This window comes from Streptomyces sp. 351MFTsu5.1, from assembly GCF_000383655.1.
Classification (GTDB): Bacteria; Actinomycetota; Actinomycetes; order Streptomycetales; family Streptomycetaceae; genus Streptomyces; species Streptomyces griseorubiginosus.
This window is the reverse complement of record NZ_KB911780.1, coordinates 172,799-230,469: the sequence shown is the minus strand read 5'-3', so window position 1 is coordinate 230,469 and position 57,671 is coordinate 172,799. Positions and strand designations below refer to the sequence as shown.

The window sequence follows — 57,671 nt, the reverse complement described above, 5'->3', positions numbered from 1 at the left end:
CCGGACGTCCAGGCGGCGGGGTTCGGCGCCGTCGAGGTCGTCGAGGATCCACAGCTCGCCTGCCGAGCTGTAGACGACCCGGGTGCCGTCTCCGGAGGCATGGCGGGCGTAGTAGCCGTCGAGGGGGGTGTGGCGGCGCAGGTCGGAGCCGTCGGCGAGCGAGGAGTAGAGCGCTCCGACGCCCTCGTGGTCGGAGAGGAAGGCGATCCGGTCCCCCGCCCACACCGGGTACTCGATGTTGCCGTCGAGGTCGTCGTGCAGCCGTACGAACTCGCCGTCGCCCTCACGGTCGATCCACAGCTTGCCCGCGGTACCGCCCCGGTAGCGCTTCCACCACGCGGCCTCGCGGCCCATGGGAGCGGACAGGAGCACGGTCGCCGGGCCGTGGGCGACATGGCCGACGGGCCCGTACGGCAGGGTGGTGCCGGGGCCGCCGTCGAGCGGGACGGTCCGCGCCCAGCTGCGGCGCAGGCTCGCCTGGCCGTGGGTGGTGATGGCGAGGACCTCGCCGTCGGGGGTCCAGCCGCGCACCTGGGTGCGGGAACTGCCCCAGTACGTCAGCCTCCTGGTGGGTCCGCCGTCGACCGGGGCGATGTGCACCTCGGGGGCGCCGTCGCGGGTCGAGGTCCAGGCGACGGTGGTGCCGTCGGGCGAGATCCGGGGGTGGGTGACCGGGACGTTGTCGGCGCTGACCCGCCAGGCGCGGCCGCCGTCGAGCGGCGCGAGCCACACGTCGTCCTCGGCGGTGAAGGCCACCAAGTCGCCCTGCAGATGCGGAAACCGGAGATATGCAGACGTCGCAGGCTGTGTCACCCGATCACCCTATGCACGCGCGGTCGCCGTGCACAGAGGTTTCGATCACTTGCCGTCGGGCCAGCACTGCGGGTCCCTTTGGCACCAGATGGTCTTGGTGACGGTCACGGTGACGGTGGGGCCGGGCCGGTTCGGGTTGTTGACCGGCGGGGTGGGGGTGGCGTTGCAGTTCCCGAGTCCGTCCACGCGGAACCACTGCTTGCCACCGACGGTGGCGGTCAGGTTCCCCCGAACGCACGCCCCGCTGACGGTCCGGGTCACCTTGCCCTTGACGGTGATGTCCTTGCCGTCCCGCGTCCTGCCCTCGCAGTTCACGGTGGCGACGGTGTTCACACTGGCGCTGGGCGTCCCGTCCCCGTTGTCGTAGGAGGCGTTGCAGGTCAGCCAACTCACGTCGGCCTTCTGCCGGTCCAGCTCCTTGGTGACCAGCTGGTCGGTGGTGTAGGACACGGTCGCGGAACTGACCGCACCGGCCGGATCGCAGGAGACGAGGCCCCCCACGCCCGTCACGACGAGCACGGCGACACCCGTCACCCGCATGCCACGCGGCCGACGCCAGATCTGTCTCAACGCCCCCATGGACAGCAGACTGCCACCGCGTACCGTCCGGCGGAAGGGCGCATACGGCCACCCGCGCGCCGCTCGCTCCCCGGACTGTGCGCCTGCGCTCAGCCGCGCAGCAGCAGCCACTCCTGGAGCTCCACCAGGTTGCCCTCCGGGTCCTTGAGGTGGGCCACGCGCATGCGGTCCGTCATGGGGGCGGGGCCGTGCAGGAGGGTCGCGCCGCGGGCGGTGATCCGCGCGCAGTAGGTGTCCAGGTCGTCCACGCGGAGCACCACCAGGGAGCGGTGGCCGGTGGCCGTGCCGCCGAGTTCGGCGAGGACCTCGGCCATCATCGAGCGGTCCTGGAGCGCGATGCCGGCCGAGCCGGTGGCGGGGCTGAACTTCTCGTACGGCCCGTCCGTCGCGCCCGACTGGGGCTTGAGGTCGAGGACTTCGGCGTAGAAGCGGTAGCAGGCGGCGAAGTCGGTGACGAGCAGGCGTACTTGGGCGAGTTCCACAGCCGTCCTCCGGGAGGTCAGGACCAGCGGCCGGTGCGGCCGAGGAGCAGGGCGGCCGCCGCGGTGCCGGCGGTCGAGGTGCGCAGCACGGTCGGTCCGAGGACGTAGGCCCGCGCACCCGCCTCCTCGAAGAGCGCCAACTCGTCCTTGGCGACGCCGCCTTCGGGGCCGACGACCAGCACGATCTCGCCCTCCTCGGGGAGTTCGGCGGTGGCCAGCGGCGCGCTGCCGCGCTCGAAGTCGGAGTGCAGCACCGCGGCGAAGTCGGCTTTGGCGAGAAGTGCGGCAACCTGTTTGGTGCTCGCCGCGTCCGCGACCTCCGGGAAGCGGACCCGGCGGGACTGCTTGCCGGCCTCCCGGGCGGTGGCCCGCCACTTGGCGAGCGCCTTCAGGCCCCGGTCGCCCCGCCACTGGGTGATGCATCGGGCCGCCTGCCAGGGCACGACGGCGTCGACGCCGACCTCCGTCATGGTCTCGACGGCGAGTTCGCCGCGGTCGCCCTTGGGGAGGGCCTGGACGACGGTGATGCGGGGCTGTGCGGGCGGCTCCTCGGACACCGAGTCGAGCTGCACGATCAGCCGGTCCTTGCCCTCGGTGCCGAGCACCACGCAGTCGGCCCAGCGTCCCGTCCCGTCGGTGAGGATGACGTCCTCGCCGGGCTGGAGCCGCTTCACGGAGACCGCGTGGCGGCCTTCGGGGCCGTCGAGGACGTAGTGTCCGCCGCCGCCCGCGTCGAAGTGGTCGACGACGAATACTGGCGCGGTCATCGCAGTCCTCCCTTGGCCGACAACGCTGTCCAAGCGTCCGCGAGTTCGGCCGCGAGGAGCTCCACCAGCTGTCCCGCGGGCAGGTCGCGGGCCATGCGGTGGCCCTGTCCCGCCCACAGTGCCATGCCCTGCGCGTCCTTGGCCTTCGCGGCGGCCTTCCGCAGCGGTGCGGTGAGGTGGTGGATCTCGGGGTAGGCGGCGGGCGCGTAGGGGCCGTGCTCGCGCAGGAAGCGGTTGACCAGGCCGCGGGCGGGGCGACCGGAGAAGGCACGGGTCAGCTCGGTGCGGACGAAGAGCGGGTTGGTCAGCGCCTGCTTGTGCACGTCGGGGGCCCCGGACTCGTGGGTGGCGAGGAACGCCGTGCCGAGCTGGGCCGCGCTCGCGCCCGCGGCGAGGACGGCGGCGATCTGGCTGCCCCGCATGATGCCGCCGGCGGCGACGATCGGGAGGGTCACGGTCTCCCGGATCTGGGCCACGAGGGAGAGCAGGCCTAGGCCGGAGCCGTCCTGCTCGGGGATGTCCCGGTGGGTGCCCTGGTGGCCGCCGGCCTCCACGCCCTGGGCTATCACGGCGTCGGCGCCCGCGTACTGGACGGCGAGGGCCTCTTCGGGGGTGGTCGCGGTGACGAGGGTGAAGATGCCGGCCCGGCGCAGGGACTCCAGGGTCTCGGCGCTCGGAATGCCGAAGTGGAAGGAGGCCACGGGGACCGGGTTGTCGAGGAGGACGGCGAGCTTGGCGTCGTAGCCGTCGTCCCGTCCGCTGTCGGGGTCGCCGAGCTCGGTGTCGTACCAGCCGGCCTCGCCGGCCAGCTGGTGGGCGTAGACCTCGACGGCGGCGGGGTCCGCGTACTCCGGCTGCGGCATGAAGAGGTTGACGCCGAAGGGCCGCCCCGTCAGGCCGCGCAGCTGCTTGATCTCCTGGTACATCCCGTCGGCCGTCTTGTACCCGGCGGCCAGGAATCCGAGCCCGCCCGCCTCGGACACGGCGGCGGCGAGCTGCGGCACGGAGACGCCGCCCGCCATGGGGGCCTGCACGATCGGATGAGGGAAGAGATCGGTCAGTGCGGAGGACATGACGGCATGTTGTCACGTCCTCCGAACAAGTCCGAATCCGACCTTCGCACCACTCACGTACGCCCGTTGAAGGCGTCCTTCAGCCGGGAGAACAACCCCTGCTGACCCGGCTGGAACTGCCCCGTGGGCCGTTCCTCGCCGCGCAGCTTGGCCAGCTCGCGGAGCAGGCGTTCCTGCTCCGGGTCCAGCTTCGTCGGGGTCTGGACCTCGACGTGGACGATGAGGTCACCCCGGCCGCCGCCGCGCAGGTGCGTGACGCCCCGGCTGTGCAGCGGGATCGACTGGCCGGACTGGGTGCCGGGCCGGATGTCGACCTCCTCCATGCCGTCCAGCGTCTCCAGCGGCACCTTCGTGCCGAGCGACGCCGCCGTCATCGGGAGCGTGACCGTGCAGTGCAGGTCGTCGCCGCGCCGCTGGAACTGCGAGTGCGGCAGCTCGTGGATCTCGACGTAGAGGTCACCGGCGGGACCGCCACCGGGACCGACCTCGCCCTCGCCCGCGAGCTGGATCCGCGTGCCGTTGTCCACACCCGCCGGGATCTTCACGGTGAGGGTGCGGCGCGAGCGGACCCGGCCGTCGCCCGCGCACTCCGGGCACGGGGTCGGGACGACGGTGCCGAAGCCCTGGCACTGCGGGCAGGGACGGGACGTCATGACCTGGCCCAGGAAGGACCGCGTCACCTGCGACACCTCACCGCGACCGCGGCACATGTCACACGTCTGCGCGGAGGTGCCCGGCGCGGCGCCCTCACCACTGCACGTGGTGCAGACGATCGCCGTGTCGACCTGGATGTCCTTCGTGGTGCCGAAGGCCGCCTCGTCGAGCTCGATCTCCAGCCGGATCATCGCGTCCTGGCCGCGCCGGGTGCGCGAACGCGGACCCCGCTGCGAGGCCGTACCGAAGAACGCGTCCATGATGTCCGAGAAGTTCCCGAACCCACCGGCCCCGAAGCCGCCCGCGCCACCGCCGCCGGCCTGCGAGAGCGGGTCGCCGCCGAGGTCGTAGACCTGCTTCTTCTGCGGGTCCGACAACACCTCGTAAGCGGCGTTGATCTCCTTGAACCGCTCCTGGGTCTTCGGATCCGGGTTGACGTCCGGGTGCAGCTCTCGTGCGAGCCGGCGGAACGCCTTCTTGATCTCATCCTGCGACGCGTCGCGGCGCACGCCGAGAACGGCGTAGTAGTCCGTGGCCACTTACGACTCCGCCAGGATCTGTCCGACGTACCGTGCCACTGCGCGTACCGCTCCCATCGTTCCCGGGTAATCCATGCGGGTCGGTCCGACCACGCCGAGCTTGGCGACTGCCTCGCCGCCCGAACCGTAGCCGACCGACACCACGGAAGTGGAGTTGAGTCCCTCGTAGGCGTTCTCATGACCGATACGCACGGTCATGCCCGAATCCCCGGCCTCGCCAAGGAGTTTGAGGAGGACGACCTGCTCCTCCAGTGCCTCCAGGACGGGCCGGATGGTGAGGGGAAAGTCATGTCCGAAGCGGGTGAGATTGGCTGTGCCGCCGATCATCAGCCGCTCCTCGTTCTCCTCGACGAGTGTCTCCAGGAGAGTGGAGAGCACTGTCGCGACCGTACCCCGATCCTCGACGTCGAAGCCCTCGGGCAGGTCCTCGACCAGTCGGGGCACATCGGCGAACCGTCGCCCCGCGACCCTGCTGTTGAGCCGGGCCCGCAGATCGGCGAGCGAGGCCTCCCCGAAGGGCGCCGGGCAGTCGACCAGCCGCTGCTCGACCCGGCCGGTGTCCGTGATCAGCACAAGCATCAGACGCGCGGGCGCGAGCGAGAGCAGTTCGACGTGCCGGACGGTGGACCGGGTGAGGGAGGGGTACTGCACGACGGCGACCTGCCGGGTCAGCTGCGCGAGCAGCCGCACGGTCCGGGCCACCACGTCGTCGAGGTCGACCGCGCCGTCGAGGAAGTTCTGGATGGCGCGCCGCTCCGGGGCGGTCATCGGCTTGACGCCCGCCAGCTTGTCGACGAACAGCCGGTAGCCCTTGTCGGTCGGGATGCGCCCGGCACTGGTGTGCGGCTGGGCGATGAACCCCTCGTCCTCCAGGGCCGCCATGTCGTTGCGGACGGTCGCCGGGGAGACTCCGAGGTTGTGCCGCTCGGTCAGGGCCTTCGACCCGACCGGCTCCTCGGTGCCGACGTAGTCCTGGACGATGGCGCGCAACACCTGGAGCCTGCGTTCACTCAGCATCGCGCGCACCTCCAGAATGCGTTCCCTCGGTATCTCGCCTGGCACTCTGTCCGTCCGAGTGCCAGCGCTCCCCGAGCCAGTGTACGGCGGTGGGGTGCTCCCAGGGCAAGGTCGGTCCCGTGGGGCAGGTTCCTGCCGTTAGCGTCGCGGTATGACGGTGACTTGGGAAGAGCTCGGGTGGGAGCGGGTCGCGACCGGGGTCGGCCGGTGCCGGCTGCCCCGCTGGGACTGTACGGCGGGCCTGGTGATCGGCGCGGGCACGGCCCTCCTGATCGACGCGGGCGCCGACCTCGCCGAGGGCGCACGGCTGCGCGCCGAGGCCGAGGAGCTGGCCGGCCACCGTGTGACCCATCTCGCGCTGACCCACCCCCACTTCGACCATGTCTTCGGGGCGGCGGCGTTCGCGGGAGCGGAGGTGTTCGGCGCGGTGGGTGTGGAGACGGCCCTGACGGGACGCCTCGGCCGTGCGGAACTGCGGGCGGACGCGGTGCGCAACGGCCTGGAGCCGTCGGCGGCCGACGCGGCGGTGGACGCCCTGGTCTCCCCCCGGCATCACGTCTCCGGCGAGTGGACGCTCGACCTGGGCGACGGCCGCCAGGTCCTGCTGGCGAACGTCGGCCCCGGGCACACGGCCCACGACCTCGCCGTCCTCGTCCCCGGCTCCCCGGAGGTGGTCTTCTGCGGCGACCTGGTCGAGGAGTCCGGCGACCCCCAGGCGGGCCCGGACGCCGTACCCCAGCAGTGGCCCGCGGCTCTGGACCGCCTCCTCGCTCTGGGCGGTGAGGACGCGCTGTACGTGCCCGGTCACGGAGCGGTGGTGGACGCGGAGTTCGTACGGGCGCAGCGGGACGCGCTGGCGGCCCGTTCCGGCGTGTCGTAGTGATCCCCGGGCCGGTTCTCCTATCGTCATCCGAATGCGCCAGTACTCCGCCGACCTGACCCCTCCGTGGAAGAAGCCGAAGCCGGTACCGGAGGTTCCGGCCGAGCCCGGTCTGGTGGTCGAGGAGCCCGGCACCGGTTTCTGCGGCGCGGTGATCCGCTGCGAGGCGGGCACGGTGACCCTGGAGGACCGCTTCGGCAAGCACCGGGTCTTCCCGCTGGAGCCCCGCGGTTTCCTCCTGGAGGGCCGGGTGGTGACCCTGGTCAGACCCTCGGCGGCGGCTCCCGTACGACCCTCCCGTACCGCGTCCGGCTCGGTGGCCGTGCCCGGCGCACGCGCACGCGTGGCCCGCGCCGGCCGTATCTACGTCGAGGGCCGCCATGACGCGGAACTGGTGGAGAAGGTCTGGGGCGACGACCTGCGCATCGAGGGCGTGGTCGTGGAGTACCTGGAGGGCGTGGACGACCTGCCCGCGATCGTGGCCGAGTTCGCACCGGGCCCGGACGCGCGGCTGGGCGTCCTGGTGGACCACCTGGTGCCGGGCAGCAAGGAGTCCCGTATCGCCGCATCGGTCACCAGCGAGCACGCCCTGGTCGTCGGCCACCCGTACATCGACATCTGGGAGGCGGTGAAGCCGTCGTCCCTGGGCATCGAGGCGTGGCCGAGAGTCCCCCACGGCCAGGACTGGAAGACGGGCGTGTGCAAGGCCCTGGGCTGGCCGTCGGACAACACGGGCGCGGTGTGGCAGGCGATCCTGAAGCGGGTCGGGTCCTACAAGGACCTGGAGCCGGAGTTGCTCGGGCGAGTGGAGGAACTGATCGATTTCGTCACGGCTCAGTGACGCCCACCTAGGGGCGCGGGGAACTGCGCGACAAGCCCCCACCGGCCCGCGGCCGCCACTCAACCGGACGCGGCACCCCCATCGGGCGCTCAGTCCACCAGATCCCGCACCACCGCATCCGCCAGCAACCGCCCCCGCAGCGTCAGCACAGCCCGCCCCTGCTCGTACGGCCCGGTCTCCAACAGCCCCTCCCCCAGCGCCCGGCGAGCCGCAGCCAGCCCTTCCTCGCGCAGAAGACCGAGCGGCGCACCCTCCCGCAGCCGCAGCTCCAGCAGGATCCGCTCCACCCGCCGGTCCTCGTCCGAGAGCAGCTCACGCCCGGCCCCCGGCGACTTCCCCGCAGCCAGCGCCGCCGCGTACGCGCCCGGGTGCTTGACGTTCCACCACCGCACCCCGCCCACGTGCGAGTGCGCTCCGGGGCCCGCGCCCCACCAGTCGGCGCCCCGCCAGTACAGCTCGTTGTGGAGGCAGCGGGCCGCCTCCGAGGTGGCCCAGTTGGAGACCTCGTACCAGTCGAACCCGGCCTCCGCCAGCACCGAGTCCGCGATGAGGTAGCGGTCGGCGTGCACGTCGTCGTCGGTCATCGGCACCTCGCCGCGGCGGATGCGCCGGGCCAGCTGGGTGCCCTCCTCGACGATCAGCGCGTACGCCGACACATGGTCAGGACCGGCTCCGAGCGCCGCCTCCAGGGACGCCCGCCAGTCGTCGTCGGACTCGCCGGGGGTGCCGTAGATCAGGTCGAGGTTGACGTGGTCGAACCCCGCCGCCCGGGCCTCCGCCACGCACGCCTCGGGCCGCCCCGGGGTGTGCGTGCGGTCCAGCACCTTCAGTACGTGCTGCCGGGCGCTCTGCATCCCGAAGGAGACCCGGTTGAAGCCACCCTCGCGCAGCGCCGACAGGTACGCCGGGTCGACGGACTCCGGGTTCGCCTCGGTGGTGACCTCGGCGTCCTCGGCAAGACCGAACTCGTCGCGGATCGCCGCGAGCATCCGTACGAGGTCCCCGGCGGCCAGCAGCGTCGGCGTACCGCCCCCGACGAACACCGTGCGCACCGGGCGCGGGTCGTCGCCGAGCACCTTGCGGGCCAGCCGGATCTCGTCGATCAGCGTCTCGGCGTAGTTGTCCCGGGAGGCCAGCACGCCGCCCGTGCCGCGCAGCTCGGTCGCCGTGTAGGTGTTGAAGTCGCAGTAGCCGCAGCGGGTCGCGCAGTACGGGACGTGCAGGTAGAAGCCGAGGGGGCGGTCGGCGGAACCGGTGAGCGCGGACGCGGGGAGCGAGCCGTCGTCGGGGACGGGTTCGCCGTCGGGGAGTGCGGAGGGCATGTCCTCCATTGTCCAGCACCGGGGCGGAGAGCTACTCCGCCTGGAGGACCAGCAGCGCCAGGTCGTCCTCCGGCGGCCGGGCCCCGAACTCGTGGACCAGCCGTCTGATCCGCTCGGCGATCAGCTCGGCGTCCAGCCCGGCGCAGCCCGCGAGCGCCTCGGCGAGCCCGTCCTCGTCGTCGAACTGCCGGCTGCCGCTGCGCCGCTCGGTCACCCCGTCGGTGACGCAGAGCAGGCTGTCGCCGGGCCGCAGCTCGAAGGTCTCACTGGTGTACGTCTCGTCCTCGACGACCCCGATCAGGGTCTGCGGGCGGGCGACCGTACGGACCTCGCCGCGTGACCCGAGCAGCAGCGGGAGCGGGTGTCCGGCGGAGGCGAGGGTGCAGCGCACTCCGCCGTCGAAGGGCACCAGCTCGCCGTAGAGGAGGGACAGGAAGCGGGTCTGCGGGCCGTCGCCTGCGTGCGGGGGGCGTCCGCCGGCGGAGGCCAGCGCCCGCGCCGCCGCGTCCGCGGCCTCCGTCGCGTCGTCGAGGAGCAGCTGGTTGAGACGGTCCAGGACGTCGGCGACGCGGTAGCCCTCGCGGGCCAGCAGCCGGAGCCAGGGGCGGGCCAGGCCGATCACCACGGCGGCCTCGGGGCCCTTGCCCTGCACGTCACCGACGGCGAAGCACCAGCGGCCGTCGCCGGCCGGGAAGAGGTCGTAGAAGTCGCCGCTGGGCCCGCCCTTGTCGCACGGCTCGTACACCAGGGCGCTGCGCACGCCGGGTATCTCGGCGACGGCGCCCGGCAGCAGCCCGCGCTGGAGCACGGCACTGATAGTGGCCTGGCGGGCGTACTGCCGGGCGGCCCCGATGGCGAGCGCGACCCGACGGCTGAGGTCCTCGACGAGCCCGGTGATCTCGTCGGGCAGGGACCCCACCCCGGCCCGCCCGATGACGAGCGTCCCGAGGGGGCGGCCCCCGGCGGTCAGGCGGTAGGCGAGGGCGGAGCCGGGTGGGGTGTCGGGGGTGGGTGGGGTGTCGGGGGTGGGTGGGGTGTCGGGGGTGGGTTGGTAGCCGGAGGTGGGGGCGGAGGCGGGGGCAGGCGTGAGGTCACCGGCGGAACTGGGGCCGGAGCGGCTGTGGCGCGAGCGGTGGCCGGTGGCGGGGGTGGAGCGGTGCTCGGCGCCGGTGGCGGGGGTGGAGACGGAACCGTGCCCGGAGCCGGAAGCGAAGCCGCGCTCGATGCCGGAGGCTGCGCCGGACTCGGAGCCAAGCCCGGACCCGGAGGCGGAACCGTGCCCGGAGCCGGAAGCGAAGCCGCGGTCGAAGCCCAAGGCTGCTCCGGACTCGGAACCGGTCCCGGAGCCGTTGGCGGAACCGGGCCCGGATCCGTGGGCGGAGCCGCGCCCGGAGACGGGCTCGCGGCTGGGCCGGGTGTCGGGCGCGCCGAGGGCCTCTGTCGGCCAGGGGAACGGGACGGGCCCCGTGCCGTCCGGGCCGTCCGGCAGCTGTGGTGGCTCCTTCTCCAGCGCCCGCCGCAGCTCCTCGATACGCGTCTCGCTGGCGTGCCAGACCCGGGCCAGACGGGGCCCGGGAGCACCGTTGTCGCCCCGGCCCCCGCCACCACCCCCCTCGGCCTCACCCGAACGCGGGGAGCCCCAGCGGCCGGCCACCTCGTCCTCCAGCCACACCGCACACCAGTCGGCCAGCCGCGGCACGATCAGCTGACCGGCCAGCGCGGCGACGAGGTTCTCGTCCAGCTGCCCGGCGAGCAGGTCGGACGCCTCGGCGAGGAAGGAGAGGGCTCCGCGGTTGAGCCAGTCGCGATCCTGTTCCACGCGGGCGCGGGCCTGCGGGGCCGGCGTCAGAAGCCCTGGCAGGCCCGGGGGCGCAGCGAAGCCCGGCAGCCCCCGCTCATCCCCGCCACCGTCACCGCCCCCGTCCGCCTCCCCGTACTCCCCCGCATACGCCTGGATCCCCTCCAGCGCCTCCTTCCCCCCGGCCGGCAGCCGTGCCCACACGGTCTTGGCGCCCGTGCGATACGTGATGCCCCAGGACTCCGCGAGCGCGGCGACCAGGCGGAGTCCCCGCCCGTACTCCGGTATGCCGTAGGGCGTCTCGGTGTCGCCGTCGCGCGGGGCACGCGAAGGGTGGTGGTCGAGGACCTCGATGACGAGGGCCCCGGTGTGCGCCTCCAGACGGCCGTCCAGTTCGACCTCGGTACCGGCGTGCACGACGGCGTTGGTGACCAGCTCGCTGACCACCACCACCGCGTCGTCCGACTGCCGGTCCGTGAGGAACTCGGTTCCGGGCAGCGCCAGTTCGGCCCATTCGCTCAGCGTGGCCCGTAACAGCGCCCGGGCCGCGCCCGGAGTGAGCGGGGTACCGGGGAAGGTGGCACGGACCCGCACCGGAGCGGGCGTGTGCGTGCCGGCCCCATGGGCAACGGATTCCCGTTGCGCAGGAATGGCCCCCATGTCCGTCTCCCCGGGCAGTTCGGACGATTACGCCTCTGATTGCGGACAGAGTGACAGACTGACCCAGCCCATAAGCGCCGAGTTACCGAAGTGGGCCGCCATGAGTGAGAACAGTGGTACGCCTGTGTTCGAAGAAGGACAGAAAGAAGCCTGGATTCGAGCATCGGACCTACGCCCTCTGCTCGCCGCGATGACCGCCGCCCGGGACGGCGACTTCCGCCGGATGCCGGAGTCCGGCGACGGGATCGTGGCCGAACTGACGGCCGTCTTCAATCAACTCGTCGACCGCAACCTCCACTTCACCGGCGAGGTCAACCGCGTGAAGCGTGAGCTGGTGCGGCACGGCCGGCTCGACGAGCGGCTCTCCCCCAGCCCCGGGCAGGGCACCTGGACCTCCCGGGTCAACGACGTGAACCAGCTGCTCGACGCCCTGGTGGCCCCGGCCGCCAACGCGACCCGGGTCCTGGACGCGGTGGCCGGCGGCGATCTGACCCAGCGGGTCGATCTGCACGACGGCAACCGCCAACTGCGCGGTGATCTACGGCGGCTGGGCCGGGCCGTGAACAAGATGGTCGACCAGCTCTCCCTGTTCACCGGCGAGGTGACCCGGGTGGCCCGTGAGGTGGGCACCGAGGGCCGGCTCGGCGGGCGGGCCAAGGTGACCGGTCTGTCCGGCAGTTGGCGGGACGTGACCGAGGCGGTCAACACCATGGCGTCCCGGCTGACCGCCCAGGTCCGGGACATCGCCCTGGTGACCACGGCGGTGGCCCGCGGCGACCTGACCCGCACGGTCACCGTCGAGGCGACCGGCGAGCTGCTCGAACTGAAGCTGACCGTGAACACGATGGTGGACCAGCTCTCCGCCTTCGCCGACGAGGTCACCCGTGTGGCCCGTGAGGTCGGCACCGAGGGGCAGTTGGGCGGGCGTGCCCAGGTGCGGGGCGTCTCCGGGGTCTGGAAGGACCTCACCGACAACGTCAACTTCATGGCGTCGAACCTGACCTCACAGGTCCGGAACATCGCGCAGGTGACCACCGCGGTGGCCAACGGCGACCTGAGTCAGAAGATCACCGTGGATGCCCAGGGCGAGATCCTCGAACTGAAGTCGACGATCAACACGATGGTCGACCAGCTCTCCGCCTTCGCGGACGAGGTCACCCGCGTCGCCCGCGAGGTCGGCACCGAGGGCAACCTCGGCGGCCGGGCCCAGGTGCGAGGAGTGTCCGGCGTCTGGAAAGACCTCACCGACAACGTCAACTTCATGGCGGACAACCTCACTTCGCAGGTCCGCAACATCGCCCTGGTGTCGACGGCCGTCGCCCAGGGCGACCTCGGCAAGAAGATCACCGTGGAGGCCAAGGGCGAGATCCTGGAGCTGAAGTCGACGATCAACACCATGGTCGACCAGCTCTCCGCCTTCGCGGACGAGGTCACCCGCGTCGCCCGCGAAGTCGGCACCGAGGGCAACCTCGGCGGCCAGGCGCAGGTGCGAGGAGTGTCCGGCGTCTGGAAGGACCTCACCGACAACGTCAACTTCATGGCCCTGAACCTGACGTCACAGGTGCGGAACATCGCCCAGGTCACCACCGCCGTGGCCAACGGCGACCTGTCGAAGAAGATCACCGTCGACGCGCGCGGCGAGATCCTCGAACTGAAGGACACCGTCAACACGATGGTGGAGCAGCTGCGCGCCTTCGCCGACGAGGTGACCCGCGTGGCCCGCGAGGTCGGCACCGACGGCCGGCTCGGCGGCCGCGCCCAGGTGCTGGGCGTGAGCGGTGTGTGGCGGGATCTGACCGACAACGTCAACTACATGGCGGACAACCTCACTTCGCAGGTCCGCAACATCGCCCAGGTGACGACCGCCGTGGCCAACGGCGACCTGTCCAAGAAGATCGACGTGGACGCGCGCGGCGAGATCCTGGAGCTGAAGACCGCCATCAACACCATGGTCGACACGCTCTCCTCCTTCTCCTCCGAGGTCACGCGTGTGGCCCGCGAGGTCGGCTCCGAGGGCCAACTAGGCGGCCAGGCACGGGTCGAGGGCGTGTACGGCACCTGGAAGCGCCTGACGACCAACGTGAACGAGCTCGCCTCCAACCTGACCACCCAGGTCCGCGCGATCGCCGAGGTGGCCTCCGCGGTGGCCCAGGGCGACATGTCCCGCTCGATCACCGTGGAGACGCAAGGGGAGGTCGCCGAGCTCAAGGACAACATCAACCTGATGGTGGCCAACCTCCGCGAGACGACCCGCGCGAAGGACTGGCTGGAGTCCAACCTCGCGCGTCTGGCCGCGCTGATGCAGGGCCACCGGGACCTGATGGAGGTCGCCGACCTGATCCTGCGCGAGCTGACCCCGCTGGTGAACGCCCAGTACGGAGCGTTCTTCCTCGCGGACCCGGACGAGGACGGAACCTCGCTGCACACCACCGTTCCCGCAAAGGGACTGGCCTTCATCGCGGGCTACGGCTCGGCGCAGGGCGCGACCGTCGACACCGGGGGCATGCCGGTGCACGGTCTGGTCCGGCAGGCGGCCCGTGAGAAGAAGCGGATCCTGGTGGAGGAGGCCCCGCCGGACTACATCAAGATCAACAGCGGGCTGGGCGAGGCCGCCCCGAGCAGTGTCGTCATCATCCCGATCCTCTTCGAGGACAAGCTCCTGGGCGTCATCGAGCTCGCCTCCTTCTCCCGCTTCTCCGACGTCCACCTGGCGTTCTTCGACCAGTTCGTGAACACCATCGGCGTGGCCATCAACACCATCATCGCCAACTCCCGCACCGAGTCCCTGCTCGGCGAGTCCCAGCGCCTCGCGATGCAGCTCCAGGAGCGCTCCGACGAACTCCAGATGCAGCAGGCGGAGTTGCAGCGGTCGAACGCGGAACTGGAGGACAAGGCGGCCCTGTTGGCCACCTCCTCGCAGTACAAGTCGGAGTTCCTGGCGAACATGTCCCACGAACTCCGCACCCCGCTGAACTCCCTGCTGATCCTGGCGAGGCTGCTCTCCGACAACCCGGACGGCCATCTCTCCGACCAGGAAGTGCAGTTCGCGACGACGATCCACCGGTCGGGAAGCGATCTCCTCCAACTGATCAACGACATCCTCGACCTGTCGAAGATCGAGGCCGGCCGGATGGACGTACGCCCGAAGAAGCTGCCGCTCATCAAGCTGCTCGACTACGTCCACGCCACCTTCCGCCCGCTCACCCTGGACCGGGGGCTCGCCTTCGAGGTGGCGGTCGGCGAGGCCGTACCGCGCGAGATGTACTCCGACGAGCAGCGCCTCCAGCAGATCCTGCGCAACCTGCTCTCCAACGCGATCAAGTTCACCGCCAGCGGGCGGGTCGAACTGCGGGTCAACCGCATCAAGGACCCCGAGCACCGGTACGTCCGCGACAGCGACGACGTCATCGCGTTCGCGGTGTCCGACACCGGCATCGGCATCGCGCGGGAGAAACTCCCGGTGATCTTCGAGGCGTTCCAGCAGGCCGACGGCACCACCAACCGCAAGTACGGCGGCACCGGGCTCGGCCTCTCCATCAGCCGCGAGATCGCGGGCCTGCTGGGCGGCCGTATCGTCGCCGAGAGCGAACCCGGCAAGGGCTCCACGTTCACGCTCTACGTCCCGGTCGTCAGCCCCGGCAACACGGCCACCGGCCCGACCGCCGAGGACCGCCCGCTGCCGGACCCGGACGACCTGTCCAGCGAGCCCTACCCGACCGCCCACGACGCCGAGGACTCCTGGCCCGCGCCCACCAGGCTGGAGGCGTGGCAGTCCGGACGGGCGGGCCAGGTCCTGTCCGGGCGAAGGGTGTTGATCGTGGACGACGACATCCGCAACGTCTTCGCGCTCACCCATGTGCTGGGCCGGGTCGGCATGCCGGTGCTGTACGCGGAGAACGGCCGCGAGGGCATCGAGACCCTGGAGCGCAACCCGGACGTCGAACTCGTCCTGATGGACATCATGATGCCGGAGATGGACGGCTACGAGACCATCGCCGCGATCCGCCGCACCGCCCGCTGGGCCGGGCTGCCCATCGTCGCGCTCACCGCGAAGGCGATGCCCGGGGACCGCGAGAAGTCCATCGCGCGCGGCGCCAACGACTACGTACCCAAGCCGGTGGACGTCGACCAGCTCCTGACCGTCGTCTGCGCCCTCCTGGACCCCGAGGGCGCGGAGACGGAGGAGCGGACCGACGTCGAGGAAGCCGTGGTCCCGCCCACCGACGACTGAATGAGGCAGTCACATGAGCACTGAGGCAACGACCGACGACGGTGCCGGCATCCTCCTGGTCGACGACATGGAGGACAACCTGACAGCGCTGGAGGCGGTCCTCGGGTCCCTCAACGAGCCACTGGTGCGCGCCCGTTCGGGCGAGGAGGCGATGAAGGCCCTGCTCCGCCGCCGGTTCGCCCTGGTCCTCCTGGACGTACGGATGCCGGGCATGGACGGCTTCGAGACCGCCGCCAACATCAAACGCCTGGACCAGACGAAGGACGTCCCGATCATCTTCCTCACGGGAGCGGACGACGACTCGGGCTACGCCTTCCGCGGCTACGCGACCGGCGCCGCCGACTACTTGACCAAGCCGTTCGACCCCTGGGTCCTGCGAGCGAAGGTCAGCGTCTTCCTGGACCTGCACAGAAAGAACCAGCAGTTGGAGCGCCTGCTGTCACGGCAGCGGGCTGACTACCAAGAGGTGGGCAGGCGACTGACGGCCCTGGAGGAAGAGTTGACGGAGTCTCAGCGTGTCCAGGTGAAGGAACTCCGCCACCTTCTGGAGCGGCGGTGAGGTGTTCTTCAGGGGCGCGGGGAACTGCGCGACCAGCCACAACGCACCGCCGGCCGCACACGCTCCCCCGCCACCCCTTACGCCTCCCGAGACCCCGCGTACATCTCGTCGATGAGGTGCTTGTACTCCCGCTCCACAACAGGCCGCTTCAACTTCAGGCTAGGCGTGATCTCCCCGTGCTCCACATCCAGATCCCGCGGCAGCAACCGGAACTTCTTGATCGTCTGCCACCGCTGAAGCCCCTCGTTGAGCTGCTTCACATACCCCTCGACCATGGACACGGTGACCGGCGCGGCGACGACCTCCGCGTACGGCTTCCCCTCGAGCCCGTTCTCCTTGGCCCACTCCAGGATCGACACCTCGTCCAGCGCGATGAGCGCGGTGCAGAAGTTCCGGTCCGCCCCGTGCACGAGGATGTTGGACACGTACGGGCACACCGCCTTGAACTGCCCCTCGACCTCGGCGGGCGCGATGTACTTGCCGCCGGACGTCTTGATGAGGTCCTTCTTGCGGTCGGTGATCCGCAGGTACCCGTCGGGCGACAGCTCACCGATGTCCCCGGTGTGGAACCACCCGTCGGCCTCGAGGACCTCGGCCGTCTTCTCGGGCAGCCCGTGGTAGCCCTCCATGATCCCGGGGCCGCGCAGCAGGATCTCCCCGTCGTCGGCGATGCGGACCTCCGTGCCGGGCAGCGGCTTGCCGACCGTGCCGGTGCGGTAGGCCTCGCCCGGGTTGACGAAGGAGGCCGCCGAGGACTCCGTGAGGCCGTAGCCCTCGAGGATGTGGATGCCGGCGCCGGAGAAGAAGTAGCCGATCTCCGGGGCGAGCGCGGCGGACCCGGAGACACAGGCCCGCAGGTTCCCGCCGAACGCCTCCCGGATCTTCGCGAAGACCAGCGCGTCGGCGACCTTGTGCTTGGCGCTCAGCCCGAAGGACGCGGAGGCGACCCCGGTGCGCCGGAAGTTGTCCTGGCTCTCCTTGGCGTAGGCGCGCCCCACCTCGGCGGCCCACTGGAAGATCTTGTACTTGGCGCCACCGCCCGCACGGGCCTTCGCGGCGACCCCGTTGTAGACCTTCTCGAAGATGCGCGGCACGGCGGCCATGTAGGTCGGCTTGACGACCGGCAGGTTCTCGATGATCTTGTCGACGCGGCCGTCGACGGCGGTGACGTGACCGACCTCGATCTGCCCGGAGGTGAGGACCTTGCCGAAGACGTGGGCGAGCGGCAGCCACAGGTACTGCACGTCCTCGGGGCCGACCAGTCCGGTCGCGGCGATGGCCTTCGCCATGTAGGCCCAGTTGTCGTGCGGCAGCCGTACGCCCTTGGGACGGCCGGTGGTGCCGGAGGTGTAGATCAGCGTCGCGAGCTGGTCCTTGGTGATGGCGCCGACCCGCTCCTTGATCAGGTCGGGGTCCTTCTCCAGGCGGGCGGCGCCGCGCGCCTCCAGCTCGGCCAGGGTGAGCACGAAGTCGCTGGTCTCGACACCGGCGGAGTCGATCACCACGACGTTCGTCAGCGCGGGCAGCTCACCGCGCTTCTCGACCGCCTTGGCGAGCTGCGCCGCGTCCTCCGCGATCAGCACCCGGCTCTCGGAGTCGGAGAGGATGAACGCCGACTCGTCGGCGTTGGTCTGCGGGTAGATCGTGGTCGTGGCGGCACCGGCGCACATGATGCCGAGGTCCGCGAGGATCCAGTCGAGCCGGGTCGAGGAAGCGAGGGCGACCCGCTGCTCGGGCTGCACCCCCAGCTCGATCAGTCCGGCCGCGATGGCGTGCACACGCTCCGCGGCCTGCGCCCAGGTGAGCGACTTCCACTCGTCCGGGCCGTCGCCCGAGGCCGCCGGCACCGGGAAGCGGTACGCCTCGGCGTCCGGTGTGCTCGCCACGCGCTCCAGGAAGAGGCTCGCCACACTCGGCGGACGGTTCTCGATCAGTGTCTGTGTGTCGCTCACGACATCCTCCGGGGCCCGCGACAGTGCGGCTGGCTCTCAGGTTTGCGGCTGTTGTTTAACTCGCGAGTAACTATCGAGCAGAGATCAGAGTAAAGCGCGGCCGACCCGTTCGTAAGGGGCCACGGCCTGTCACTTCCTACAGAGCGCGACGTTACGCACGCGTAGGGGCCCGCCGCACTTTCGCACGACGGACCCCTTTTCCATCCGATTCGACGGGTAACCGGGAGTAACCCGCGGTTACTTCTTGCCCTTGCCCGACCCCGCGCTGTCATCACTGGAGAGGACGGCGATGAAGGCCTCCTGCGGAACCTCCACGGAACCCACCATCTTCATCCGCTTCTTGCCTTCCTTCTGCTTCTCCAGCAGCTTCCGCTTACGGGAGATGTCACCGCCGTAGCACTTGGCGAGGACGTCCTTGCGGATGGCGCGGATGGTCTCGCGGGCGATGACCCGGGAGCCGATGGCGGCCTGGATGGGCACCTCGAAGGCCTGCCGCGGGATGAGCTCGCGCAGCTTGGCGACCAGGCGCACACCGTAGGCGTAGGCCGCGTCCTTGTGCGTGATCGCGGAGAACGCGTCCACCTTGTCGCCGTGCAGCAGGATGTCCACCTTGACCAGGGAGGACGTCTGCTCACCGGTGGGCTCGTAGTCCAGCGAGGCATAGCCGCGCGTCTTGGACTTCAGCTGGTCGAAGAAGTCGAACACGATCTCCGCGAGGGGGAGCGTGTAGCGGATCTCGACGCGGTCCTCGGAGAGGTAGTCCATGCCGAGCAGGGTGCCGCGCCGGGTCTGGCACAGCTCCATGATCGAGCCGATGAACTCGGTCGGGGCGAGGATCGTGGCGCGTACGACGGGCTCGTACACCTCGTTGATCTTGCCCTCGGGGAACTCGCTCGGGTTGGTGACGGTGTGCTCGGTGCCGTCCTCCATCACGACCCGGTAGACCACGTTGGGCGCGGTCGCGATCAGGTCGAGCCCGAACTCGCGCTCCAGGCGCTCACGGATCACGTCGAGGTGGAGCAGACCGAGGAAGCCGACGCGGAAGCCGAAGCCGAGGGCCGCGGAGGTCTCCGGCTCGTAGACGAGCGCCGCGTCGTTGAGCTGGAGCTTGTCCAGGGCCTCGCGCAGCTCGGGGTAGTCGGAGCCATCCAGCGGATACAGACCGGAGAAGACCATGGGCTTGGGGTCCTTGTACCCGCCCAGGGCTTCCGTGGCCCCCTTCTGCTGGCTGGTGACGGTGTCACCGACCTTGGACTGGCGGACGTCCTTCACACCGGTGATGAGGTAGCCCACCTCACCGACGCCGAGACCGTCGGCGCCCAGCATCTCGGGCGAGTTGGTGCCGATCTCCAGCAGCTCGTGGGTGGCGCCGGTCGACATCATCTTGATGCGCTCGCGCTTGTTGAGCTGGCCGTCGATGACACGGACGTACGTCACGACACCGCGGTAGGAGTCGTAGACCGAGTCGAAGATCATCGCGCGGGCGGGGGCGTCCTTGACACCGACCGGGGCCGGGACCTCCTTGACGACCCGGTCGAGGAGCGCGTCGACACCGAGCCCGGTCTTGGCGGAGACCTTGAGCACGTCGGACGGGTCGCAGCCGACGAGGTTCGCGAGCTCCTCGGCGAACTTCTCGGGCTGCGCGGCCGGCAGGTCGATCTTGTTGAGCACGGGGATGATCGTGAGGTCGTTCTCCATCGCCAGGTACAGGTTGGCGAGAGTCTGGGCCTCGATCCCCTGGGCGGCGTCCACGAGGAGGACGGTGCCCTCGCACGCGGCGAGCGACCGCGAGACCTCGTAGGTGAAGTCGACGTGCCCCGGGGTGTCGATCATGTTGAGGATGTGCGTGTTGCTCTTGTCGTGGGTCGGGGCCCACGGCAGACGCACCGCCTGCGACTTGATCGTGATGCCGCGTTCGCGCTCGATGTCCATGCGGTCGAGGTACTGAGCGCGCATCTGGCGCTGCTCGACCACACCGGTCAGCTGGAGCATCCGGTCGGCGAGCGTGGACTTGCCGTGGTCGATGTGCGCGATGATGCAGAAGTTGCGGATCAGAGCCGGGTCGGTACGGCTCGGCTCGGGCACGTGGCTGGGGATCGCGGGCACGCAGGGTCCTGATTCTTGAGGCGTCCGCAGTGTCTGCGGTCTCGGGTCGGATCGATACGTAGCCTCCATGGTCCCACGGGCGGGGACCGGCGACCGGTTTGGGCCACGTGCAGGGCCGCTGGTAGTCTGGGCAGCTGTGTCTCATGCCCTCTCAGCGCGAGGCACAATCCAAGAAATCACCTGGTGCGGGATCTGGATCTCCTCTGCCCTTCGTGGCTCGGAAACTCCCTGGCCCCGTGCCTGAACCTGTAGAGGCTCATTCGTGGCGAACATCAAGTCCCAGATCAAGCGGAACAAGACCAACGAGAAGGCCCGGCTGCGCAACAAGGCCGTCAAGTCCTCTCTGAAGACCGCGATCCGCAAGGCCCGCGAGGCCGCTGCCGCGGGTGACGTCGAGAAGGCCACCGAGTACCAGCGCGCTGCTGCGCGTGCGCTCGACAAGGCCGTCTCCAAGGGCGTCATCCACAAGAACCAGGCCGCCAACAAGAAGTCGGCGCTTGCTTCGAAGGTCGCGGCCCTCTAAGGCCTCCCTCTTCTGATCTGACGCCGGAAGGACCCGAGCGGGCCCTCTCTCATCCGCTCCCGACCGGCACCCAGGAGCCACGCGCGGCCTGCGTTCGCCACGCGGGCGTGGTCTCCGAAAGCCTGAACCGAGGCCCCGACGCCCTCGCCCTTCCCCAGGACGACGGCATCGGGGCCTTCGGTGTCAGTCGGCCCAGAACTCGTTGTTCTTGTCGATGTCCTCGACGCACTCGTCGAGGTCGGTGACCTTGTCCCCGACGATCCGGAACACGATGCATCCCGTGTCGTCCAGGCGCCGGCCCTTGCGCTCCGCGGTGACCCGGCACATCCCGACCGCGTGTCCGCGCCCGTCGACGGCGATCCCCAGCATCTCGAGCCGCATCGACCCGCCGGTCGCCGCTCCGAGCCGCTGGTACATGTCGATGATCGCGTCCTGGCCCTTGAAGTCCCCCGAGAGCGGGTGACTACCGGGCACATGGTGCGTGGCGTCGCTCGCGATCAACTCCCGCAGGGTGTCCATGTCCCCGCGACTGAACGCCTCGAACCCCTTGCGTACGAGCGCCGCGTGCGGATGCTCAGCCATGACGACCGCCACCTTTCCGTTGTCCGGCGATGTTCGGCTGACTAGTCCGATTCTCCTCGGAGTAGGACACGGGGGCCAGGCAGGCGCGGTCGTGACCACCTACCCAGGGGCGGGACTGTATCGATATGCGGCTCCGCCGCGTGGGCGCGACCAGCCACAACCAACCCGCACCCGCCGAACAACCTCACCGGCACCCCGAACCGCGATCCTCAGCCCCGCCCCCGCGACCGCGCCGCCCGGGCGATCGCCACCACCGCCTTCTCCAGGGCGTACTCGGGATCGTCCCCTCCGCCCTTCACCCCCGCGTCCGCCTCGGCCACGGCCCGCAACGCGAACGCCACCCCGTCCGGCGTCCACCCCCGCATCTGCTGCCGCACCCGGTCGATCTTCCACGGCGGCATCCCCAGCTCCCGGGCGAGATCGGCGGGCCGCCCGCCCCGCGCGGAGGACAGCTTCCCGATCGCCCGCACCCCCTGCGCCAACGCGCTGGTGATCATGACCGGTGCGACCCCGGTCGCGAGCGACCACCTGAGCGCCTCCAACGCCTCCGCGGCCCGCCCCTCCACGGCCCGGTCGGCGACGGTGAAGCTGGAGGCCTCGGCCCGCCCCGTGTAGTACCGCCCCACGACGGCCTCGTCGATCGTCCCCTCGACATCGGCGACGAGCTGCGACACCGCGGACGCGAGCTCCCGCAGATCGCTCCCGATGGCGTCGACCAGCGCCTGGCACGCCTCGGGCGTGGCGGACCGCCCGGTCGCCCGGAACTCCTGGCGCACGAAGGCCAGCCGGTCCGCCGGCTTGGTCATCTTGGGACAGGCGACCTCCCGCGCCCCCGCCTTGCGCGCGGCGTCGAGCAGCCCCTTGCCCTTCGCCCCGCCGGCGTGCAGCAGCACCAGGGTGATCTCCTCGGCGGGCGCGCCGAGATACGCCTTCACGTCCTTGACCGTGTCGGCCGACAGGTCCTGCGCGTTGCGCACGACCACGACCTTGCGCTCTGCGAACAGCGACGGACTGGTCAGCTCGGCGAGGGTCCCCGGCTGCAACTGCTCCGAAGCCAGGTCCCGTACGTCGGTGTCGGCGTCAGCGGCCCGAGCCGCGGCGACCACCTCCTGCACAGCCCGGTCCAGCAGCAGCTCCTCCTGCCCCACGGCAAGGGTCACAGGAGCGAGCAGGTCGTCATCAGCACTCTTCTTGGCCATCGCGTACAGCATGGCACGCGCCACTGACAGCACGGCAGCGGCAGAGGGACCGCCGGTGCGCCAGCGGAACCCGCTCCTGCCCGACCCCGGCACCGCACGGCACGGCACGGCACGGCACGGCGGCGTACCGCACCGGCCACGGGCCTACGGCTCCTCCCGCCACCCCTCCCACTCCCCCGCGAACGCGTCCAGCTCCCCCGGATCCAGTCGCCCCGCCTCGTCGCGGAGCACGACCAGCCACTGCGCGTCCTCCGCGTCGTCCTCCCCCGCCAGCGCGTCCCGGACGACCTGCGGCTCCTCGGCCACCGCGAACCGCTCCCGCAGCGCCTCGACGACCTCCTCCGCGGCATCCCGGTCAGGCAGCACCAGCACATGTCTCACATCGCTCACGGAACCATTTTCCAGGTCACCGCCGCCGCCCCAGCCCACCCCCCCACCTGCCGCTATCCGACCCGGCCGGGGTGCCGTACCAGCGGCACCCGGTCCAGCGCGATGCCGAACCTCTCCCGGTACACCTCCAGCACCTCCTCGTCCGTCCCCAACTCCCGCTCCTCGCGCGCCCCGTCCGCCCCCGTCACCTTGAGGACCCGCCCGCTGAGCGTGATCCGGCCGCCGTCCTGCGTCACCCGCGAACACACCAGGGACTGTGTGAAGTGCGAGGCCGGCGAGGTGCTGTGCCACCACGCCCCGGCCACGAAGTCCCCGAGCACCCGTGGCCGCATCTCCAGCCGGTACTGGCTCCTGCCGCCCACCACGACATCCAGATCCGCGGCCTCACCCCCGCCCTTGGCCACCGCCCCGTCCCCGCCCCGCACTCCCGCCGCGTCGGGCCCCGCCTCCACGATCCGGAGGGTGCCGCCGGGGTCCTCCTGCTCGTCCCGCGCTCCGAACGCCAGCGGATAGTGACTGTGCGCCCCGAACCCGACGTCGGCCAGCCACTCTCCCCCGTCCACGCTCCGCACCCGCAGCGCCAGATGGTCGTACGGGATCCCGAGCCGCCCCTCGTCGCCGTAGACCCGCCCCGCGAGCAGCGTCACATCGAAACCGAGCGCGGCCAGCAAGCCCGCGAACGCCCCGTTCAGTTCGTAGCAGAAACCCCCTCTGCCGGCGCCCACCACCTTCTCCACCAGCCGCTCCTCCTCCAGCACGATCTCCTCGCCGAGGTGGACCGACAGGTTCTCGAAGGGCACGGTCTGGAGATGCCGCAGATGCAGCTCGCGCAGGACCTCCACCGTGGGCCATGCCGGGTGCTGGACTCCCAGGCGGCGGAGATAGGCGTCAACCTGTGTGGGATGCATGCCCTCAGTCTCGCGCCACCCACAGCTCCCCACCGCGAGCACCACGGCCTCCTCCCCGCTCGATGTTTCCGCCCGCGCTGCCTCCGGCACCCTCAGCCCCACTCCCCGCGCCCCCTTCACCATGGCCGCCGCGGTCGCCGCGGTCGCCGCGGTCGCCGCGGTCGCCACCGGACCCGACGACGGCCAACGCCCCGTCCCGGTCCGTCCGCAGCACCACCGCGCCCCCGGCCCGCAGCGCGGCGACCGTACGGGGCGCCGGATGACCGTAGGAGTTGTCGGCCCCGACCGAGATCAGCGCCAGCCGCGGGGCGGCCCGGCGTATCAGTTCCGGGTCCTGGTAGGCCGAACCATGGTGAGCGACCTTGAGCACGTCCACCCCCGCCAGCCGCGCCCCCGCCGGTGACCTCAACAGCTCCTGCTGCGCCGGGGGTTCGAGGTCCCCGAGCAGGAGGAAGCGCAGCCCTGCCGAACGGACGAGCATCGTGACGCTGGCGTCGTTGGGCCCGTCCGCCGCCACTGCCGCCGGGCCCGCGGGCGGCCACAGGACCTCCCAGGTCAGCGGCCCCGTACGCCGCCCTTCCCCGGCCGCCGCCCGCGTCACCGGGATCCGCCGGGCCGCCGCCTGCCGTCGTACGAACTCGGCCTGGTCCAGCGGTTCCTCGAACCCCGTCGTCTCGATCGCTCCCACCGACCGCCCCCGCAGCACCCCGGGCAGACCCGCCACGTGGTCGGCGTGGAAGTGGGTCAGGACCACGAGGGGCACCCTGGTGACGCCGAGGGTGCGGAGGCAGTCGTCCACCAGCGCCGGATCGGGCCCGGCGTCCACGACCACACCCGTGCCCTCACCCGCCGCCAGCACCACCGCGTCCCCCTGGCCCACATCGCACATCGCCATCCACCACCCCGGCGGCGGCCATCCCGTGACCACCCTGGTCAGCGGCGGCGGCTGCACCACCGCCAGTGCGAACAGCAGCGCGCACACCGCGCACCACCAGGGGTGTCCGAGCAGCCGTCGCCCGACGAGCAGCACGACTACGGTGGCGACGGCGAGGAGCCCGGCCCCCGCCCAGCTGCCCGGCCAGTCCACACCCCCGCCGGGCAGCGACGCCCCGGTGCGGGCGACCTCCGCGATCCATCCGGTGGGCCAACTCGCACACCAGGCAAGGCCTTTGGCCACCGGCAGCGCCAGGGGTGCCGTCGCCAGCGCCGCGAAGCCGAGGACCGTCGCCGGCGCGACCGCGAACTCCACGAGCAGATTGCACGGCACCGCGACCAGGCTCACCCGCGCCGACAGAACGGCGACCACCGGAGCGCACAAGGCCTGGGCGGCGGCCGCCGCCGCCAACGCCTCCGCCAGCCGGGGCGGCACCCGGCGCCGCCGCAGCGCCAGGCTCCAGCGCGGCGCCAGCGTCAGCAGGGCCCCGGTGGCCAGGACGGAGAGCAGGAACCCGTAACTGCGGGCCAGCCACGGGTCGTACAGCACCAGCAGCAGGACGGCCGTGGCCAGCGCCGGGATCAGTGATCTGCGGCGACCGGTCGCGAGGGCGAGCAACGCGACCGCCCCGCAGGCCGCGGCCCGCAGCACACTGGGGTCAGGCCGGCACACGACGACGAACGCCAGCGTGAGCCCACCGCCGACCAGCGCGGTCGTCCGCAGCGACATCCCGAGCCGCGGTGCCAGTCCCCGTCGTTCGACGAGCTGGGCGAGCCCGGGCGGACCGATGAGCAGGACGAGCAGGATCGTGAGGTTGCTGCCGGAGACGGCGAGCGTGTGCGCGAGGTCGGTCTCCTTGAACGCCTCGTCCAGCTCCGGTGTGATCCGCGAGGTGTCCCCCACGACCAGTCCCGGCAACAGGGCCCGGGCATCCGCCGGCAGTCCGTCGGTGGCCTCCCGCAGCCCGGCCCGCAGCCGCCCCGCGAACCGCTGCGCCCCCGACGCCTGCCCCACGACCTCGGGTCCCGCCCGGTCCCGCACCCGCAGCACGGCCGCGACCCGGTCGCCCCCGACCAACGGCGGCACCACCCGGGCGACCACCCGCACGCGCGTGGTCGGCAGCAGTCCGAGCCAGGGTGACCGCGACAGCTCCCCCGCGGCCGACGTGAACCCCGCGTGCTGTGACCCCGACGCCACCCCACCGGCAGCGGGACGCCACGCCCCCTTCCCCGCCTGCGCACGCACATCGACGATCACGAGCACCGGCGTCCGGGTCGCCACGGCCCTCCCGCCCACCGTCTCCACCCGCCGCACGTCGGCCTCGACGACCACGGCGGTCGGTGCCGCGTGGTCCCCGGTGATCCGGGGCCGGGTCAGGCGGGGGTCGGCGGTCAGTTCGACCTCGGCGGTCACCGTGGCGTACCGGCGGGCCAGTTCCGGCACCGGTCCCCGTCGCAGATCCGCCCCGTGCAGCCCCGCGGACACGGCGGCCGCCGCGACACAGAGCAGCACGGCGGCGACCGGGACCCTGCCCCTTGCGCCGATGCCCCGCAACCGTCGCCACCGACCCGACAACAGCGCGCAGGCGACGACGAGACACCCGGCCGCGAGCCCGGTGACCCACCCCGCAGGCATCCCGAGGGCCACCGCGGCCGTCACCCACGCCGCCAGCGCCGCGGGGACCAGTCGCAGATCCGTGGGGCCCTCCTGCCGGGGATGCGCGTCGCCGAGCCGTTTCCCGGAGGCGGCGTGCACAGCGGACCGTCCACGCCGTCCGGCTCCGGCAGGCCTGCGTGCCCCGCCCGGCCTGCGTGCCTCGCCCTCGTCCCCTCGCGGGACCTCCGAGCCGTGCCTCATGGCCGTACGAGATTCCGCAGGTCGGCGAAGCGGCGGTCGCCGATGCCGTTGACCTCGCGCAGCTCGTCCACCGAGCGGAAGCCGCCGTGCTGGGTGCGGTAGTCGAGGATGTGCTGGGCCAGCACGGGCCCGACACCGGGCAGGGTGTCGAGCTGGTCCACGGTGGCCGTGTTCAGGGAGACGGGAGCCGCCGCACCGGCCGGGCCGCCACCGGGAGCGGCCGGAGCACCGTTGGCTGGTACGCCTCCTGCGCCGGGCGCGGGAGCCGGGCCGCCGACCACGACCTGCTCGCCGTCCACCAGGAACCGCGCGCGGTTGAGGGCGTCCGTGTCGGTGCCCGGCCGCACACCGCCGGCCGCCTTCAGCGCGTCGGCCACCCTGGATCCGGCCGGCAACCGGTGGACGCCGGGTTCACGGACCTTGCCGCTGACGTCCACGACGATCTCGGCGCCCGCCGCGCCCTGGGTGTTGGGCATCCCGCCCGGGACCGCCGACCGGGTCTCCCCACCCCGACCGCCGCCCTCGCCCGCGCCGCCCTCGGCCGACCCGCCCTCCCCGAACGGTGCCGCCGCCCGGACGACTTCGGGCGCCTGGACCGACTGCGTTCGGCCGGTCCAGAAGTGCTGCACGGCGAACACCGCGGCCACGACCAGCAGTACGGAGAGGGCTACTACGTTCCGCCGCTCCAGCCCGTACCGCGCCTGCAACCACACCGGCAACCGCTCCCGCAGAGCCATCCCGGCCCGCTCCCGCCAGTCACCGCCCCCGACGGAACCATCACGCCGAGCCTCGTACCCGTCCCCGGAACCAGCCCCGTCGATCGGCAAACCGGAACCCGCCCCACCGATCGCCGAACCGGAACCGCCCCCGACGAGATCGACGGCACCGACATCCGGCACCTCCCCGGCCAAGTCCCGCCCACCCGTCGGCGGCCCCTTGCCCGAGTCCCTCCGGGCGCCCACCCGTTCGGCGAACAACACCTCCGCCCGGCGCTGGAGTTCGTCCGCCGAGGCGGCCTGCCGATGCCGGGACCGGCCGCCTCCCGCGCCTCGGGGAGCGGGCGGCCGGCGATGCCTCGCGCGTCCGTCGGAGTGGGGGCCGCGGCCCGGTCCGCTGGTTGCCGTCGCTGTACGTGAACGTGATCGAAGTGCCATGCGCCGAGGATCGACCAGACCCGCACTCTCGCGATGATCTTGGTCAATTCCCGTGGACTACCCACCGGTTGTGGACAACTCCGCCACCCGCACGAGTGAACCGCCCTCACGCCCGGCCCACATGTCTCCAGCGCCTCAGGCCGTACTGCCCCGTCACCGAGCCGAGACCACAACCCCCAACAACCCAGGCCCCGTATGCGCCCCGATCACCGCACCGACCTCGCTCACATGCAGATCGGCCAGCCCCGTCACCCGTGCCCGCAGGCGGTCCGCGAGGGCGGATGCCCGGTCGGGGGCGGAGAGATGGTGCACCGCGATGTCGACCGGCGCGCTGCCGGCCCGGTCCGCCGCGATCTCCTCCAGGCGGGCGATGGCCCTCGACGCCGTCCGCACCTTCTCCAGGGGCTCGATCCGGCCGCCGTCGAGCTTCAGCAGCGGCTTCACCGCGAGCGCGGAGCCGAGGAGGGCCTGCGCGGCCCCGATCCGGCCCCCGCGGCGCAGATAGTCGAGGGTGTCGACGTAGAAGTAGGCGGCCGTGCCCGCGGCCCGTTTCTCCGCGGCCGTGACCGCCTCGTCCACCGTGCCGCCCGTCTCGGCGGCCTCGGCGGCGGCGACCGCGCAGAATCCGAGGGCCATGGCGATCATGCCGGTGTCGACCACGCGCACCGGCACCGGTGCCTCACGCGCCGCCACGACCGCCGCGTCGTAGGTGCCGGAGAGCTCGGCCGACAGATGCAGCGACACGATCCCGGTCGCGCCGGACTCGGCGACCTTGCGGTAGTGCTCGGCGAAGGCCTGGGGGCTGGGCCGTGAGGTGGTGACGGGGCGTCGCTTCTGGAGCGCCTGGGCCAGCGAACGGGCCGTGATCTCGGTGCCCTCTTCCAGGGCGCGGTCACCGAGGACCACGGTCAGGGGGACCGCTGTGATGCCGTGCCGCTCCATCGTCCCCTGCGGCAGGTAGGCCGTTGAATCCGTGACGATCGCGACATGGCGGGACATGAGCTGGAGGTTACCTGCCGTAGCGTGCGGGCGGCAGCCCGGCCCCTGTCGCCCGGGGCTGCCGTGGCAGGTTCGGGGCGGGTGCCGGGCCGGGCGTCAAGTCGTGCTCTCCGGACGGGGTTTCTTCTGCCAGGGGTAGGTCGGGCGGACGCCGGGCGGGGTGATCGCGGGCCGCGTCGGTTCCTCGGCGGTGCGGGAGCGGGGCGTCTCGGGCCAGGTCTGCTGATCGGTGCCGCCGTCCGCCGCGGGGGCCTCGGGCCACGGCGGCGGAGTCGCGGTCGGCTCCGTCTTCGTCCAGTGCCGCAGGGCGCCTGACTCCACGTCGATCTGCGCGCTCAGGGTGTCCAGGTCGTCCTCGGCGAACCGGCGGGCGCGGTCACGGGCCGCCCAGCGCAGGGAGTCGGCCGACTGTGTGATGCGCTCGGTGCGCTCCCGCAGGCCGGGCAGGCGCTCGGCGAGCTTCGCCCGGTCGGGCTCGGACTCCAGGCGCTTGAGCTCGCCGTCCAGTTCGTGGCCGTGGGCGCTGAGGCGCTGGAAGAGGCTCATCGACTCCTTGAGGGACTGGTCCTCGGGGGCGCCCGCGTGCAGCGCGTCCTGGGTGGCGCGCATCGAGGTGCGCAGCTTGAGCCGCAGCTGGGCCAGTTCGCCCGCCGGGCCGAGCTGGGCGAAGGACTTGGCGCGCAGGGTGTGGTCCTCGACCGTGCGCCGGGCCTGGGTGAGGGTGCGGTCCACGCCTCGCTTGGCGGCGCCGACCACCTTCACTGTCGCGTACACGCCGAGCACCACGAAGAGCACGAAGAGCAGGGCCACGATCGCGATCACTGCTTCCACGTCTCTCCTCCTCCGACCGGCACGGCACGCGCCGCGCCGCTCTTCCAAGGTAAACGCAACGGGCAGGCCCGGAGTTCCGGAGGAACCCCGAACCTGCCCGCACGGCACCCCTAGGGGACACGGACCCCGCCCGGCACATCAGGCCGGACGAACCCTGCATCGAGCCTTACGCCGGAACGATGTTCACCAGCTTCGGCGCCCGCACGATCACCTTGCGGATGTCCGCCCCGTCCAGCGCCGCCACGACCTTCTCGTCGGCCAGCGCCACCTTCTCCAGTTCCTCGTCGGAGATGGCCGGCGAGACCTCCAGGCGGGCCTTGACCTTGCCCTTGACCTGGACCACGCAGGTCACGGTCTCGTCCACGACGTAGGCGGGGTCGGCGACCGGGAAGTCCTGGTGGACGACCGAGGCGGTGTGGCCCAGCCTGCGCCACAGCTCCTCGGCGATGTGCGGGGCCAGCGGCGTGACCAGCAGCACCAGCGCCTCGGCGACCTGGCGCGACACCGGACCGCCCGCCTTGGTCAGGTGGTTGTTCAGCTCGGTGACCTTGGCGATGGCGGTGTTGAAGCGCAGGCCCTCCAGGTCGTGCCGGACGCCGTCGATCGCCTTGTGCAGGGCACGCAGCGTGGCCTCGTCGGGCTCGGCGTCCACGACGGTGACCTCGCCGGTCGTCTCGTCGACGACGTTGCGCCACAGCCGCTGCAGCAGCCGGTACTGGCCGACCACCGCGCGGGTGTCCCACGGCCGCGATACGTCCAGCGGGCCCATGGCCATCTCGTACAGGCGCAGGGTGTCGGCGCCGTACTCCTCGCAGATCGCCTCGGGAGTGACGGCGTTCTTCAGGGACTTGCCCATCTTGCCCAGCTCGCGCTTGACGGGCTCGCCCTGGAAGAAGAACTGCCCGTCCCGCTCCTCGATCTCGGCGGCCGGCACCGGGAAGCCCCGGCTGTCGCGGTAGACGAAGGCCTGGATCATGCCCTGGTTGAACAGCTTGTGGAACGGCTCGGGCGACGAGATGTGCCCCAGGTCGAACAGGACCTTGGACCAGAAGCGCGCGTACAGCAGGTGCAGCACGGCGTGCTCGGCGCCGCCGACGTACAGGTCGACACCGCCGTGCGGCTGACCCGCGCGCGGGCCCATCCAGTACCGCTCGATCTCGGGGTCGACCAGGGCGGAGTCGTTGTGCGGGTCCAGGTAGCGCAGTTCGTACCAGCAGGAACCGGCCCAGTTGGGCATGGTGTTGGTCTCACGGCGGTACGCGCGCGGGCCGCGTCCGTCGCCCAGGTCCAGGGTGACGTTCACCCAGTCCTCGTTGCGGGACAGCGGGGTCTCCGGGGAGGTGTCCGCGTCGTCCGGGTCGAAGGTGCGCGGCGAGTAGTCCTCGACCTCGGGCAGCTCCAGCGGCAGCATCGACTCGGGCAGCGAGTGGGCGATGCCGTCCTCGTCGTAGACGATCGGGAAGGGCTCTCCCCAGTAGCGCTGGCGGCTGAACAGCCAGTCGCGCAGGCGGAAGTTGACGGTGCCCTCGCCGACGCCCTCGCTCTCCAGCCACTCGGTGATGCGCGCCTTGGCCTCGACGACGCCCAGGCCGTCCAGGGAGACGCCCTTGCCGGCGGAGTTGACGATCTTCGCGTCGTAGGAGACGAAGGCGTCCTCCCACGTGGAGGTGTCGGTGCCGCGGCCGTCGGTCGGCTCGACGACGCACACCACGGGCAGGTCGAAGGCGCGCGCGAACGCGAAGTCGCGGGAGTCGTGGCCGGGTACGGCCATGATCGCGCCGGTGCCGTAGCCCATCAGGACGTAGTCCGCGATGAAGACGGGGACCGGCTCGCCGTTGACCGGGTTGGTGGCGTACGAGCCGGTGAAGACGCCGGTCTTGTCCTTGGCCTCGGCCTGGCGCTCGACGTCGGACTTGGAGGCGGCCTGTGCGCGGTAGGCGGCGACGGCCTCGCCCGGGGTCGCGTGACCGCCGGTCCAGGCGTCGTGGGTGCCCTCCGGCCAGACGGCGGGCGTGAACTTCTCGACCAGCGGGTGCTCGGGCGCCAGCACCATGTAGGTCGCGCCGAACAGGGTGTCGGGGCGGGTGGTGAAGACGGTGATGTGCTCGCCGTCGATCGGGAAGTCGACGCGGGCGCCCTCGGAGCGGCCGATCCAGTTGCGCTGCTGCAGCTTGATGGCCTCGGGCCAGTCCAGCTCGTTCAGGTCGTCCAGCAGCCGGTCGGCGTACGCGGTGATCCGCATGTTCCACTGGCGCAGCTTGGCCTTGAAGACCGGGAAGTTGCCGCGCTCGGAGCGGCCGTCGGCGGTGACCTCCTCGTTGGCCAGCACGGTGCCCAGGCCCGGACACCAGTTGACCGGCGCTTCGGAGGCGTACGCCAGGCGGTACTCGCCCAGGACGTCGGCACGCTCGACGGCGGACAGGGCGTCCCAGGAGCGGCCGCCGGGAACCGCGCGCTCACCGGACTCGAACGCGGCGACCAGCTCGGAGATCGGGCGGGCCCGCTTCGCCTCGTCGTCGTACCAGGAGTTGAAGATCTGCAGGAAGATCCACTGGGTCCACTTGTAGTAGTCCGGGTCGATCGTGGCGAACGACCGGCGCTTGTCGTGGCCCAGGCCCAGCCGGCGCAGCTGGGACTTCATGTTGTTGATCGCGGCCTCGGTGGTGATCCGCGGGTGCTCGCCGGTCTGGACGGCGTGCTGCTCGGCGGGCAGGCCGAAGGCGTCGAAGCCCAGGGTGTGCAGGACGTTGTGGCCCGTCATGCGCTGGAAGCGGGCGTAGACGTCGGTGGCGATGTAGCCCAGGGGGTGGCCGACGTGCAGGCCCGCACCGGACGGGTACGGGAACATGTCCATGATGAACTTCTTGGGCCGGGCGACGACCTCCGGGTCGCCCGCCAGGTCGCCCTTGGGGTTCGGCGCCGCGTAGGTGCCGTCGGCGTCCCAGATGTCCTGCCAGCGTGCCTCGATCTCGGCCGCGACGGCGGCCGTGTAGCGGTGCGGCGCGGCCACCTCGGCGGGGGCAGCGGGGTTCGTCTCGCTCATGTCCTCAAAGCTCCATCGATCGTCTCTGCCAGCGGCTGTGTCGTCCGGAAACGAAAAATCCCCTCGCACAGGAGGGGAGGCCGCGCCGATTCCGACCACGTCTTCACCGGTGGTCGGGACTGATCAGCGCGGCTCGCTAAGCAGAAGGCGTACGGCACGCATGGCGTTAGGGTACCGCAGCCGTTGAGCAAGCCGCGACGAGCTTACGTATGCCTCTTTGGCACCGGGTGCCGCACTCGCCGCCGCAGTCGAGCCGCACCGTATCCACCCGAGAGGAACTGGAGCAAGGCCAGAGGTTACTTCGCGTAACAGCCGCTAAGGGGCGTCACGACGGCCCCGCGACCGTTTGATAACAACGCAATAACTCAAACGCCGTACCCATCGGTATGGCGCCACTTAGAGTGCGGCAGCGGGACCGCCTTCCCGAACCGCTCGGAGTTGCCCCCATGAACCCTCGTAGTAGCAACAGCACGCTCCCCAGGACGGGCCGGTCGGCCTATGGGGTGGCGACGGCCGTCTTCCTGCTGGCCATCCCTCTGGTCGTGGTGTACGGAGGCGTCTGGCTCCAGGACTTCCTCAACTTCGGAGCGGGCGTGGTGACGCTCGTCCTCCTGACCTGTTCCGTGATCTGGGGACTCGTCGCACAGGACCGGCTGATCCTCAACACCCGTCAGCGGATCGTCGCCCAGGGCGTGCACCGGATCACCGCCGTGGGCTCGATCTCGTTCCTCCTGCTGCACATCGGGATCAAACTCACCCTCGAACACACCACGTGGATCGCCGCGTTCATCCCCTTCGGCCTCGGCTTCAGCAGCAGCGGCGGCCTCATAGGACTCGGCACCCTGGCCGGCCAGCTCATGATCTTCGTGGGCATCACCGGAGCGCTGCGCAACCGGTTCGCCTCCCCGGCCCCGGTCGCGGCCCGCTGGCGGGCGATGCACATGCTGGCCTACCCCGCCTGGTGCGCCGGCCTGGTCCACGGCCTGTACGCGGGCCGCGCGGTCAAGGCCCCGATCTTCACCTACCTGTACGCGCTCTGCGTGCTCGGCGTCATCGTGGCACTCGCCCTGCGCGCGGCTCCCCGCCCCTTCAAGCGCAGGATCACCGACCGCGTCGCCGTACTCCTCGGCGCCGAGGAGCGCGGGGGCCGCGAGGAACTGGAGGCCTCCCGGGCCAGGCGGGCCGCGGAGACGGCCGCGCCGGGCCGCGAGAGCCGCGGCGAGGGCCGCAGGGGCGCCGAGTCCGGTGGCCGCCGCTCGGAGTCCGCCCTGCCCGGCTACGAGGGCCTGTCGCAGACCGGCTCCACCCCCGTCTACCAGACCCCGGCCCCCGAGCCCGCGGGCAGCGGGTTCGCCGCCGCCTACCGCGCCATGTCCCCCGGCGGGCAGCAGCCCTACGACACCGGCCAGACCGCGCGCATGGACATGCCCATGGACATGCAGGCCGCCACCGAGCCCATCGCGCGCGTGGACGGCGTCGGCAGCACCTCGGGCAACTGGCCGATCCCGTCCCCGCCGCCGGTCGGCGAGGCGCCCCCGTCCGCCTACGACCCCCTCCAGGACACGGGGTACAACATCCCCACCTATGGCGGCAATTCGGGCACGGCCAGCTATTTGACGGGTGATGTAGGCGACACCGGTGAGTCAAACACCATGTATGGCACGTACAACTCGAACGACACGTACAACAGCGGTCCCGCCACAGATCAGACGTCCGGCCAGTCGTACGGCTTCGACTCGCCGGGCTCGGGCGAACCTTGGAACACGCCTTCCGGAGGCTATAGGTGAACGAGGCCCTGCCCGACGTCCCGGAAGTCCGCGTGGTCGGGCTTCCCCAGCTCACGTCGGGCTTCGACCTTGTCGAACGACTTGACCTGCCCATGCACCTGAAGGTGCACGGGCCGCTCGAACCCATGGGCGGGGAGCAGCTCGCGAAGCTCTCCGAGGCCATCAACCTGAAGGGGCGCGGCGGTGCCGGCTTCCCCTTCCACAAGAAGCTGCGCTCGGTCGCCGAAGCGGCGATCAAGCGCGGCATCCGGCCGGTCGTCGTCGTCAACGGCAGTGAGGACGAACCAGCCTGCCGCAAGGACACGGTCCTCATCAACCGTGCCCCCCACCTCATCCTGGACGGCGCCCTCCTGGCCGCCGAGGCGCTGGGCGCCAGGACCCTCGTGATCGGGGTCACCCGGGAGTCGACCCAGCGCTCCATGGAGGCCGCCCTCGCCGAGCGCGGCCTCAGCAACGGCCGGCGATCGGCTCTCCGCGCGCGCGTGCAGCGCAATCCCGTCCGCATGGTCACCGGAGCGGCGGCCTCGCTGATCCGTTCCATCGACGGCGGCCCGGCCATCCCGCCCGGCCGCAAGGTCAGCGCCTCGCAGAACGGCGTCGGCGGCGCACCGACCCTGCTGTCCAACGCGGAGACCTTCGCGCAGCTGGCGATCGCCGCGCGCATCGGTCCGGAGCGGTACGGCAACACCGGTCTGTACGACGAGCCGGGCACCGTCATGCTCACGGTCTCCGGTGCCGTCGCGCGCCCCATGGTGATCGAGGTCCCGACGGGCGTACCGCTGCGCTACGTCCTGCAGTTGGCCGGCGCCCCGCCGGTCCCGCAGGGTGTGCTGACCGGCGGCTACCACGGCAAGTGGATCGACGCGGCGACCGTCAACGAGGCGATCGTCTCCCGCAACTCCCTGGACGCCGTGGGCGGGGCGCTCGGCGCCGGCGCGATCCTGCCGATCACTCAGGAGACCTGCCCGCTGGGCGAGTCGCTGCGGGTGGCGCAGTGGCTGGCCGAGGAGAGCGCGGGCCAGTGCGGGCCCTGCTACCTGGGTCTGCCGGCCGCCGCGCGCGGCATGGAGGACATCCTCAACGGCGGCGGCCCGGCCGCCCTGGAGGCGCTCAAGCAGGTCGCCAAGAACGTGAAGCGGCGCGGCGCGTGCTCGCACCCGGACGGCTCCGCGATGTTCCTGGAGTCGACCATCAAGGCGTTCACGGACGACCTGGCCGCCCATGTCCTCGGCAACGGCTGCGGACGGCCCGTGGAGGGCGTTCTGCCGCTCTTCGAGGGCGGAAAGATGCCGACGGGCATCCCGGGCGGCGGCGAGGTCGAGGAGAACGGCCCCAGCCGTCAGAAGATCTACGTCGACTGGACGCTGTGCCGGGGCCACGGCCTGTGCGCCGACATCCTCCCCGAGGTCTTCGAACTCGGCGCCGACGGCTTCCCGACCGTCGCCCAGGCGCAAGTGCCGCGCTACGCCGAGGCGAAGGCGCTGCGTGCGGTGCGTCGCTGCCCCGCGCTGGCCCTGCGCCTGGAGGAGGAGTCGCCGCGCGACAAGGGCCCCGCCCGCAACCTCCCGGTCCTCTCCCAGGGCCGTGGGCGGCGAGCGCTGGGCCGCTGAGCCGACGTCACGAAGGGGCCGCCCGGGATTCGGGCGGCCCCTTCGTCGTAACTGGCCCTGGAAACAAGAAGATCCCGCCGGATCGAGATGATCCGGCGGGATCTTTCTGTGGAGCTAAGGAGATTTGAACTCCTGACCCCCTGCATGCCATGCAGGTGCTCTACCAACTGAGCTATAGCCCCTTGCTTGGTGTTCCGCCCGGTTTCCCCGGCGGCGGAGCCAACATTACACGGTCTCCGGGGTGGAACACCAAATCGTTTCCCGGCTCAGGCAGTGACGAACGAGTAGAACCGTTTGAGCGTGCAGTGCTCCTCGAGGAGACGGCCGTAGATCGGCTCACCCTCCAGTTCGCGGTACGTCTCGATGGGGTCGCCTTTTATGATCAGCGCCCGCGCGCATTCCTCGCACCAGTACTGGTAGTCGGGATTGAGCGGCTCCATGTCGCGCACGATCGGTGTCCCGCTGCCGCACCAGTCGCACTTTCGCCTGTGTGCACCCATCGATCAGCTCCAGCTGTGGCCGCAGGCCGTGCACACGTAGGAGACCCCGCCGTTGTCGCCGAGTACTTGCGCCACGTGGACGGAACCGCAGGAAGGGCAGATGAGGCGGACCGTCGTGTCCCTTGTCGACGCCGCTTCGTGGAGGTGGCCGACCTCCACGAGGATGCTCGCAGGCATCACTGCTCCCTCCCGTCGGGCCGCGCCCCCTTCCGGCCGTTTGATTCTGCCACGGCCGGACCAATACGGTCAGCGACGCCTGAGTACCAGTCCGGACACGGGACCCGTCCCGACGGGTCCCGGCCGGCGCGAACGTGCACGCCAACAGCGCCTTCGCAGAGGTATACGCCTCAGAGGGGCCCAGTGACTCAAGTCGGTGGAGAAAGAGTGTGCCGAAGCACGCACCGGGCCAGGTGATCACGTACCGGGCCGGCCGCGACGCCCAGCGGCGGAGGAGGATCAAGCAGGACAGAGCACAGAAAATCCCGCCTCCGGAAGGAGACGGGATCCTCGTCACGATCTTCGACAACTCGACCGAGTGCCGATCTGTGGAGCTAAGGAGAATTGAACTCCTGACCTCCTGCATGCCATGCAGGCGCTCTACCAACTGAGCTATAGCCCCTTGCGTTCTTCCCGCTCGGCGGGCGAACAAGAAGAACTCTAGCCTGCGACCTGCCGGAAAGTGAAATCCGGGTCCGTGCCTGGTGGGCGCCGGTTCCGCCGCCGTTCAGTCGTCGTCCCCGAGCACCGGCTCCGGGAGGGTGCCGGCGTTGTGCTCCAGGAGGCGCCAGCCGCGGGCGCCCTCGCCGAGGACGGACCAGCAGCAGTTGGAGAGGCCGCCGAGGCTCTCCCAGTGCCGGGGCTCCAGACCGAGCAGCCGTCCGATGGTGGTGCGGATCGTGCCGCCGTGGCTGACCACCACGAGGGTGCCGTTCTCGGGAAGCTTGTCGGCGTGCCGGAGCACCACGGGAGCGGCGCGGTCGGCGACCTCGGTCTCCAGTTCCCCGCCGCCGCGGCGGACCGGCTCACCGCGCTTCCACGCGGCGTACTCCTCGCCGTGCCGGGCGATGATCTCCTCGTGCGTGAGCCCCTGCCAGACGCCCGCGTAGGTCTCGCGCAGCCCCTCGTCGTGGGTTACGTCCAGGCCGGTGAGCGCGGCGAGCTCGGCGGCCGTGTTCGCGGCCCGCTGGAGGTCGGAGGCGACGATCGCGTCGGGCTGGAGCGAGGCGAGCAGCCGGGCGGCGCGGCGGGCCTGGCCGACGCCGGTCTCGGTGAGAGCGACGTCGGTGCTGCCCTGGAAGCGGCGCTCCACGTTCCAGGAGGTCTGGCCGTGCCGCCACAGGATGACGCGGCGGCCCCGGCCCCTGCGGCCGTCGGCAGCGGTCACCGCTGCTCCCCGAACTCGGCGTCGTCCTCCTCGGCCCGGAGCTTGGCGTGCTCCTCGCCCTTGCCGCGGGTCGCCTTGGCGTCGGCGGGCAGCTCCAGCTCGGGGCAGTCCTTCCAGAGCCGCTCCAGGGCGTAGAAGACCCGCTCCTCGCTGTGCTGGACGTGGACCACGATGTCCACGTAGTCGAGGAGGACCCAGCGGGCCTCGCGGTCGCCCTCACGGCGCACCGGCTTGGCGCCGAGCTCCTTGGAGAGCCGCTCCTCGATCTCGTCGACGATGGACTTGACCTGACGGTCGTTGGGCGCGGACGCCAGCAGGAAGGCGTCGGTGATCGAGAGGACGTCGCTGACGTCGTAGGCGATCACATCATGGGCGAGCTTGTCGGCGGCCGCCTGCGCGGCGGTGTGGACGAGCTCGAGGGAACGGTCAGTCGCGGTCACTACAAGGCTTTCGGTCGGCGGTCACTTGACCTCAAGGGTCTCACGGACCGCCGACGCCACCCCACGTGATTGTTCCGCTAGGACCCCGAGGACGGCTTGTAGTCCCGCCCGAGGATCACGGCGACGTCCGCGCTGGAGGAGACCGTGCCCTTGGTCACGGCGCCGGCGGGCAGGCCGAGGGTCTTGGCGACCTCGGCGGCGTTGGCCTTGTCGCCCGCGTCGGCGTAGACGACCTTGGAGGTGGTCTGCGTACCGGAGGGCGTGCCGCCGTCGAGGAAGGTGAAGCCGCCGTTGAGGAGGACGACCCGGGCCTTCTCGGTGTTGTCCTTGGTGCCGGTGGCGTTCTGGACGGAGACGCTCACGGCCGCGTCCTTGTCGGGGCTCTTCGCCTTGCCGCCGAGGACGTCCTTGACCACGCTCGCACTGGCCGCCGCGCTGAGGGTGCCGTCCTGCTGGACGGGGAGCAGCGTGGTCCGGTAGTCGCCGCCCTTGGCGAGGTCGGCGAGCTTGGCGAGGAAGGTGCCGAGGTCCTTGTCGGTCAGGGACGGGTCGAGGATCTGGGCCAGGGTCTGCACGGTGGTCGTCGCGGCCGTCGGATCGGAGGACAGCTTGCGCAGCACGCCCTGCATGACCTGCCCGAAGCGCTCCAGCTGGGCGTCCTGGGACTCGCCGGGAGCGCGGTAGGTGGCGTAGGCGACGGCCATCTTGCCGCTGAGGGTCTGGTCCTTCCCCTTGCTCACCAGGGGCGCCTGGCCCTTCTTCTTGGCGGCCGGGTCGGGCACGGCGGTGTTCGTGTCGAGGTCGATGTTGCCGACGAGGTCGACGAGGTTCTGGAGGTAGGGGGTGTCCAGGCGCCAGGTGCCCTCGATGTCGGTGCCGAGGACGGTGTCGAGGGCGTCGACGGTCCCCGAGGAGCCGTCGTCGTCGACGGACTTGGCCAGGGTGGTCGTGGTGCCGTCGTCGGCCGTGAGGTTGAGGGAGTTGGGGATCAGGACAGTGGTGCCCCGGTCGGTGGTGGTGTTGTCGACGAGCAGCGCGGTGGAGGTGCCGCCCTTCGCGGTGTTGTGCAGGTGGACGACGATCACGTCACGGTTCTGGGCGCTCGCCGCGATCGAGGTGCCCTTCTTGCTCTCCGGGTCCGAGAGTCCGGGCAGCTTCCCGGCGTACCAGAGCCAGCCGACACCGCCGACCGCGACCAGGGCGAGGACGACGACCAGGGCGACGAGCCGGCTGCGGGCCCGGCGCTTGGCCTCCTCGCGGCGCTCGGTGCGGTTCTCGGTGAAGTTGAGCCAGTCGATGACGTCCTCGGAGTCCCCGTCGGGCTCCTCCACGAAGGCGAACTGGGCGGTGTGGTACTGCCGTTCGTCGTCGTCACCGGCACCCGCTGCGGGACGGCCGGCCGGCGCGGTCTGCGGCGCCTGGCCGGTGGGGCCGCCCTGCTGGGGGATGTAGGCCGTCTGCTCGGTGACCCGCTGCTGCCGTCCGCTCGTGGCGGCCTGTCCGTAGGGGTCGTACGCCGTCCCCGGACCGGTGCCCTGCCCGGCCCCGCTCCCGTCGCCGTACGGGTCGTAGGACGGGGTCGGCGCCTGCTGACCGGTGTCGCCGGCGGCGTAGGGGTCGTACGGCGGGACCGGGTTCTGGGTGCCCGTGGCGTACGGGTCGTAGCCGTAGCCCTGCTGTGCGTACGGGTCGTACTGCTGCCGCGGAGCCTGTTGCTGCGGCTGGACCTGCTGGTACACCGGCCGGCCGTACTCGTCGTAGCCGACGAGTTCGTACTGGTTCTCGGGATCGCCGCCGTAACCAGCGTCGTATCGGTCGTTCACCGGTGCCCCTCTCGGCTCACTCGCCGCGGTACAGCTCGCGCTTGTCGATATAACGCACGACGCCGTCCGGCACCAGGTACCAGACGGGGTCGCCCTTGGCGACTCTCGCCCGGCAGTCGGTGGAGGAGATCGCCAGGGCCGGGACCTCGACGAGCGAGACCCCGCCCTCGGGCAGCCCGGGGTCGGCCAGGGTGTGGCCGGGCCGGGTGACCCCGATGAAGTGCGCGAGGGAGAACAGTTCCTCCACGTCCCGCCAGGTGAGGATCTGGCCGAGGGCGTCGGCGCCGGTGATGAAGAAGAGGTCGGTGTCGGCGTTGAGGGACTTCAGGTCGCGCAGCGTGTCCGTGGTGTAGGTGGGGCCGCCGCGGTCGATGTCGATCCGGCTGACCGAGAACTGGGGGTTCTCGGCGGTCGCGATGACCGTCATCAGATAACGGTCCTCGGCCGCGGACACCCTGCGGTGCGTCTTCTGCCACGGCTGGCCGGTCGGTACGAACACGACCTCGTCCAGGTGGAACTGCGCGGCGACCTCGCTGGCCGCCACGAGGTGTCCGTGGTGGATCGGGTCGAACGTTCCGCCCATGACCCCGAGGCGGCGCTTGCCGGGGTTCGAGGGGCCGTGGTCGCCCGGGCCGGTAGGCATGTCCTGCTCTCCCATGCGTGCAGACCCTACCGGCCCGACCTGAGGGCCCCGGACGGCACGGGCCCGGAGTGCCCCGTGACGGGCACGGAGTGCCTCAGCGGTCGCGGTTGAAACGGGTGGTGATCCACAGCAGGAGCAGCAGGATGATGAACGCGGCGCCGCCGGTCACCAGGGGGTCGAGGCTCTCGTGGTTGCCGCCGTGCTCCTCGCCCTCTGCGGCGAGGGTGACCAACTGGGCAGCGGTGCTGTGGAAGCTCATCTTCGGCAGACCTATCCGGTGGAGGAGGGACGGGACAACGACGTCGGCCCATGGTAAGCGGGCCCGGTGAGGCCGATCACGCCGACTCCACCATTGGGGAACCTTCGCTCCCGCTCACTCGTCCTTCCGCTTGTACCCCCGCAGCAGGAACCACGCGGTGAACGCACAGCCCACGAACATCACGACCAGGACGATCCGGAGCAGATTTCCGGCGCCTTGCTGCTCGGCGGCGCCGGCGGCCTCGGTGAGCCAGGCGGCTGGGGTGTGCTCCATGACGTGGACTCCTTCGCTGTACTGCCCGTCCACGCTATCTCCGCCTAGGCTGGGCTCTGCTTCGGGGGGCGCAAAGGGCCGCACAAGGGTCCGCAAAGGATCACCGCGGTCGAAGGGGCACGCCCTGAGACGGCACCGCCATAGACGCACATGGGGGAAGACATGTCCGACGACGGCCATCAGAACAACGGACACGAGCACGTACCGAGCAGGCAGCGCCGGCGCTTCCCGGGCATCTCCTCGCGTGCCTACGAGCACCCGGCCGACCGCTCCGCGCTGGTGGCGCTGCGCAAGCTGAGCGGTTTCGACACGGTGTTCAAGGCGCTCAGCGGTCTGCTTCCCGAGCGGAGCCTGCGGCTGCTGTTCCTGTCCGACTCGGTGCGCGTCTCCGACCAGCAGTTCGCGTACCTCAACGACATGCTGCGGGACGCCTGTTACATCCTGGACCTCGAGAAGGTCCCGCCGATGTACGTCACCCAGGACCCGCAGCCCAACGCGATGTGCATCGGCCTGGACGAGCCGATCATCGTGGTCACCACGGGTCTGGTCGACCTTCTCGACGAGGAGGAGATGCGGGCCGTCGTCGGCCACGAGGTGGGCCACGCCCTCTCCGGCCACTCGGTCTACCGGACCATCCTGCTGTTCCTGACCAGCCTCGCCCTGCGGGTGGCGTGGATCCCGCTGGGGAACCTCGCGATCATGGCGATCGTGACCGCGCTGCGGGAGTGGTTCCGCAAGTCGGAGCTGTCGGCGGACCGGGCGGGCCTGCTGGTCGGCCAGGACCTGCGGGCCTCGATGCGCGGCCTGATGAAGCTGGCCGGCGGCCACCACCTGCACGAGATGAACGTGGACGCGTTCCTGAAGCAGGCCGAGGAGTACGAGGCGGGCGGCGACCTGCGCGACTCGGTCCTGAAGATCCTCAACGTCCTGCCGCGCACGCATCCCTTCACCACGATCCGCGCGGCCGAGCTGAAGAAGTGGTCGGAGTCCCGCGACTACCAGCGGATCATGGACGGCCACTACCCGCGCCGCTCCGAGGACAAGGACACCTCGGTCTCCGACAGCTTCCGCGAGTCGGCGGCGAGCTACGCGAGCAATGTGAAGAACTCCAAGGACCCGTTGATGAAGCTGGTCAACGACATCGCGGGCGGGGCGGGCGACCTGGGCGGCAGGGTGCGCAGGGGCTTCGGCGGCTTCTCGAGCTCGGCCCCGCGGGACGGCGAGCCCCCGAGGGACACGCCGCGGGACGGCGAGGGCGGCTGAGACTGCGGCCTGGGCGCGGGGGGCTCACACCTTCGGCTGCGCACTGGTGGCCAGCGACCCGCAGAGGGCCGTGGCACTGCCGGTCGCATAGGGATCGGTCCCCGCGGGCCCGCCCGCCTTCGCGGTCTGTCCGGCCAGCAGCGGATGCAGCCGGTTCGTGGAGTCCTCCGCGCAGGACAGCGGCCCGGCCTGGACGTACGACACGACCAGCTGGGCCGTGTGCATCCGCAGGTCGTCCCGGTCGAACCGGAAGTGCAGCTCCCGCCGGACGGTGAACAGCGAGACCTCGCTCGATGCCGTCGGGACGGCGGACCGCAGCGCGTACACGAACGTGTGGTCCGCCGTGACCTCCAGCGTCGAGGAGTCGGTCTCGGCGGCCTGGAGGCTCCCCTGGACCCGGATCCGGGCGTCGGCCAGCCGCGCCTCGGCGGGGTCGAAGCGGACCAGCCAGCCGGTGGGTGCGTGCCGTCCGTCCGCCGCCGGGTGGGCGAAGCTCTGGTCGAACTGGTCGAGTTGGTCGGTGTCGAGCAGGACCCGTACGGCACGGACCTGGTGGCCGGCGAGGACGTCGGGGTCCAGCGAGGACCGCACGATGTAGTCCTTGGCGGTGGTCAGCGCGCTCACCACCTGGCTGTCGGAGAAGTGCTCGGTGCGGCGGGAGGCCGGCAGCGGGATGCCCTCGGCGCCGGCCCGGTACTGCGCGGCGGGGCTGTGCGCGTACAGGTACTCGGCGTCGGGGTGTCCCGGGACCCTGCCCGCGGGAGCCAGCGGGATGACGGTCATCCGCAGCGGCTCGACCGGCTGCCGGAGCGCGGAGCTCTGGTAGGGGTGCCGTACGCCCATGTAGATCGCCGTGCCGAAGGCGACGGCGATCAGCAGGACCAGGATCAGCACCTGCCGGGACAGGCCCCGCCTGAGGGGCGGGCGGCGGCGCACGGCGGGCGCGTGGTCGGCCATGCGCTCCTGCGCGGAGAACTCCTGGAGGCGGGCAGCACGAACGAACGACTCGTCGAACACGACGGATCGGTATTCGTCCTCTCCACCTGCCGGGCCGCCCTCGGGTGTCCCCTCAGGCGGGTCTCCTGGCGCTCCCATATCTTCAGAGTAGGTCTCGGGAAGCTCAGGTAAACGCCCTGCCGCACGACAACTTCTGACAGGTTCTCACCACGTCCGAAACAGATCGCTCAGGGTGTGCGCGGTACGGCGGACACGGCAGGCGGGGAGTAGTCCGCGGACGCCGAGGGCGTCACCGTGCTGCCCTGTTCCAGGCCGGTCGAGGCGGGGGGCGGTATCCGGTCGCGGCTGCCCGAGGAGGAGCCCCGGTAGACCGCGGTGAAGGCCAGCGCGACCATGCCGATGCCCATGACGAGGGCCAGCATCCAGGCGACCGGGCGGTGCCAGCGGACCTGTTTGCCGTAGGCGCCGGGGACGCCGTAGCGGCCTTCGAGGACCTCGGTGTCGTCCAGCTCGTCGAGCTCGGGATCATGGCCGAAACGGCCGGGTCCGTACCCGTCCTCGTACCGGTCGGCTCCGGGGTGCGCGCGGCGGGCCTCGGCCTCGGAGGCCTCCGCTCTCGCCTGGGCAGCGGCCAGGAGGCGCTCGACGGCGGTCGGCTCGTGCACCACGGCCGCCCGTACGAAGGCCTCGTCGAAGACCACGGAGGCGAACTCTTCGTCCGACACCCCGCGGTCGTGGTCGTCGTCGGGCTCCCAGCCGTCAGGGAACGGCGTACCCCCCACGTCCTCCGGCACGGATCCAGAGTAGACCTGGGGGGTCATTTTGGGCAGACGACAGGGAAATTCATCCGCCTGATGAGACACCCCGGCAGGGCACGGGAAAGGGGCCGGGGCGCCTGCCGGACGCATATGCCCAGGCCGCGCGCCCCGGGGCGACCCGGTTCAGCGGCGGATGTGGCCGTCCCCGGTGACGATGTATTTCGTGCTGGTGAGCTCCGGCAGGCCCATCGGACCGCGCGCGTGCAGCTTCTGCGTGGAGATGCCGATCTCCGCCCCGAAGCCGAACTGGCCGCCGTCGGTGAAGCGGGTGGAGGCGTTGACCGCGACGGTCGTGGAGTCCACCAGCTGGGTGAAGCGGCGGGCCGCCTGCTGGGAGGTGGTGACGATGGCCTCGGTGTGCCCGGAGGTCCACAGCCGGATGTGCTCGACGGCCTTGTCCAGCGAGTCGACCACGGCGGCGGCGATGTCGTAGGAGAGGTACTCGGTGTCCCAGTCGTCGAGTGTGGCCTCGACCAGGGTCGCCTTGGTGTCCTTCGCGTAGGCCAGCACCCGCGGGTCGGCGTGCACGGTGACGCCGGCCTCGGCGAGGGCGTCCAGGGCCCGCGGCAGGAACTCGGGGGCGATGTCCTGGTGGACCAGGAGGGTCTCGGCGGCGTTGCAGACGCTGACCCGCGAGGCCTTGGAGTTGATCAGGATGTCGATCGCCATGTCGAGGTCGGCGTGGGCGTCGACGTAGACGTGGCAGTTGCCGGTGCCGGTCTCGATGACGGGGACGGTCGACTCCGTCACGACGGTCCGGATCAGCGAGGCGCCGCCGCGCGGGATCAGGACGTCGACCAGGCCACGGGCGCGCATCAGCTCCTGCACGCTCTCGCGGGACTGGCCGGGCACCAGCTGGACGGCGTCGGCGGGCAGCCCGGCACCGCCCACGGCGTCCCGCAGGACCCGCACGAGGGCGGTGTTCGACTCGTACGCGGAGGCGGAGCCGCGCAGCAGGACGGCGTTGCCGGACTTCAGGCACAGGGCGGCGGCGTCCACGGTGACGTTCGGGCGGGCCTCGTAGATGATGCCGACCACGCCGAGCGGGACCCGGACCTGGCGCAGGTCGATGCCGTTCGGGAGGGTCGAGCCGCGGACCACCTCGCCGACCGGGTCGGGCAGTGCCACGACGTCCCGGACATCGGAGGCGATGGCGCGCACCCGCTCCGGGGTGAGGGTCAGCCGGTCGATGACCGACTCGGCGGTACCGGCCTCGCGGGCCTTGGCGACGTCCTTCGCGTTGGCCTCGACGATCTCGCTCGTACGGACCTCCAGGGCGTCCGCGATGGCGAGCAGCGCGTCGTCCTTCTCGGCCCTCGGCAGCGGGGCGAGGTCGGCGGCGGCGGCCTTGGCCCGGTAGGCGGCCTGGACGACCGGGGTCATGGAGTCGTACGGCGAGAGCGAGGTCATAAGGGAAGGGTAGTGCGCCGGACGGGGACGAACACCGCGCATTCCACAGCGCGAGACGGGATCAAAGGGACACACACGGGGAGTCACCGAGGGACCCGCCCAAGATCACCGTGTTCAGTACGGATGCACCCCGACCGGCGACGCGGGAGCCGGCCCGTACCCCTCGGCGATGCGTTGGTGGTAGGTCTGGCGGTCGATGACCTCCAGGCCGACGATCTCCCACGGCGGCAGGCCCGCGGTCTGGCGGTGCTCGCCCCACAGGCGCAGGGCGACGGCGGCCGCGTCGTGCAGGTCGCGGGCCTCCTCCCAGTACCGGATCTCCGCGTGGTCGTTGGCGTAACGGCTGGTCAGCAGGAAGGGATGGTCGTGGGCGAGCTGTTCGAGGGCGCGCCGGACCTCCTTCAGCGGGGCCTCCTCGCCGGAGACGCTGAGGGTGACGTGCCACAGGCGCGGCAGGTCCTCGGGCTTCTTCTCGAACCGGTCGCCCGCGGCGACGCTCGTCAGGGCCCGCTCCTCACCGGCCGGCCTCGCCACGGCGTTGCCGGACCCGTCGCGGGAAGCCGCCGCCCCAGGGCGCACTCGTCTCACGACGGCCTCCTTCAAGCACAGATCGACCCCACGGGCCGGGCGGAATGTGTCCCTGGGACAAAGTTGAGCAGGCCGCAAGGGCTCGTGGGGCGGTTTTGCGGAACGTCCACCTCAGGGCGACGCCCTTGGCAGGGCGTTCACCCCGTTTTCGGGCACACCGCCCCCGAAAGGCACCGGGCGGCCCTCAGGGGTGCAGGATCACCAGGTCGTCCCGGTGGACGACCTCCCGCTCGTACGCCGCCCCCAGTTCCCGCGCCAGCTCCCGCGTCGAGCGGCCGATGAGCCGGGGCATCTCCTTGGCGTCGAAGTTCACGAGCCCGCGGGCCACCGCGCGCCCGGTGCCGTCCCGCAGTTCGACGGGGTCGCCCGCGACGAACTCGCCCTCGACGGAGGCGATGCCGGCCGGCAGCAGCGACGTACGGCGATCCACGACCGCCTTGACCGCCCCGTCGTCCAGGGTCAGCGACCCCTGCGGGGTGGACGCGTGCTGGAGCCACAGCAGCCGGTCGGCGGAGCGCTTGCCGGTCGGGTGGAAGTACGTGCCGGTGTCGCCGCCGGACAGCGCCTCGCCCGCGTGGATCGCGCTGGTCAGCACCACGGGGATGCCCGCGGCGGCCGCGATCCGGGCGGCCTCGACCTTGGTGACCATGCCGCCGGTGCCGACGCCCGCCTTGCCCGCGCTGCCGATCTCGACGTCCGCCAGGTCCTCGGGACCGCGCACCTCCGCTATCCGCGAGGTGCCCGGCCTGCTCGGGTCGCCGTCGTAGACACCGTCGATGTCGGAGAGCAGGACGAGCAGGTCGGCGTGGACCAGGTGGGCCACCAGGGCCGCGAGCCGGTCGTTGTCGCCGAAGCGGATCTCGTCCGTGGCGACGGTGTCGTTCTCGTTGACGATCGGGAAGGCACCCATCGCGAGGAGCTTGTCGAGGGTGCGGGAGGCGTTGCGGTGGTGGGCGCGGCGGCTCATGTCGTCGCTGGTCAGCAGCACCTGTCCGACCCGGACGCCGTAGCGGGCGAAGGAGGCGGTGTAGCGGGCGACGAGCAGGCCCTGGCCGACGCTGGCGGCGGCCTGCTGGCGGGCCAGGTCCCGCGGGCGGCGGCGCAGGCCCAGCGGGGCGAGTCCGGCGGCGATGGCGCCTGAGGAGACCAGGACGATCTCGCGCTCTCCCCCGCTGCGGCTCTTGGCGAGGACGTCGACGAGCGCGTCGACCCGGTCGGCGTCGAGGCCGCCGGAGGCGGTGGTCAGCGACGAGGAACCGACCTTGACGACGATCCTGCGGGCCTCGCCCACGGCCTGCCTTGCCCCTGCCACCTTGTGTCCTGTCCCCTCGCGCCACTGTGGGTACCTCGCCCGCAATGTACGCGAAGGGGACGCGGTGACGCGCGCCCGTCCAGTCCCCGGACCCGGAACGGGACGACGGCCTGGCCGCACCGTCCCGCGCTCATACCACCTCCCCGCCCCGCCCGCACACGTACACGCGCGTGTCGTCCGCAGCTCGACTCGCGTTAACCAAGGCGTCCGTCTCGCGACGACCCTGGAGTGACCCCCGTGCGAAAACCCCTGTCCCGCCTCCGCTCCGCGGTGCGGCTGCCGGGCCGGCAGACCACGACGAGAGTCCTCGTCGCCGGCGTCCTGGCAGCCGCCGTCGTCGCCCAGGCCGTCGCCGCCCTGCGTCCGCACGTCCCGCTGCTGCTCGCCGCGACCGCCGCGTCCCTGGCCGTGGAGGGCGTCCTGCACCGCTGGCAGCGCGGCATGGTCTCGCTGTTCGCCAAGTCGCACGCCGACATCACCGTGCGGTTCCTCCTGCGCGACCTGCTGCTGGTGCTCGGCCTGCTGCGGCTGACCCCGGAGGACGAGGAGACGGCGTACGCCGCCCTGGTGGCCGGTCTGCTCGCCTTCTACGCACTGCACTGCGCGGTCCAGGCGGCCTCCGTCCTGGTCCGCCGCACCCGCACCCTGCCGGTCGTCACCCGCAACATCGACGCCTCGGCGCTCCGCCTCACCCCGGCCCCGCCCGCCCTGCTGCGCCGCCCCGGCCCCCGCCTCCTGGTCCACGGCCTGCCCGCCACCACGGGCCTGCTGGTCACCGCGGCCACCGGTGAACCCCGGTGCGCGGCCTTCGGCATCGCGATGTCCCTCGGGCTCGCCCTGATGGGCCTGTACGACCTTCTCGTACGACTGCTGCCGAGCCGTCGGCCGGCGGGCGAGCAGGAGGTCCTGGACTGGTTCGACGCGTGGCTGGCCGAGTACCGGCCGACCGTCGGCCTGTACTTCTCCGGCGGGGTCTCCTCCGCCTACCAGGCGAACATGTGGCTGGAGCCGCTCGCCAAGGCCGGTGGGAAGCCGCTGATCGTCCTGCGCGAGCGGTTCATGATGCAGAAGATCGCCGCGACCGACGTCCCGGTCGTGTGCCTGCCGAAGGTCTCCACGCTGCTGCGCCTGGAGCAGTCCACGCTCCAGGTCCTGATCCACCCCTCCAACTCCGGCAAGACCTCGCAGGTGCTGCGCATCCCGACGATCAAGCACACCTTCGTCAACCACGGCGAGAGCGACAAGCTGTCGTCCTGCAACCCGTACGCGAAGGCCTACGACGAGGTGTGGGTGGCCGGTCCCGCGGCCCGTGAGCGGTACGCGGCGGCCGAGGTCGGCGTCGAGGACAAGGACGTGGTGGAGATCGGCCGCCCCCAGCTGGACGCCGTACGGCCGTACGCGGGCCCGCCCGCCGGTCCCGTGACCGTGCTGTACGCGCCCACCTGGGAGGGCTGGGACGGCAACCCCGGCAACACCTCGGTGGTCGAGGCGGGCGAGAACATCGTGCGGGCGCTGCTGGCGGACCCCGGGGTCCGGCTGCTGTACAAGCCGCATCCGCTGACCGGCTCGGTGGACGCGCGGGCGGGCGCGGCGGACCGGCGGATCCGTGAGCTGATCCGGGCCGCGAACCGGGAGCATGCGGGGCAGCGACCCGCTGACGACGGTGAACTGGCCCGCCGGACCCGGGAGCTGGACCGGCTCACCACCGCAGACTTCCGGGCCGCCGCGGACTCGGTCGAGCGGATGCTGCTCCAGTCCACGCCGGAGCCGGGCCGCGCGGCGGCGGTGACCCGGGCCACCGAGGCCTGGGAGCGGGCGTACTGGGCCTCTCTGCCCGCGGGGGAGCACCAGGTCGTCACCGACGCCCGGCCGACGCTGTACGCCTGCTTCAACCGGGCCGACCTGCTGATCAGCGATGTGTCGAGTGTGGTCAGCGACTTCCTGGCGAGCGGAAAGCCGTACGCGGTGGCGAACACCAGCGGGCTCGGTGAGGAGGCGTTCCGGGCCGCGTTCCCCACGGCGGGAGCGGCGACCGTGCTGACGCCGGACGCGGCGGGGGTGGCGGGGCTGCTGGATGCCGTACGGCACCCGGAGCGGGACGAACTCCGCTCGGCGCGGGCCGAGTTGAAGCGGCGGCTGCTCGGGCCTGACGAGCCGTCCGCGCAGGAACGGTTCGACAGGGCCGTACAGGCTCTCGCGGCGGCGGCTCGCAGGCGGGGCCTGCCGGGGCAGCGCCGGGAGCAGGAGACGGTGTCGGCCTCCGGAGAGCTCGCGCAGGAGACCGTGTCGGCCTCCGGGAGGCTCACGCTGCCGGGATGAGGACCCTGCGTGCCTTGCGGACCGCCCGCCGCAGCAGCTGGTCGACGCCGACCTCCCGGTAGCCCGACACCTCCCGGGCCTCCCGCGGCTCGGCCAGGTAGAGGGAGTCCGGCAGGCCCGTCGCGCGGTCCCGGAAGTGCGGGTACGCGAAGTACACCCGGCGGCCGCCCTTCTCCAGCACCGCCTCCGGCGTCTTCGTCGTCCTCATGAACTCCAGGACCTCCAGCAGGAGATCGGGGCGTTCCGACGCGACGAGCTGGAGGCGCAGGCGTTCGTGGACGCGGAGGCGGTGGGCCACCTCGCCGGTCCAGTGGGCGTCCATCAGCGGCTTGGCGAGGGCCAGCTTCTCCCGCCGTACCGCCTCGCTGTCCTTCAGGAACTTCGGGCCGAACTGCGGGAGCAGGGTGACGAGGAAGGGGCGCACCATCAGGGCGTCACGGTGCGCGCCCGCCGGGACCATGTCGGCGATCAGGTTCATCAGGGCGCGCGCGGAGTCGAAGCGCAGGGTGTGGCTGCCGGTCTTGGTGACGTGCTTGCCGTCCTCGCGGCCCACCAGGTAGTAGCAGGTGTGGTCGGCGATCACGGAGACGCCGTCGGCCCGCAGATAGGCCTCCATGGTGAACAGCGCGTCCTCGCCGGTCCACAGGGACTCGTCGAAGCGCATGCTGTGCCGTTCCAGGAAGGCGCGGCGGAACAGCTTCTGCGCGCTCAGCGTGAACTTGATGTTCGAGGAGAAGATGTCGGTGCGCTCCAGCGTCCGGCCCCACATCGAGGTCGGCGGCTTGCGGTTGACGCCCTCGACCCGGCCGAGGACGACGTCGGTGCCGTTGCGGTCGGCCGCCGCGACCATCCGCTCCAGCGCCTCGGGGCCGAGCCGGTCGTCGGCGTCCAGGAAGAACACGTACCGCCCGGTGGCCTTGCCCAGACCGACGTTGCGCGGGCCGCTGGGGCCGCCGGAGTTGTCCTGCCGGACCACCATGACGTCCAGGGACGTGCGGGCGGCGAACTCCTCCAGGTACTCCCCCGTGCCGTCCGTCGAGCCGTCGTCGACCGCGATGACCTCGATGCGGTCGTGGCCGAGGGTCTGCGCCTCCACGGAGTCCAGGCAGGCCACCAGGTAGGGCATGGCTTCGTACGCGCCGATGACCACGGTCACGTCAGGCTGGGCAAAGGTCATTTCTCCCCCAGTAGCGGTGGGTTTCGTCCGGCACCAGGAGATACGCAGAAGGGCCCGGTTTTCGGGAATCACCCCCGAAAACCGGGCCCTTTCTTTGCGAAGAGCAGGTCAGGCCTTGGTCGTGGCCTCCGCGGCCGAGGCCGCCGCCCGTGACTCCTGGCCGACGTTGCGCGCCTCGGCCTTGATCGCGAGGTTCGCCACCGCGGTGTTGAACTGCTCGATGGAGGTGGGCTCGTCGGGGCCGAGCAGGTACTGCCTGAGCTCCACCCGGTCCTCGGCCAGCGGGTCGCCCGCCGGGTCGCGGACCGCGTCCAGCAGCCCACCGAGTTCGGAGGCCTTGTTGGACAGGATCGTGGCGGCCCGCACCGCCGTGTTCTGCCGCTTGAACTCCTCCACGCCGAGCCCGGCGGAGTCCGTGACCGCGTACGGCTTGCCGCTCGCGATGAAGTCGGAGACCACGCTGGAGATGTCGGAGACCATCGCGTCGGAGACGTTGAAGCAGTCGTACAGCCGCGGCTCGGAACCGGTGATCACGCGGTGCTCCCACACCGGGAAGGAACGCCAGTAGGCGTCGTTCCACTCGCCGCGCAGCCGGGCGATCTCCTCGTACCTGGCCACGTCGACCACACCGTCACGGGTGGCCTCGGCCTCGTCGCCCTTCTCGGTGCCGCCGTTGCCGACGAGGGCCGTGAGCCGGGCCTCGATCCGGGCCAGCTCGGCCTTGGCCGCGGCCACCGCGGCCGTATCGGCCTGGAGCCGGGGGTCGGCGGCGCGCTCGGCGGCGGCCTTCTCGATCAGCGCGGTGACCTTCTCGTGCGCGGCACCCGCCTTGGCGAGGACCGTGCCGGTGAAGGGGTGGGGCTTGTAGAGGACCCGGACCGGCGGGTCGGCCTTGAGCAGCTTCTTCACGATGTTCTCGCCGGCCAGCATGAGCGAGGTGTTGCCCGGGTCGCCGTCCCAGCCCTCCCAGGTGGGCGCGTACAGCACGGTGGGCATACGACCGTCCGGAACGCCCTGCCAGTCCTGGATCGGCGCGAGCTGCGGGCGGCCCACCTCGACGATGTCCTCGTCGCGGACGCCGACGTCGGCGATGGCGTAGCGGTCCCGGCCGGCCCGGCCCGCGACCCACACCTCGTCGTACGCCTTGCTGAACGGGTTGACGCTCGCCAGCTTGTCGCTGTCGCCGTGGCCGATGAAGACGTGCTTCATGGTGGGCACGCGCAGCAGGTGGATGTTCTTGCCGACGTTGGCCGCGTACAGCGCGACCCGCACCGAGGACAGGTCCATGTTCATCAGGTGCACCCCTCCGGGCACGCAGATGACGGGGACCGTGGTGGGCGCGAGGTTCTGCAGGATGACGCGCTCGCGCAGCAGGATCAGCGGCTTGGAGTCCAGCTGCTCCATGGTCTCCAGCCACATGTTGACCTGGTAGGCGGAGTCCTTGGAGCCGGAGAAGTACAGCACGGTCTCCGGCTGGTAGTCGCGCAGCCACTCGTCGACCTTGGCGAGGACCTTGTCGGCGTTCGGCGGGACCTTCTTGCCCCGCACGTACGGCATCAGCGCGACGACGTACAGGGTGCCGAGCCCTATGGTCACGCCGATGCCGATGAAGCCGGGCGTCGCGGAGTCCAGCTGGGCGGCGACGAGTATGCCGACCACGGCCGCGAGGTCGAGGTGCAGCATCTTCTCGGCCGACCGGTTCAGCAGACCGAACCGCGGGGCGTCCGGGATGCGGATGCGGGAGGCCAGGTCGACGTTGCGGGTGGCGACCGGGAGCCGGCGGCGGTTGCGGATCAGGGTGACCAGCGCGCCGTGCGGGGCCTGGAGGCCGTAGAACGCGATGAAGCAGGCGGTGGCCCCGTAGAAGATCAGGTTGTTCGAGAGGTCGAGCCGGGCCAGCAGCAGGATCAGCAGGAGCTGTCTGATCAGGAAGCGGATCGACAGACCGGCGCGGACCTTGCTGAGGCGGTTGATCAGGTAACTGCCCTGGCGGTGCAGATAGTGGTCCGCAAGGTACGTGACGGCGGTCGCGGCCGCGAAGGCGGGGACGCTCGGGATGAGCGCGGCCACCATTATGGCGGGGAATCCCGCCAGCATGAGGACCGCCGCGGCCAGCTCGGCCGCACTGCCCACCCGGGCGACGCGAATAGCGGTGCTTATCACTGAAAACCTGCTCTGGGAGGGATGCCGGTTGTTTACGGATTCAGGCCCCTGCGAATGCACCATGAACGGGCAGCCACAGAGGCCTGAATTACGGGAGTCTATTTGCTTTGATTATGCCACGCCGTCCTGACGGTCCAGGACACTGGCGAGCGCCGCCTCGAAGCCGGACGCCTGGCCCGCGGAGGCCGTCGGGTCCTGCTGGCGGACGTCGATGACATGGCCGGTCAGCTCGGAGAGCAGCACGTCGAGCGAGGTGCGGGCGACCGCCTCGGAGGACAGCAGGCTGCCCGCGGGCTCCTGGCCGAAGGCCTTGGTGCGCATGGGGGTGGCGGTCCGCTCGGGGTTGATGCAGTTCACCCGGATGCCGTCACCCGCCCATTCGTCGGACAGCGCCTGCGTGAGGTTGACCATCGCGGCCTTGGTCGAGGAGTACAGGCTGTACTCGGCGCGGCCGCGGGTGTAGCTGCTGGAGGTGTACAGCAGCAGCTGGCCCTTGGTCTCCGCCAGGTACTTGTAGCTCGACCGCGCGATCTGCACCGGGGCCAGGTAGTTGACCTTCAGCGCCTCCTCGATGGTGGCGTTGTCGGTCTCCGCGAGCTTGCCGATGCGCAGCACGCCGGCGGTGTTGACGACGTAGTCGATGCGCCCGGTCTCGCCGTACGCCTTGGACAGCGCGTCGTCGACCTCCTCCGGGTTCTCGACGTGGGTGCCGGTGGTGGAGCGGCCCAGCGCGTACACCTTGGCGCCGTAGGACTCGGCGAGCTCGGCGATGTCCTTGCCGATGCCGTAGGAGCCGCCGAAGACGACGAAGGTCTTGCCGGTGAGGAGCTCGCGGTAGGCCTCGTCGCCGTTCTGCTCGGGGGCCGCGGTGGAGGCGAGCTGGAAGAGCTTGTCGGCGATGAAGACGTCGACGGGCTGGGTGACCTTCATGTTGTACTCGTCACCCGCGACGACGTGGATCGGCACGTCCGGCAGGTACTTGAGCACGACCGAACAGTCGTCCGTGGCCTGGAAGTTGGGGTCACCGGCGGCGACCTGGTAGGCCCGCTTGATGGTGGACAGCTTGAAGGCCTGCGGGGTCTGGCCGCGGCGCAGCCGGGAGCGGTCCGGGATCTCGGTGATGAACTCGCCGTCCTCGCCGTGGGTGCGCGTGACGATGATGGTGTCCGCGGACGGGATGGCCACGTCGACGGCCTGGTAGCGCTCCAGGGCGGCCACGCAGTCGTCGATCACGCGCCGCCCGAGCAGCGGACGGACCGCGTCGTGGAACAGGACGTTGAGGTCCTCGCCCTCGGCCAGGCCCTCGCCGAGGGCCTCGATGGCGCGCTCGGTGGTCTCGTTCCGGGTGGAGCCGCCCTCGATGATCTTCTTGACCTTGGTGAACCCGGCCTTGGCGACGATCTTCTCTATGTCGGGCACGTAGCCGGGCGCCATCAGGACGATGATGTCGTCGATGGAGTCGGCCTTCTCGAAGGTGGTCAGTGTGTGCTCGATGACTGCCTTGCCGGCGATCTTCAGCAGCTGCTTGGGGATCGAGAGACCCACGCGCTGACCGGTACCACCGGCCAGGATCACTGCGGTGGTACGGGGCTTGGCGATGTGCTGGGACACAGAAGACCTACCTCGGGGCGACAGGGAACGGGGAAATGGTCCCACTTGCGGTTACCGCAGTGCAAGGTGACCGCCGTTCACCGCATATGTACGCGCTACCTGTCATTCATCTTGCACTGCGGGTGACACAGGGATGTTGCCCGGGGCAGGCGTCCCCGGCACCGCGGAGAGGAGACCGGGATCACTTACGGCCCGCGTCCCCGGGCCCGTTTACCAGGGAATTCCTTGTGAAGATTCCGCAGCTTTTCGGTCTCGGTGCGAGCAAGAGAACAAAAGAGGAGCGTGGGTCCGCGACGGGACCACGCCCCCCTCACACACCGTCCTCACACCAGCCGGACTCCGGGCTCGCCGTCGTCCACTCGCAGCTGGGCGATCGTGCTCGGCGTCGCCTGCGGCCTTACCACCGTGTCCACGACTCTGACCTGCGCGTCGATGCCGAACCGGTCGATGTCGAAGAGGTGGTAGCCGCGGTGGGCGTCGATGAACTTCCAGTGCGGGTTGTCCGCCTTCAGCGGGTCCCACTGGGCGTGGAAGGCGGCCTGGTCCTGGTCGCCGTTGCTGGAGATCGAGGTGCCGACGAACTCGGCGCCCACGACGTCGGACGAGGGGTCGGCGTAGTCCGCCTTCAGGTCGCTGATCATCGTCAGGTGGCGGTCCCCGGAGAGCACGACCGGGTTGCGCACGTCCCGGAACTCCTCCAGGAGGGCGTTGCGCTCCACCTGGTAGCCGTCCCAGGCGTCGTAGTACCAGAGCTTGCCGTCGCCGGGCAGGATGTCGGTCTCGGCCATCATGATCTGCGAGGCGACGAGGTTCCAGCGGGCCGGCGAGTCGTTCAGCCCGTCCAGGAGCCACTGCTTCTGCTCGGCGCCGAGCATGGTGAGCGCCGGGTCCTGGGCGGCGGCCTGGCTGGTGACCTGGTCGCTGCGGAACTGCCGGGTGTCGAGGACGTTCAGCCGGACCAGGCGGCCGAACTCCAGGCGCCGGTACATCTGGATGTGCGGCCCGTTCGGGACCGCCTCCGCGCGTACCGGCATGTGCTCGTAGTACGCCTGGAAGGCCGCCGTCAGCCGGGCCACGAACGCGTCGTGCGGCTGCTTGTCGGGGTCCTGCGGGATCTCGCCCGCCCAGTCGTTGTCGACCTCGTGGTCGTCGAAGGTGACCACCCAGGGCACGTTCGCGTGCAGCTCGGCGAGGTCGGGGTCGGTGCGGTACTGGGCGTACCGGTTGCGGTACTGCGCGAGGGTGTACGGCTCCCCCGCGCCCTCGTGCCGGCGCGGACCGGACGAGGACGGCGCCGACTCGTAGATGTAGTCGCCGACGAACAGCACGACGTCGGGGTCCTGGTCCAGCATGTCGGCGTACGGCGTGAAGTAGCCGTTCTGCCAGTTCTGGCAGGAGGCGAGCGCCACGCGCAGGGTGCCCATGGTGGTGTACTCGGCGGGGGCGGTGCGGGTGCGGCCGGTGCGGGAGAGCTGGCCGTCGGCGCGGAAGCGGTACCAGTAGGTGCAGCCCGCGCGCAGGCCCCGTACGTCGACATGGACGCTGTGCCCGTACTCGGGCAGGGCCTGGGCGGTGCCCTGGACGACGGCCTTGGTGAAGTTCTCGTCCTCGGCGAGCTGCCAGTCCACGCTGACGGCTCTGTCGGGCATGCCTCCGCCGTTGAGCGGGTCGGGGGCGAGCCGGGTCCAGAGCACGATGCCGTCCGGCAGCGGGTCACCGGAGGCCACGCCGAGGCTGAACACACCGTCGGGCAGCGGGGTGTCCGCCGCCCGTGCGCTGGCCGGCAGCCACAACTGGGCGGAGGCGGCTGCGCCGAGCAGGGCGGCGGATGCGGTCAGAAAGCGGCGTCGGCCGGGTGATGCTGCTCCGTACATGGGCGAACTCCCTTGCGTCGCTTACCTCGTGGACACCCTGGAAGCTCACGCTTCGGGGTGATCCGGGCGTTGAACCAGGGTGTTCGCGTGCATGACAAATAGGTAGACAACAGAAGAGCCGTTGCGACTCGGGAATCACATGATGAACATGATTCCGGCGCAACGGCCTTCAGGACACCGCCGTCTGACGATCTTTTGGTTCTAGTTGGCGAAGCCCGAGCCCAGACGGGCCTTCGCCGCGGTGGTGCCGAGGAGCGTGTGGCCGAAGACGATCGTCCCGTTCGGCCCCAGGACGGTGGCCGGAACCGGCACTCCGCCGGGCGAGACGACGTGCTCCGCCCGGGAACGGAAGGACCACACGGACCCGGCGCTAGCGTTCTCGCCGGGCGCGCCGACCGAGACGTCGGCCAGTCCGTCGCCGTTCGCGTCACCCGCATGGACGGCTCCGCCGAAGGCGTCGCCCTTCTCGGAGGCCCCCGGCACCCCCGTACTGTCCTGCGTGACCACCTGGTGGGAACCGACTCCGGTCAGCCCGCCGGCCCCGCCGCTCAGCACGACGACCGAGCCCGCGTCCTTGATCGAGTTCGGGGCGGAGGCGGGGCCCAGGTCCTCGCCGGGCACACCCGTGACCACGTCGAGGTATCCGTCGCCGTTCACGTCCGCGAGCTGCACGTCGGTGCCGAAGCGGTCGCCCTTCTCGGCGGTGCCGGGCACCCCGGGGCTGTCCTGGTTGACGGCCTGCTCCGCCACTCCGTCAGGAGCGCCCG

47 protein-coding genes and 2 tRNA genes (2 of these 49 running past the window's edge) are annotated in these 57,671 nt (G+C 71.1%); 9 read left to right on the top strand and 40 right to left on the bottom strand.

The window, feature by feature from the left end; translation table 11 throughout:
- The 7 genes from H295_RS0115480 to hrcA form a co-directional block, all read right to left on the bottom strand.
- Positions 1 to 756, bottom strand: the start of a protein-coding gene (locus H295_RS0115480; RefSeq protein WP_020136240.1) for a S41 family peptidase. 2,403 nt of this gene lie to the left of the window's left edge; only the first 756 of its 3,159 coding nucleotides appear in the window; its start codon is at positions 754 to 756; its stop codon lies off the left edge, out of view.
- 102 nt (positions 757 to 858) lie between these two features.
- On the bottom strand, positions 859 to 1,392 hold the full coding sequence (locus H295_RS0115475) for a hypothetical protein (protein WP_028809391.1): 534 nt from the start codon (positions 1,390 to 1,392) through the stop codon (positions 859 to 861).
- Positions 1,393 to 1,481: 89 nt separating this feature from the next.
- Entirely contained in the window at positions 1,482 to 1,874 is a 393-nt protein-coding gene (locus tag H295_RS0115470; protein WP_020136238.1) for a VOC family protein, read from the bottom strand.
- Positions 1,875 to 1,891: 17 nt separating this feature from the next.
- Positions 1,892 to 2,641, bottom strand: a complete 750-nt coding sequence (locus tag H295_RS0115465; protein WP_020136237.1) for a 16S rRNA (uracil(1498)-N(3))-methyltransferase — start codon at positions 2,639 to 2,641, stop codon at positions 1,892 to 1,894.
- Positions 2,638 to 3,714: a nitronate monooxygenase gene (locus H295_RS0115460; protein WP_020136236.1), complete on the bottom strand. Its 1,077-nt coding sequence runs from the start codon at positions 3,712 to 3,714 to the stop codon at positions 2,638 to 2,640. Before H295_RS0115460 ends, H295_RS0115465 begins: the two co-directional genes overlap by 4 nt.
- A 53-nt stretch (positions 3,715 to 3,767) precedes the next feature.
- Entirely contained in the window at positions 3,768 to 4,907 is a 1,140-nt protein-coding gene (gene dnaJ / locus H295_RS0115455; RefSeq protein ID WP_007381949.1) for a molecular chaperone DnaJ, read from the bottom strand.
- Positions 4,908 to 5,924 (bottom strand): heat-inducible transcriptional repressor HrcA, encoded by a 1,017-nt coding sequence (hrcA, locus tag H295_RS0115450; protein WP_020136235.1) that lies wholly within the window; start codon positions 5,922 to 5,924, stop codon positions 4,908 to 4,910.
- Positions 5,925 to 6,075: 151 nt separating this feature from the next.
- Between hrcA and H295_RS0115445 the strand changes: the two genes are divergently transcribed.
- Positions 6,076 to 6,804, top strand: a complete 729-nt coding sequence (locus H295_RS0115445) for an MBL fold metallo-hydrolase (protein ID WP_020136234.1) — start codon at positions 6,076 to 6,078, stop codon at positions 6,802 to 6,804.
- A 34-nt stretch (positions 6,805 to 6,838) separates the two neighbouring features.
- Positions 6,839 to 7,645, top strand: coding sequence for a DUF3097 domain-containing protein (locus H295_RS0115440; protein ID WP_020136233.1), 807 nt, complete (start codon positions 6,839 to 6,841; stop codon positions 7,643 to 7,645).
- Between the two features lie 89 nt (positions 7,646 to 7,734).
- Here H295_RS0115440 and hemW read toward each other — a convergent pair whose 3' ends face one another.
- Positions 7,735 to 8,967: a radical SAM family heme chaperone HemW gene (hemW, locus tag H295_RS0115435; RefSeq protein ID WP_028809390.1), complete on the bottom strand. Its 1,233-nt coding sequence runs from the start codon at positions 8,965 to 8,967 to the stop codon at positions 7,735 to 7,737.
- 31 nt (positions 8,968 to 8,998) lie between these two features.
- Positions 8,999 to 11,425, bottom strand: a complete 2,427-nt coding sequence (locus tag H295_RS45470) for an ATP-binding SpoIIE family protein phosphatase (RefSeq protein ID WP_028809389.1) — start codon at positions 11,423 to 11,425, stop codon at positions 8,999 to 9,001.
- A 100-nt stretch (positions 11,426 to 11,525) separates the two neighbouring features.
- Between H295_RS45470 and H295_RS0115425 the strand changes: the two genes are divergently transcribed.
- Together H295_RS0115425 and H295_RS0115420 are read left to right on the top strand one after the other, a co-directional pair.
- On the top strand, positions 11,526 to 15,656 hold the full coding sequence (locus H295_RS0115425) for a HAMP domain-containing protein (RefSeq protein ID WP_028809388.1): 4,131 nt from the start codon (positions 11,526 to 11,528) through the stop codon (positions 15,654 to 15,656).
- Positions 15,657 to 15,669: 13 nt separating this feature from the next.
- Positions 15,670 to 16,215 (top strand): response regulator, encoded by a 546-nt coding sequence (locus H295_RS0115420; RefSeq protein WP_020136229.1) that lies wholly within the window; start codon positions 15,670 to 15,672, stop codon positions 16,213 to 16,215.
- A gap of 77 nt (positions 16,216 to 16,292) precedes the next feature.
- Here the strand turns inward: H295_RS0115420 and H295_RS0115415 are convergent, their stop codons facing one another.
- Positions 16,293 to 18,167 carry an AMP-dependent synthetase/ligase gene (locus tag H295_RS0115415; RefSeq protein ID WP_020136228.1) on the bottom strand — a complete coding sequence of 625 codons (1,875 nt, stop codon included), beginning with the start codon at positions 18,165 to 18,167 and terminating at the stop codon, positions 16,293 to 16,295.
- A gap of 237 nt (positions 18,168 to 18,404) precedes the next feature.
- Complete coding sequence (lepA, locus tag H295_RS0115410; RefSeq protein ID WP_020136227.1) at positions 18,405 to 20,273, bottom strand: translation elongation factor 4; 1,869 nt, start codon at positions 20,271 to 20,273, stop codon at positions 18,405 to 18,407.
- A gap of 262 nt (positions 20,274 to 20,535) precedes the next feature.
- On the opposite strand from lepA, the gene rpsT reads away from it, so the two are divergent.
- Positions 20,536 to 20,796: a 30S ribosomal protein S20 gene (gene rpsT / locus H295_RS0115405; protein ID WP_020136226.1), complete on the top strand. Its 261-nt coding sequence runs from the start codon at positions 20,536 to 20,538 to the stop codon at positions 20,794 to 20,796.
- A gap of 183 nt (positions 20,797 to 20,979) precedes the next feature.
- On the opposite strand, the gene H295_RS0115400 is transcribed toward rpsT, so the two are convergent.
- The 9 genes from H295_RS0115400 to leuS all read right to left on the bottom strand — a co-directional run bounded on the left by H295_RS0115400 (position 20,980) and on the right by leuS (position 32,693).
- Positions 20,980 to 21,378: a nuclear transport factor 2 family protein gene (locus H295_RS0115400; protein ID WP_020136225.1), complete on the bottom strand. Its 399-nt coding sequence runs from the start codon at positions 21,376 to 21,378 to the stop codon at positions 20,980 to 20,982.
- Between the two features lie 209 nt (positions 21,379 to 21,587).
- A complete protein-coding gene (gene holA, locus H295_RS0115395) occupies positions 21,588 to 22,577 on the bottom strand; it encodes a DNA polymerase III subunit delta (protein WP_199788590.1) in 990 nt (329 codons plus the stop codon).
- A 144-nt stretch (positions 22,578 to 22,721) separates the two neighbouring features.
- On the bottom strand, positions 22,722 to 22,967 hold the full coding sequence (locus tag H295_RS0115390; protein ID WP_078616656.1) for a hypothetical protein: 246 nt from the start codon (positions 22,965 to 22,967) through the stop codon (positions 22,722 to 22,724).
- Between the two features lie 53 nt (positions 22,968 to 23,020).
- A complete protein-coding gene (locus H295_RS0115385; protein WP_028809387.1) occupies positions 23,021 to 23,875 on the bottom strand; it encodes an arylamine N-acetyltransferase family protein in 855 nt (284 codons plus the stop codon).
- Between the two features lie 4 nt (positions 23,876 to 23,879).
- The gene (locus tag H295_RS43250; RefSeq protein WP_020136221.1) at positions 23,880 to 26,564 is read right to left on the bottom strand and encodes a ComEC/Rec2 family competence protein; all 2,685 of its coding nucleotides are present in this window, start codon (positions 26,562 to 26,564) and stop codon (positions 23,880 to 23,882) included.
- A 98-nt stretch (positions 26,565 to 26,662) separates the two neighbouring features.
- Positions 26,663 to 27,820 carry a ComEA family DNA-binding protein gene (locus H295_RS0115375; RefSeq protein WP_028809386.1) on the bottom strand — a complete coding sequence of 386 codons (1,158 nt, stop codon included), beginning with the start codon at positions 27,818 to 27,820 and terminating at the stop codon, positions 26,663 to 26,665.
- Positions 27,821 to 27,973: 153 nt separating this feature from the next.
- A complete protein-coding gene (locus H295_RS0115370) occupies positions 27,974 to 28,819 on the bottom strand; it encodes a DegV family protein (protein ID WP_020136219.1) in 846 nt (281 codons plus the stop codon).
- A 96-nt stretch (positions 28,820 to 28,915) separates the two neighbouring features.
- Positions 28,916 to 29,650 (bottom strand): hypothetical protein, encoded by a 735-nt coding sequence (locus H295_RS0115365; RefSeq protein WP_028809385.1) that lies wholly within the window; start codon positions 29,648 to 29,650, stop codon positions 28,916 to 28,918.
- A 166-nt stretch (positions 29,651 to 29,816) separates the two neighbouring features.
- Positions 29,817 to 32,693 (bottom strand): leucine--tRNA ligase, encoded by a 2,877-nt coding sequence (gene leuS, locus H295_RS0115360; protein WP_020136217.1) that lies wholly within the window; start codon positions 32,691 to 32,693, stop codon positions 29,817 to 29,819.
- Positions 32,694 to 33,139: 446 nt separating this feature from the next.
- Here leuS and H295_RS0115355 point away from each other — a divergent pair, with 446 nt between their 5' ends.
- Positions 33,140 to 34,480 carry a cytochrome b/b6 domain-containing protein gene (locus tag H295_RS0115355; protein ID WP_234021614.1) on the top strand — a complete coding sequence of 447 codons (1,341 nt, stop codon included), beginning with the start codon at positions 33,140 to 33,142 and terminating at the stop codon, positions 34,478 to 34,480.
- Positions 34,477 to 36,090 (top strand): NADH-quinone oxidoreductase subunit NuoF family protein, encoded by a 1,614-nt coding sequence (locus H295_RS0115350; RefSeq protein ID WP_020136215.1) that lies wholly within the window; start codon positions 34,477 to 34,479, stop codon positions 36,088 to 36,090. Before H295_RS0115355 ends, H295_RS0115350 begins: the two co-directional genes overlap by 4 nt.
- Before the next feature lie 109 nt (positions 36,091 to 36,199).
- Here the strand turns inward: H295_RS0115350 and H295_RS0115345 are convergent.
- The 10 genes from H295_RS0115345 to H295_RS47520 form a co-directional block, all read right to left on the bottom strand.
- Positions 36,200 to 36,272, bottom strand: a tRNA-Ala gene (locus H295_RS0115345).
- An 84-nt stretch (positions 36,273 to 36,356) separates the two neighbouring features.
- A complete protein-coding gene (locus tag H295_RS0115340; protein WP_019523121.1) occupies positions 36,357 to 36,590 on the bottom strand; it encodes a hypothetical protein in 234 nt (77 codons plus the stop codon).
- Positions 36,591 to 36,593: 3 nt separating this feature from the next.
- Positions 36,594 to 36,767, bottom strand: a complete 174-nt coding sequence (locus H295_RS46700) for a hypothetical protein (RefSeq protein WP_020136213.1) — start codon at positions 36,765 to 36,767, stop codon at positions 36,594 to 36,596.
- A 369-nt stretch (positions 36,768 to 37,136) separates the two neighbouring features.
- A tRNA-Ala gene (locus H295_RS0115330) sits at positions 37,137 to 37,209 on the bottom strand.
- Between the two features lie 105 nt (positions 37,210 to 37,314).
- Positions 37,315 to 37,974 (bottom strand): histidine phosphatase family protein, encoded by a 660-nt coding sequence (locus H295_RS0115325; protein WP_020136212.1) that lies wholly within the window; start codon positions 37,972 to 37,974, stop codon positions 37,315 to 37,317.
- Positions 37,971 to 38,414, bottom strand: coding sequence for a ribosome silencing factor (gene rsfS / locus H295_RS0115320; protein WP_020136211.1), 444 nt, complete (start codon positions 38,412 to 38,414; stop codon positions 37,971 to 37,973). The genes H295_RS0115325 and rsfS overlap by 4 nt, the downstream gene beginning before the upstream one ends.
- 77 nt (positions 38,415 to 38,491) lie before the next feature.
- Positions 38,492 to 40,237 carry an LCP family protein gene (locus H295_RS0115315; RefSeq protein WP_020136210.1) on the bottom strand — a complete coding sequence of 582 codons (1,746 nt, stop codon included), beginning with the start codon at positions 40,235 to 40,237 and terminating at the stop codon, positions 38,492 to 38,494.
- A gap of 16 nt (positions 40,238 to 40,253) precedes the next feature.
- Entirely contained in the window at positions 40,254 to 40,895 is a 642-nt protein-coding gene (nadD, locus tag H295_RS0115310; RefSeq protein ID WP_028809384.1) for a nicotinate-nucleotide adenylyltransferase, read from the bottom strand.
- A 79-nt stretch (positions 40,896 to 40,974) separates the two neighbouring features.
- Positions 40,975 to 41,139, bottom strand: coding sequence for a hypothetical protein (locus H295_RS47525; RefSeq protein WP_020136208.1), 165 nt, complete (start codon positions 41,137 to 41,139; stop codon positions 40,975 to 40,977).
- Between the two features lie 114 nt (positions 41,140 to 41,253).
- The gene (locus H295_RS47520; protein ID WP_020136207.1) at positions 41,254 to 41,412 is read right to left on the bottom strand and encodes a hypothetical protein; all 159 of its coding nucleotides are present in this window, start codon (positions 41,410 to 41,412) and stop codon (positions 41,254 to 41,256) included.
- Between the two features lie 162 nt (positions 41,413 to 41,574).
- Between H295_RS47520 and H295_RS0115295 the strand changes: the two genes are divergently transcribed.
- A complete protein-coding gene (locus H295_RS0115295) occupies positions 41,575 to 42,675 on the top strand; it encodes a M48 family metallopeptidase (protein ID WP_020136206.1) in 1,101 nt (366 codons plus the stop codon).
- 24 nt (positions 42,676 to 42,699) lie between these two features.
- Here H295_RS0115295 and H295_RS0115290 read toward each other — a convergent pair whose 3' ends face one another.
- From H295_RS0115290 to proB, 5 genes are all read right to left on the bottom strand, one after another.
- Complete coding sequence (locus tag H295_RS0115290) at positions 42,700 to 43,770, bottom strand: hypothetical protein (RefSeq protein ID WP_028809382.1); 1,071 nt, start codon at positions 43,768 to 43,770, stop codon at positions 42,700 to 42,702.
- Positions 43,771 to 43,859: 89 nt separating this feature from the next.
- Entirely contained in the window at positions 43,860 to 44,453 is a 594-nt protein-coding gene (locus H295_RS0115285) for a hypothetical protein (RefSeq protein ID WP_020136204.1), read from the bottom strand.
- Between the two features lie 120 nt (positions 44,454 to 44,573).
- Positions 44,574 to 45,860, bottom strand: a complete 1,287-nt coding sequence (locus H295_RS0115280; RefSeq protein ID WP_020136203.1) for a glutamate-5-semialdehyde dehydrogenase — start codon at positions 45,858 to 45,860, stop codon at positions 44,574 to 44,576.
- A 114-nt stretch (positions 45,861 to 45,974) separates the two neighbouring features.
- Positions 45,975 to 46,448, bottom strand: a complete 474-nt coding sequence (locus tag H295_RS0115275) for a hypothetical protein (protein WP_078616653.1) — start codon at positions 46,446 to 46,448, stop codon at positions 45,975 to 45,977.
- A 184-nt stretch (positions 46,449 to 46,632) separates the two neighbouring features.
- A complete protein-coding gene (gene proB / locus H295_RS0115270; RefSeq protein ID WP_020136201.1) occupies positions 46,633 to 47,739 on the bottom strand; it encodes a glutamate 5-kinase in 1,107 nt (368 codons plus the stop codon).
- 291 nt (positions 47,740 to 48,030) lie between these two features.
- Here proB and H295_RS0115265 point away from each other — a divergent pair, with 291 nt between their 5' ends.
- Positions 48,031 to 50,079, top strand: coding sequence for a hypothetical protein (locus tag H295_RS0115265; RefSeq protein ID WP_043217544.1), 2,049 nt, complete (start codon positions 48,031 to 48,033; stop codon positions 50,077 to 50,079).
- On the opposite strand, the gene H295_RS0115260 is transcribed toward H295_RS0115265, so the two are convergent.
- The 5 genes from H295_RS0115260 to H295_RS0115240 form a co-directional block, all read right to left on the bottom strand.
- Positions 50,063 to 51,256 carry a glycosyltransferase family 2 protein gene (locus H295_RS0115260; RefSeq protein ID WP_028809380.1) on the bottom strand — a complete coding sequence of 398 codons (1,194 nt, stop codon included), beginning with the start codon at positions 51,254 to 51,256 and terminating at the stop codon, positions 50,063 to 50,065. The two genes, H295_RS0115265 and H295_RS0115260, sit on opposite strands and share 17 nt — an antisense overlap.
- A gap of 108 nt (positions 51,257 to 51,364) precedes the next feature.
- Positions 51,365 to 53,419: a hypothetical protein gene (locus H295_RS0115255; protein WP_028809379.1), complete on the bottom strand. Its 2,055-nt coding sequence runs from the start codon at positions 53,417 to 53,419 to the stop codon at positions 51,365 to 51,367.
- A gap of 111 nt (positions 53,420 to 53,530) precedes the next feature.
- Positions 53,531 to 55,030: a bifunctional cytidylyltransferase/SDR family oxidoreductase gene (locus tag H295_RS0115250; protein WP_020136197.1), complete on the bottom strand. Its 1,500-nt coding sequence runs from the start codon at positions 55,028 to 55,030 to the stop codon at positions 53,531 to 53,533.
- 323 nt (positions 55,031 to 55,353) lie between these two features.
- Positions 55,354 to 56,904: an alkaline phosphatase D family protein gene (locus H295_RS0115245; RefSeq protein WP_020136196.1), complete on the bottom strand. Its 1,551-nt coding sequence runs from the start codon at positions 56,902 to 56,904 to the stop codon at positions 55,354 to 55,356.
- Positions 56,905 to 57,105: 201 nt separating this feature from the next.
- A protein-coding gene (locus H295_RS0115240) for an FG-GAP and VCBS repeat-containing protein (protein ID WP_028809378.1) crosses the window boundary here: on the bottom strand, positions 57,106 to 57,671 show its 3' end. It continues 943 nt past the right edge of the window; 566 of the gene's 1,509 nt are visible here — the last part of the coding sequence; the start codon falls outside the window, past its right edge; the stop codon is at positions 57,106 to 57,108.

Excerpts from the sequence above, each read along its gene's own strand:
- nadD (WP_028809384.1), bottom strand. The coding sequence starts at position 40,895 with ATGGGAGAGCAGGACATGCCTACCGGCCCGGGCGACCACGGCCCCTCG.
- H295_RS0115475 (WP_028809391.1), bottom strand. The coding sequence starts at position 1,392 with ATGGGGGCGTTGAGACAGATCTGGCGTCGGCCGCGTGGCATGCGGGTG.
- H295_RS0115445 (WP_020136234.1), top strand. The coding sequence starts at position 6,076 with ATGACGGTGACTTGGGAAGAGCTCGGGTGGGAGCGGGTCGCGACCGGG.
- holA (WP_199788590.1), bottom strand. The coding sequence starts at position 22,577 with ATGGCCAAGAAGAGTGCTGATGACGACCTGCTCGCTCCTGTGACCCTT.
- H295_RS47520 (WP_020136207.1), bottom strand. The coding sequence starts at position 41,412 with ATGGAGCACACCCCAGCCGCCTGGCTCACCGAGGCCGCCGGCGCCGCC.
- H295_RS0115260 (WP_028809380.1), bottom strand. The coding sequence starts at position 51,256 with ATGACCTTTGCCCAGCCTGACGTGACCGTGGTCATCGGCGCGTACGAA.
- H295_RS46700 (WP_020136213.1), bottom strand. The coding sequence starts at position 36,767 with ATGCCTGCGAGCATCCTCGTGGAGGTCGGCCACCTCCACGAAGCGGCG.
- H295_RS0115340 (WP_019523121.1), bottom strand. The coding sequence starts at position 36,590 with ATGGGTGCACACAGGCGAAAGTGCGACTGGTGCGGCAGCGGGACACCG.
- H295_RS0115245 (WP_020136196.1), bottom strand. The coding sequence starts at position 56,904 with ATGTACGGAGCAGCATCACCCGGCCGACGCCGCTTTCTGACCGCATCC.
- H295_RS0115400 (WP_020136225.1), bottom strand. The coding sequence starts at position 21,378 with ATGGCTGAGCATCCGCACGCGGCGCTCGTACGCAAGGGGTTCGAGGCG.
- H295_RS0115280 (WP_020136203.1), bottom strand. The coding sequence starts at position 45,860 with ATGACCTCGCTCTCGCCGTACGACTCCATGACCCCGGTCGTCCAGGCC.
- H295_RS47525 (WP_020136208.1), bottom strand. The coding sequence starts at position 41,139 with ATGAGCTTCCACAGCACCGCTGCCCAGTTGGTCACCCTCGCCGCAGAG.
- H295_RS0115385 (WP_028809387.1), bottom strand. The coding sequence starts at position 23,875 with ATGCATCCCACACAGGTTGACGCCTATCTCCGCCGCCTGGGAGTCCAG.
- H295_RS0115465 (WP_020136237.1), bottom strand. The coding sequence starts at position 2,641 with ATGACCGCGCCAGTATTCGTCGTCGACCACTTCGACGCGGGCGGCGGC.
- H295_RS0115355 (WP_234021614.1), top strand. The coding sequence starts at position 33,140 with ATGAACCCTCGTAGTAGCAACAGCACGCTCCCCAGGACGGGCCGGTCG.
- hemW (WP_028809390.1), bottom strand. The coding sequence starts at position 8,967 with ATGCCCTCCGCACTCCCCGACGGCGAACCCGTCCCCGACGACGGCTCG.
- H295_RS0115295 (WP_020136206.1), top strand. The coding sequence starts at position 41,575 with ATGTCCGACGACGGCCATCAGAACAACGGACACGAGCACGTACCGAGC.
- leuS (WP_020136217.1), bottom strand. The coding sequence starts at position 32,693 with ATGAGCGAGACGAACCCCGCTGCCCCCGCCGAGGTGGCCGCGCCGCAC.
- H295_RS0115290 (WP_028809382.1), bottom strand. The coding sequence starts at position 43,770 with ATGGGAGCGCCAGGAGACCCGCCTGAGGGGACACCCGAGGGCGGCCCG.
- H295_RS0115420 (WP_020136229.1), top strand. The coding sequence starts at position 15,670 with ATGAGCACTGAGGCAACGACCGACGACGGTGCCGGCATCCTCCTGGTC.
- H295_RS0115375 (WP_028809386.1), bottom strand. The coding sequence starts at position 27,820 with ATGGCACTTCGATCACGTTCACGTACAGCGACGGCAACCAGCGGACCG.
- H295_RS45470 (WP_028809389.1), bottom strand. The coding sequence starts at position 11,425 with ATGGGGGCCATTCCTGCGCAACGGGAATCCGTTGCCCATGGGGCCGGC.
- hrcA (WP_020136235.1), bottom strand. The coding sequence starts at position 5,924 with ATGCTGAGTGAACGCAGGCTCCAGGTGTTGCGCGCCATCGTCCAGGAC.
- H295_RS0115370 (WP_020136219.1), bottom strand. The coding sequence starts at position 28,819 with ATGTCCCGCCATGTCGCGATCGTCACGGATTCAACGGCCTACCTGCCG.
- H295_RS0115460 (WP_020136236.1), bottom strand. The coding sequence starts at position 3,714 with ATGTCCTCCGCACTGACCGATCTCTTCCCTCATCCGATCGTGCAGGCC.
- H295_RS0115425 (WP_028809388.1), top strand. The coding sequence starts at position 11,526 with ATGAGTGAGAACAGTGGTACGCCTGTGTTCGAAGAAGGACAGAAAGAA.
- H295_RS0115440 (WP_020136233.1), top strand. The coding sequence starts at position 6,839 with ATGCGCCAGTACTCCGCCGACCTGACCCCTCCGTGGAAGAAGCCGAAG.
- H295_RS0115285 (WP_020136204.1), bottom strand. The coding sequence starts at position 44,453 with ATGACCCCCCAGGTCTACTCTGGATCCGTGCCGGAGGACGTGGGGGGT.